We start from the raw sequence: 55,856 nt of genomic DNA on the forward strand, positions 1-55,856 counted from the left end.
GCAATCGCCAGGGCGCGCAGCTTGCCGGACCGCACGTGCGGCGCGGCACTGGCCACGGTGTCGACGGCCATCTGAATCTCGCCGCCGATCAGGCCCATCATGGCCTGGGCGCTGCCGCGGTAGGGCACGTCCTGCAGGCGCACATCGGCCGCCTGCTCGATCAGCGCGCCCACCAGGTGCGGTGCGGAGCCCGAGCCGAAGGTGGCGTAGTTGATGGTCTTGGGCGCGGCCTTGGCCGCTGCCAGCAGCCCCGCCAGGTCCTTGTACGGCGAGGTGGCACTGACCACCACCACCAGCGGTGCGCGCGCAATGATGGCCACCGGGGCCAGGTCCTTGAGCGGGTCGTACGGCAGCTTGGGGCGCAGCGCGGCGTTGACGGTGTAGCTGGTGGAGCCCGACACCAGCAGGGTGTAGCCATCGGGCTCGGCTTTGACCACGCTGTCGGTGCCGATGATGGTGGAGGCGCCGGGCTTGTTGTCGACGACGACCGGCTGGCCCAGGCGGGTGGCCAGCTTCTGGCCCAGCGCGCGGGCCACGGCATCGGTGCCGCCGCCGGGCGGAAACGGCACCACCAGGCGCACGGACCGCTGGGGCCACGCATCCGGCTGCGCAGCCGTCTGGGCGAAGGAGGGGCTGCCGACGCCGGCAAGGATTGCCAAGGTGGCCAGTGCGGCGGACAACAACGAGGGGCGAACGAGGCGTTTTTTCATGCGGACTCCGGTGGTGAGGCCTGGGCGCAGGTTGCAGCTGCCACAAGGCGGCGCGGCATGTGCGCACGGGCATGGGTGAATTGGAGCCCTAAGCCATGCAAGATGGAAGCCGGTTTACCATTGCTTTGAATAGAGATTTGGCAACTGACCATTGCCTTTTTGTGACTGGACGCCGCCATGCCGATTTCATTGCTCAGCCTGCCCGTGCGCTACTTTCTGGAGGTGGCGCGCACGGGCTCCGTCAACCAGGCGGCGCAGCGCCTGCACGTGGCGGCCTCGGCCGTGAGCCGCCAGCTGGGCAAGCTGGAGGACAGCCTGGGCGTGGTGCTTTTCGAGCGCCAGGCACGCGGCATGGCGCTGACCGAGGCGGGCACCCACCTCTTGGCCCACGCCAATGCGCACGACGCGCAAGCGACCGAACTCGTGGATCAACTGCAGGGCTTGTCGGCCCAGGGCGCCGTGCGCGTGCGCGTGGCCTGTACCGAGGGATTTGCCGCCACCTTCATGCCGCTGGTGATGTCCAGCTTTCGGCAGGCCCACCCGCAGGTGCAGCTGCAATTGCAGGTGGCCGTGCCGCAGGAGGTGTCGGCCCTGGTGCTGCGCGGGGAGGTCGACCTGGCGCTCAAATACAGCGTGGCGCCCGAGAAGGGGCTGCAGGTGCTGCACTCGGCCATCGCACCCATCTACGCGATCATGCCGGCCCAGCACCCGCTGGCGCGCCAGCGCAGCGTGTCGGTGGCCGACGTGGTGCGCTACCCGCTGCTGATGGGCGCCAGCAGCACCACCGGACGGCAGCTGTTCGACCTGAGCTGCGCGGTGCAGGGGCTGCGCTATGTGCCGGCGGTGGAGAGCAACTTCTCGTCCGCGCTGCTGCCGCTGCTCAGCGGCCAGGACGTAGCGCTGGCCAGCTACCTGACCGCGGCGCGCTGGGTGGAGGCCGGCTTGCTGGCGGCCCGGCCTTTCGACGAGGCGCAGTTGCAGCAGCGGCGCCTGCAGGTGCTGGCGGGCGACGGGCGGGTGCCGTCGGCGCTGGTGCAGCAGTTCACCGACGCGCTGGTGGCGGCCATCGAGCAGTACGGCAAACGCAAGGTCGGCCGGCGCAAGGCACGGGGCGCCGCGCAGGCCGCGTGGCCGTGACGCAGCGGGCGGGCGCCTCTGCAAGTGGCTACCATTCGCTTCCTACCCAGACCGCACCATGGCCAAGAAAGAACACGTCTCCGAAACCCAAGCCACCCAGTTGCTCAAGGCGAACAAGGTGGCCTTCACCGAGCATCCGTACGAGTACCTGGAGCACGGCGGCGCGCTGCACAGTGCCGAGGTGCTGGGGCTCGATCCTTTCACCGTCGTCAAGACGCTGGTGATGCAGGACCAGGACGCCAAGCCGCTCCTGGTGCTGATGCACGGCAACCGCAAGGTCTCCACCAAGAACCTGGCGCGCCAGATCGGCGCCAAATCGGTGGAGCCGTGCGCGCCCGAGGTGGCCAACCGGCACAGTGGCTACCTGGTGGGCGGCACGTCGCCGTTCGGCACGCGGCGCGCCATGCCGGTGTACATCGAAGAGACCATTCTGGAACTGCCCCGCATCGCCATCAACGGCGGGCGGCGGGGCTTTCTGGTGCAGCTGGACCCGCAGGTGTGCGTGCAGTTGCTGGGTGCCAAGCCCGTGCACTGCGCGCTGGCAGAATAGGCCGCCCCGACCACAGCCCGCCAGAAGGCTGATCCACCGACCAACGAGGAATTGCTTTGACCGCCGTCTACCCCCTGCTTGCCACCGTGGCCGCCTACCTGCTGGGCTCGCTGTCGTTCGCCGTCATCGTGACGCGCGTCATGGGCCTGAGCGACCCGCGCACCTACGGCAGCAAGAACCCTGGCGCTACCAACGTGCTGCGCTCGGGCTCCAAGGCCGCGGCCATCATCACGCTGCTGCTCGACGCGCTGAAGGGCTGGCTGCCCGTGGCGCTGGTGATGTGGTTCGGCCACCCCTATGGCCTGGAAGACGGCACCGTGGCCATGGTGGGCCTGGCAGCGTTCCTGGGGCATCTGTGGCCCGTGTTCTTCCGCTTCGAGGGCGGCAAGGGCGTGGCCACCGCACTGGGCGTGCTGATGGGCATCAGCCCGTGGCTGGGCCTGGCCACGGCGCTCACCTGGGTCATCATCGCGTTCTTCTTTCGGTACTCGTCGCTGGCCTCGCTGGTGGCTGCGGCGTTTGCGCCGGTGTACTACCTGCTGGTGGACGGCGTGGTCTGGTATGCCGAAGGCACGATCGCGGTGTCCATCGTGGTGATGGCGCTGCTGCTGGCCTGGCGGCACAAGGAAAACATCCAGCGGCTGATTGCGGGCAAGGAATCCCGCCTGGGCAGCAAGAAGACCGCGCAGGCTGCAGAGGCTGCGGGCAACAAGGCCGCCAAGTAGGTCTGATGGTGGCGGCGCCGATGGGCGTTGCCGGGCCACGTTTACGCAGGGGGTCGGCACTTGTCGGCACTGCCGTGCCGAACGTGTTCTAGAGCGCGCTCGGCCCCGTGGTGAAGCTGCGCAGCCCCGCGCTGTGCTGCGCGGCATACAGGCCCAGGCGCATCATGGTGCGGTGGTTGAGCTCCAGGCTCACGGCAGAGCGGGCCAGGGCCGACTGGATGCGGGGCTTGCCGCTGGCGGTCTGGTACAGGCTCGGCTGGGCGTGGTGATGGCCGCTGCGGTCCAGCAGGCTCGCGACCAGCGGGTGGTTGGCCTTCTCGCTGCGGCGCAGCACGATGGCGGTTTCACCGTTGTCCAGTTTCACGAAGGTGCCGGGCGGGCACAGGCCGATGGAGCGCACCAGCGTGTAGCTCACCTCGTCGCGCTGGTCGATCTCCTGCCCCACGATGGCCCGCACCGAGTCGGTCGCGCTGCGGCCGGCGCGGGACTTGCGCGGGCTGATCATGGCCGCGTAGCGGTCGATGGTGCCCAGGATGCGGGTCAGGCGGTCTTCGGGGTCCTGCTGCGCCAGCGGTACCCGGTCGGCAATGCTCGCGTGGTGCTGCCCCACCACATCCAGCCACAGGGTGTCGTTGATGAACAGGCGCTCCAGCACCAGCATGCTTTCTTCCGGGTGGCTCTTGATGGCTTCCTGCTGCGCGCTGGTGGGGCGTTCGCGCTGCTCGGCCAGCTCGTCCTGCAGGGCGGTCATGCCGATGTTCATCGTCAGGGCTGCGCGCACCAGGCTGTCGCGCTCGCGCTGGGGCAGTTGCAGCTCCTGCGCCATGATGTGGCACAGCGTGCCGCACACCAGCGCGTGCGATGCGCTGTAACCCACGGTGGACGTGGACGCCAGCTGGAACATCAGGTACAGCGCGGCATCGATGTCATGCGCCACCAGGTCCTGCAGCCAGCCGTCGAACTGGCGCACCTTGGCGGGAAAGTCCTGCACCTGCAGGGGGCGCGAGAGCAACACCGACAGGGCCGCTTCCAGGTCCGACCAGAGGCTCAGCAGGTCCTCGTATTCGCCTTCGGCGTGGTGGTTTCCGTGGGAGTAGTGGGCGGACATGGCCGGGTGTCGGGGGAGGGGCGTGCTGGCTGCGCGTCAGTTGCGCTTTTCCAGCACCATCTCGTTGTTGTTGCGGGTCATGTGGAATTCGTTCAGCAAGTTGTTACCCAACAGTATGTAGGGCATGGGTTGCGACATGACCACGGCTTCGATCCCGAACACTTCGACGTCGCCGATGCGCACCGAGTCGAGCTTCATCCGCCAGCCTTGCGACACGCCATTGGCGGTGTTCATGCGCACGGGTTGTCCACTTTGGTACTTCAAGCCGAGGCGGTCCGCGTCGTTGCGTCCGATAGCCACGGAAGTGGCACCGGTGTCCACCATGTACTGCATCACTCGGCCATTGATCATGCCGCTGTTCACGAAGTGCCCGCTGCTGTCCGCCATCAGCACCACGCGCCGGCCGCTGCCACCTTTCCTGCCCACGCTCACCGGCGCCTCGCCCAGGCGCAGCACGCGCTGTGCGCCCTTGACCTCGACCGTGGCTTCCTCCTTGCCCACGGAGAGTACCTTGACCCCCTGGAACTCATCCCCCGCGCCCAATGCCCGCGGCGGATGCGCATCCACCACCAGCAGCGCCTTGCTGCCCAGCATGCCCGCAATGCCCACCGATTGGGCGTGCGCCCAGGCAGGTGCCAGGCACAAGGCGGCGATGACGGGAGCGAGTGGCAGGAGGAGTCTGGTTTTCATGGATGTGCTGCCAATGTGCGTCGTACAACGCGCGCCCGTGGATACCGGCGCTGCCAAAGCCAGCAGACGCCGCGCAAGGGCCGCCCCGCCGCGCTGGCGTCGTCCCCCTTCCCGCGCAAAGCGCGAGAGAAGGGGGAAGGCGCGCAGCGCCTCAGGGAGTTGCCACACAGGCCTAGTCCCTGAAGTTGTCGAACGACAGCGGCACGTCCGTCACATCCTTGCGGATCAGAGCCATGGCGGCCTGCAGGTCGTCGCGCTTGGCGCCGGTCACGCGCACCTTGTCTTCCTGGATGGCGCCCTGGACCTTGAGCTTGCTCTCCTTGAGCAGCTTCTGGATCTTCTTGGCCAACTCGCTCTCGATGCCGTTCTTCACCTTGATGACCTGCTTGACCTTGTCGCCGCCGATCTTCTGCACGTCGCCCATGTCCAGAAAGCGCACATCCACATTGCGCTTGGTGAGCTTGTTGCGCAGCACGTCTTCGATCTGGGTGAGCTGGAAGTCGGCATCGCCGATCAGGGTGATGTCCTTGTCCTTGATTTCAATGCTGGCCGATGTGCCCTTGAAGTCGAAACGGGTGGCGATTTCCTTGGCGGTGTTCTCGACCGCGTTCTTCACTTCGACCAGGTTGGCTTCGCAGACGGTGTCAAAAGATGGCATGGTGACTACTCTCAATCAATCTCGGGGAAACGGGGGGTGTGGGCAAGGGGCACGCAAGGCCCGATGCGACAATCGGGCCAATGGTAGTCGAGAAAAACGCCCCTTTGCAGCCCTGCAACACCTTTGGCATCGCTGCGCGCGCCCAGACGCTGGTGCGTGTGCACTCCGCGCAAGACGTGCTGGCCGTGCTGGCCGATCCTGCGCTCGCGCCAGCCCCCAAGTTCGTGCTGGGCGGCGGCAGCAACATCATCCTCACGGGCGACGTGAAGCCCGTGGTGCTCAAGATGGAGATCAAGGGCCTGCGCCTGGTGGAAGAAACGTCCAAGGCCTGGATCGTGGAGGCCGGCGCCGGCGAGGCCTGGCACGACTGCGTGGCTTGGACGCTGGCGAACGGCTTTCCGGGGCTGGAGAACCTGGCGCTCATCCCGGGCACGGTGGGGGCATCGCCTGTGCAGAACATCGGCGCCTACGGCGTGGAGCTGCAGGACCGCTTCGAGTCGCTGGACGCCATCGACCTGGCGACAGGCCGCACCTTCACGCTCGATGCGGCGCAGTGCGGCTTCGGCTACCGGGACTCGGTGTTCAAGCACGCCGCGCCCTCGGACGCCGTGGGCGCGGACGGCCTGCCGCGCGGCATGGGCCTGGAAGGGCGGGCCGTCATCACCCATGTGCGGTTTCATCTGCCCAAGCCCTGGAAGCCGGTGCTGGGCTACGTGGACCTGGAGCGGCGCATGGCCGACGAGGGCGTGCAGCAGCCCACCGCCCAGCAGATCTTCGACTGGATCTGCGAGATCCGCCGCGCCAAGCTGCCCGACCCCGCGGTGGTGGGCAACGCCGGCAGCTTCTTCAAGAACCCCACCGTCTCGCCCGACCAGTGCGCCGACATCATCGCCCGCGAGCCGCGCATCGTGCACTACCCCATGCCGGACGGCAGCATCAAGCTGGCCGCCGGCTGGCTCATCGACGCCTGCGGCTGGAAGGGCAAGTCCATCGGCAAGGCGGGCGTGTACGAAAAGCAGGCGCTGGTCCTGGTGAATCGGGGGCGGGGCGCCGACAGCGTGACCGGCGGCGAGGTGATGACCCTGGCCAAGGCGATCCAGACCAGCGTCTACGAGCGCTTCGGCATCCGGCTGGAGCCTGAGCCGGTGGTGGTGTAGCGCGTTCGGCCTGGCGGTGCCCCAGCCGGGTGGGGGTGCACGGAGCCCCTCACCATGAAAAAAGCCACCGGATCTGTTGATCGGTGGCTTTGCTACTTATTTGATAGCTGCTAGCGCTTGTCTATCAAGCGGTAGGGGCTATTTTTGTGCCTAGGGAACACTGGTGCAGCCTGGGGAGCCGTGCTCCGTGGCACCATGGCAGGTGGGTGGGGCGGGGGCGGCCGGGATTGCTCTCCGGTGCCGCACCCACCTGGGCCTCACTTGCGGTCGTTATCGAGCTGCGCCAGGGCCGCGTTGCCGCCCAGCGACAGCAGGCCTGACTTGGCGTACACGCCCAGCTTGTTGCGCGTGTCCGAGATGTCCAGGTTGCGCATGGTCAGCTGGCCGATGCGGTCCAGCGGGCTGAAAGGCGCGTCTTCCACCTTCTCCATCGACAGGCGCTCGGGCGCGTAGGTCAGATTGGGCGATTCGGTGTTCAGCAGCGAGTAGTCATTGCCGCGGCGCAGTTCCAGCGTGACCGTGCCGGTGACGGCGCGGGCCACCCAGCGCTGGGCGGTTTCGCGCAGCATGATGGCCTGGGGGTCGAACCAGCGGCCCTGGTACAGCAGGCGGCCGAGTTTCAGGCCGTTCATGCGGTACTGCTCGATGGTGTCTTCGTTGTGGATGCCGGTCACCAGGCGTTCGTAGGCGATGTGCAGCAGCGCCAGGCCCGGGGCTTCGTAGATGCCGCGGCTCTTGGCTTCGATGATGCGGTTCTCGATCTGGTCGCTCATGCCCAGGCCGTGGCGGCCGCCGATGCGGTTGGCTTCCAGGATCAGCTCGACCGGGTCGTTGAATTCCTTGCCGTTCAGGGCGACGGGCTGGCCTTCGTGGAAGGTCACCGAGACTTCCTCGGCCTTGACCGCCACATCGTCCTTCCAGAACGCGACGCCCATGATGGGGTTCACGATGCGGATGCCGCTGCTGAGGAACTCCAGGTCCTTGGCCTCGTGCGTGGCGCCCAGCATGTTGCTGTCGGTGCTGTAGGCCTTCTCGGCGCTCATCTTGTAGCCGAAGCCGGCTTGCGTCATGAATGCCGACATCTCGGCACGGCCGCCCAGTTCGTCGATGAACAGCTGGTCCAGCCAGGGCTTGTAGATCTTGAGCGACGGGTTGGTCAGCAGGCCGTAGCGGTAAAAGCGCTCGATGTCGTTGCCCTTGAAGGTCGAGCCGTCGCCCCAGATGTTGACGTCGTCTTCCTTCATGGCCGCCACGAGCATGGTGCCGGTCACGGCGCGGCCCAGGGGCGTGGTGTTGAAGTAGGTCAGGCCGCCGGTGGAGATGTGGAAGGCGCCGGCCTGCAGGGCGGCGATGCCTTCGTGGGCCAGCTGCACGCGGCAGTCGATCAGGCGGGCCTTCTCGGCGCCGTATTCCATCGCCTTGCGCGGGATGGCGTCGTAGTCGGGCTCGTCGGGCTGGCCCAGATTGGCGGTGTAGGCATAGGGAACGGCGCCCTTGAGCTTCATCCAGTGCAAGGCTGCGCTGGTGTCGAGGCCGCCGGAGAAGGCGATGCCGACCTTCTGGCCGGTGGGCAGGTTTTGGAGAATGGTGGCCATTGCGGTGTCCGTTGTCGTCGTCGTCGAAGGGGAGGGGCCGGATCAGCCGAAATGGCAGATGTAGTGGTACGCCTCGGTCACGCGGATGTCGAACTTGGAGTTGCCCGGCACGCTGAACTTCTCGCCCGCCGCGGACTTCACCCAGCTGTCGGTGCCGTCGAGCTTGTACTCGCACGAGCCCGCCACGCATTCCATGATTTCCGGCGCGCCGGTGTTGAACGTGAGCGTTGCGGGCAGCACCACGCCCACCGACTTCTTCGTGCCATCAGGGAAGGTGATGCCGTGGCTCACGCACTTGCCGTCAAAGTACACGTTGGCCTGGGTGGTGACGGACACGCCGTCGATTTTTTCGGTGGTCATGGATGCGCTGGTTTGGGTTGGAGGAAACCGGCGATTTTAGGGCAGGGGGCGTGGCCTGCCCGACAGCGCGCTCGCAGTGTTTGTGCGGTGCGGCGCTGCGGGTTTGCAAAGGCCATGAAAAAAGAGCCCTCAAAGGGCTCTTTTGGGCTACGAAGCGGGCCCTGCGAGGGGCTTAGCGCCAGTAGGGATTGCGGTGGTGGTAGGGGCGGTCGTACCCGTACTCGATCACTGTCACGGGCGGCGTCACGTACGTGGGCTGCTGGTACACAGGCTGCACCGGGTAGGTCGACGTGACCACGCCAGGCTGGCTGTACACGCCCTGGGACGCATACGGGTCGGGCTGCGTGGAATAGGTCTGGCCGGGTTGCACGCTCACCGGAATCCAGCGGCCTGGGTCATGCTGGGTGCGGGTGGTGTACTGGCGGCCGGCATATTCATAGACCACGTCGTAGCCCACGGTGCGGTTTTGGTAGTACGTCTCGGTGGTGCAGCGCTGCACGTTCTGGTACTGCGGCTGGCCGCCCTCGATCTGGTTGCCGATCACGGCGCCACCGATCAGGCCAATGGCTGTGGCGGCGGCCCGGCCGCTGCCCTTGCCGATGGCATTGCCGGCTGCGCCGCCGGCAATCGCGCCCACCACGGCGCCAGCGCCGGTCGTGCGGTTGCCGTTGTAGACGGTTTCATTGCCGCAGACCTGCTGGGGCGTGGCGATTTGCTGCACGACAGGCGTGGCCGACAGCACGCGGCCCTGTTCCTGAGCGCTGGCCACCGTGGCAACGGCTGCGATGGCGGAAAAAATGACGATCTTTTTCATGGAGAAACTCCTTTCGGGTCGGTACATAACGCACCAGACTGTGGAAAAGTTTAGGCCTGCGAGGTCAATTCCGGTCCGTGAAGCCGTAAATCTGCGTAAAGATTTGTGCGATATCTCCGGTCTTCACGCATTGATTCAGGCTTTTTCGTCCTCTCCGCGCCAAGCCAGCCATTGATTAGGCACAAAACCCACTGAAACATGGGTCTTGCCGCCTTGGCGCCACTCCACCACCGGGCGCTTTATGACACTGGGCTGGGCCTGGAGGAGGGTGCTGGCACTGCTTTCGTCCTTCACGGCCGACTGGGTGTCAGAGTCGAGCTTGCGCCAGGTGGTTCCCTGGCGGTTGACGAGCTTTTCCCAGCCTACGGCGTTCATCCAGCCGGGCAACCGGTCGGCGGGCACGCCCTGTTTCTTGAAGTCGTGGAACACGTGCTCCAGCCCCTGTTCCGTGAACCAGGCGCGGGATTTCTTGACCGTGTCGCAGTTGGGAATGCCGTAGAGAGTGATGTGTGAGGTTGTCATGGCGCACATCATCCGGCAATTGCGCGGTGGGCGACAATCCCGCCCTGTATGCACACCACCCATCACACCCTGGAAGACTGGCTGCGCCACTGCGAGCAGCTGCACCCCCGCAACATCGACATGGGCCTCGACCGTGTGCGCGAGGTGGCCCAGCGCATGGCGCTGCGCTTCGACTGCCCCGTGATCACCGTGGCAGGCACCAACGGCAAAGGCTCCACCTGCGCCATGCTGGAGGCCGTGGCCCTGCAGTCGGGCTACCGCACGGGGGTGTACACCTCGCCCCACCTGGTGCACTTTGAAGAACGCTGCCGCATCCATGGCGAGATCGTGGGTGCTTCTGATTTGATAGCGCACTTCGCTGCCGTGGAAAGCGCCAGGGTGCAAAACGGCGATGAAATTTCGCTCACGTATTTTGAATTCACCACGTTGGCCATCCTGCGCCTGATGAGCCAGTCGCGCCTGGACCTGGCCATCCTGGAGGTGGGCCTGGGCGGGCGGCTCGACGCCACCAACGTGATCGATGCCGACTGCGCCATCATCACCAGCATCGACATCGACCACACCGAGTTCCTGGGCCCTGACCGGGAGAGCATCGGCCGCGAAAAGGCCGGCATCATGCGCACCGGCCGACCCGTGGTGGTCAGCGACCCGATGGCTCCGCAGAGCGTGGTCGACCACGCCCTGGAGATCGGGGCGGACCTGTGGCGCTTTGGCAAGGACTTCAACTTTTCGGGCGACAAGCAGCAGTGGAGCTGGGCCGGGCGGGGCCGCCGCTACGCTGGCATGGCCTACCCGTCGCTGCGCGGCGCCAACCAGCTGATCAACGCGTCGGGCGTGCTGGCGGCGTTCGAAGCTCTGCGCGAACGCATTCCCGTCACCGCCCAGGCGGTGCGCAACGGCCTGGCCATGGTCGAGCTGCCCGGCCGCTTCCAGATCGTGCCGGGCCAGCCGACGCTGGTGCTGGACGTGGCGCACAACCCGCATTCGGTGGCGGCGCTCACGGCCAATCTGGATGCGATGGGGTTCTTTCCGACCACCCACGCCGTCTTTGGCGCCATGGCCGACAAGGACCTCGCGCCCATGCTGGCCAAGGTGGGGCCGCTGATCGACCGCTGGTACTTCACCAACCTGCCCACGCCCCGGGCCGAGACGGCAGCCGTGCTGCAGCAGAAATGGAACGCCGTGCACATGGTGGCGGGCGGGCGCCGCGATGTGGAGTCGAGCTTGCACCCGGACCCCGTGGCAGCCCTGCAGGCGGCGGTCGAGGCGGCAGACCCCGCTGATAGAATCGTGGTCTTTGGCTCGTTTTTCACGGTGGGCGGTGTGTTGGTCAACGGCACACCCCGCCTGCACGCCAAACATCTGGGCCAATAGGGACGCATCCGAGGTCTGAACGAGTCGTTACTCCATGGCATTTTTCAAGTTTCGCTGGCCCGGTCAGAGTGAGCAGGCGCCGGCCGAAAAGCCCGCCAAGCGTCCGCGTGCCCCGCAGGCGGACAGCATCGAAGTGATGCGGCGGCGTGCCCGCCACCGGCTCATCGGTGCGGCTGTGCTGGTGCTGGTGGGCGTCATCGGCTTTCCCATGCTGTTCGACACGCAGCCCCGGCCGATCCCGGTCGACATTCCCATCGAGATCCCCGACCGCAACAAGGTCGCACCGCTGGTGGTGCCTGGCCCGGTGGCGCAGGCGCCCGCAGCTGCCGCGCCCCGGCCCGCAACGCCTCCGGCTGCAGAGACTGCCGCGCCTGCCCAGCGCCCGGCACCCGCGCCGGCACCGGCACCGGCACCGGCACCGGCACCGACGCCTTCCCGCAGCGCCTCGCCCGGCAATGGACTGACGGATGGCGAAGAACTGGTGCAAGGCTCGTCGCGCCCCGCAGCATCCAGGCCTGCAGTGGCTGCAGCCACGCCCGCCAAGCCTGAAGCGAAGCCGGAGCCCAAGCCCGAACCCAAACCTGCGCCAGAGCACAAGCCGGTCACCCGGCCCGACGATGCGGCGCGCGCGCGTGCACTGCTCGAAGGCCGCCAGGCCGAGCCCGCAGCGCCAGCCACTGCGGCCAAGACCGACGAAAGCCGGTTCATCGTGCAGGTGGGTGCCTTCGCCGACGCCGAAAAGGCCCGCGAGGCACGCACCAAGGTCGAGCGATCCGGCATGAAAACCTATACCCAGGTAGTGGACACCAAGGATGGCAAGCGCACGCGGGTTCGCGTCGGGCCCTTCGCCGACCGTGCCGAGGCCGACAAGGCCGCCGCCCGCATCAAGGCGCTGGACCTGTCGGCTTCCGTGCTGACGCTCTAGGCCCCGCAGCAGCTGACCGAACGTGTCCGTGGCGGCCCTGGACTGGATTTTTGTGGCGGTGCTGCTGGCGTCGATGCTGATCGGCGCGTGGCGCGGCCTGGTGTTCGAGGTGCTGTCGCTGCTCGGGTGGGTGGTGTCATTTTTTGTGGCGCAATGGTTCGCCGAAGACATGGCGGCCCTGCTGCCGATGGGCGAGTCGGCCGGGTCGCTGCGCTACGCCGCCGGATTTGCAGTGGTGTTTGTGGCGTCGGTGTTTGCGTGTGGCCTTCTGACCTGGCTGGCCAAGAAACTGGTCGAGGCCATCGGGCTGCGCCCTGCAGACCGCACGCTGGGTGCGGTGTTCGGGGTGCTCCGGGGCCTGGTGCTGCTGCTGGCCGTGGCCGTGGTGGCGGGCCTCACGCCCTTGCATGAGGCGCCCTGGTGGCAGGAGTCGTGGGGTGCGCCGGTATTGGCCGAGTTGCTCAAGGGGTTGAAACCGGCGTTACCGGAAGAATTTGGAAGGCATCTGCCTTCCTGAGATGGATATCGACGTGGCGGCGGCCAGAAGCTGCCGTTGTGTCATTACCGCGGGGCTGTTCCCGCAAACGGATGGAAAAAACTTATGTGTGGAATCGTCGGCGTCGTCAGCACAACGCCCGTCAACCAGCTGATCTATGACGCACTGCTGCTCCTGCAGCACCGCGGCCAGGACGCAGCAGGCATCGTGACCCAGCAGGGCCGCAAGTTCTTCATGCACAAGGCCAAGGGCATGGTCCGCGACGTGTTCCGCACGCGCAACATGCGGGCCCTGCCCGGCAACGTGGGCCTGGGCCAGGTGCGCTACCCCACCGCCGGCAATGCCTACAGCGAGGAAGAGGCCCAGCCCTTCTACGTGAATGCGCCTTTCGGCCTGGTGCTGGTGCACAACGGCAACCTGACCAACGCCCAGACCCTGCGCACGGAGCTGTTCCAGACCGACCACCGCCACACCAACACCGAGAGCGACTCGGAAGTGCTGCTCAACGTGTTCGCGCACGAGCTCGAGCGTGCCACGGCCGGCGTGCCGCTGCGCCCCGAAGATGTCTTCACCGCCGTGCGCGCCGTGCACAAGCGCATCAAGGGCTCGTATGCCGTGATCGCCATGATCGCCGGCCACGGCCTGCTGGCCTTCCGCGACCCGCACGGCATCCGCCCGCTGGCGATCGGCCGCAGTGCGGACGGCAACGTCATGGTGGGCAGCGAATCGGTGGCCCTGGAAGGCACCTCGCACGTGTTCGAACGCAACGTCGAGCCCGGCGAAGCCGTGTTCATCACGCTCGATGGCACCGTGCATTCGGCCCAGTGCGCCGAGAACCCGCAGCTCAACCCCTGCATCTTCGAGTTCGTCTACCTGGCGCGCCCCGATTCGGTCCTGGACGGCATCTCGGTGTACCAGGCCCGCCTGAACCTGGGCGAGGCCCTGGCCAAGCGCGTGGTCTCCACCGTGCCGCCCAGCGAGATCGACGTGATCATCCCCATCCCCGAGTCGAGCCGCCCCAGCGCCACGCAGCTGGCGCACCTGCTGGGCGTGCCGTACCGCGAAGGCTTCGTGAAGAACCGCTACGTGGGCCGCACCTTCATCATGCCCGGCCAGGGCGTGCGCAAGAAATCCGTGCGCCAGAAGCTCAACGTGATCGCCAGCGAGTTCAAGGGCCGCAACGTGCTGCTGGTGGACGACTCCATCGTGCGCGGCACCACCAGCCGCGAGATCGTGCAGATGGCGCGCGATGCCGGTGCGCGCAATGTCTACCTGGCCAGCGCCGCGCCACCGGTGCGCTACCCCAATGTGTACGGCATCGACATGCCCACCAGCAGCGAACTGGTGGCGCATGGCCGCACCGTCGAGGAGATCCGCCAGGTCATCGGCTGCGACGCGCTGATCTACCAGGACGTGGACGGCATGAAGAAGGCCGTGGGCTCGCTCAACAAGGCGATCGTCGGCTTCGACGCATCGTGCTTTGACGGCACCTACGTCACGGGCGACATCACCGCCGAAGACATCGTGCGCCTGAACGAAGGCCGCGTGGGTGTGGAAGAGAACGAGGAAGACACCTCCCGCCTGGCCCTGCCCAACGCCCAGGACGCGTGACGCGGCTTTACCTTCAACCGGCTAACGTCGTTGGGGAGCCTTGCCGTGCTACAGCACTGTCTGCGGCTCCCCGCCTAGTTATCCGGCTGAATCCAAATCCGCAGGATAGTTTTTGGTGCGGCGCTTTGTGCACCGCGCGCTTTGCTCACTGAATATCCGCCCATGGGCGCGCCGACCAGTCGGGGCGCCCGTGCCGTTTCAGGCCTGCGGACATCCGCCCGCGGCACGGCATTTATCATTTGGCATTGACCGCCGCCTGTGCACCCCCGGCATTGGCCAGGGCAGGGCGGCCCATTCAGCAAGACTATGACCGACCAGAACAACACCTCCACCCCCGCCACCGGCCGCGTGCGCACCCGGTTCGCACCGTCGCCCACCGGCTTCATCCACCTGGGCAACATCCGCTCGGCGCTGTACCCCTGGGCCTTTGCGCGCGCCATGGGCGGCGACTTCATCCTGCGCATCGAAGACACCGATGTCGAGCGCTCGAGCCAGGTGGCGGTGGACGTAATCCTGGAGAGCATGGAGTGGCTGAACATGCAGCCCGACGAGGGCCCGTTCTACCAGATGCAGCGCATGGACCGCTACCGCGCCGTGCTCGAAGACCTCAAGGCCACGGGCCTGGTGTACCCCTGCTACATGAGCATTGCCGAGCTCGATGCCCTGCGCGAGAAGCAGATGGCCGCCAAGGAAAAGCCGCGCTACGACGGCACCTGGCGCCCCGAGCCCGGCAAGACCCTGCCCGCCATCCCCGAAGGCGTGCTGCCCGTGCTGCGCTTCAAGAACCCGCAGGGCGGCGTGGTCGCCTGGGACGACAAGGTCAAGGGCCGCATCGAGATCAGCAACGACGAACTCGATGACCTGGTGATCGCGCGCCCCGATGGCACGCCCACCTATAACTTCTGCGTGGTGGTGGACGACATCGACATGGACATCACCCACGTGATCCGCGGCGACGACCATGTGAACAACACGCCGCGCCAGATCAACATCTTCCGTGCGCTGGGCAAGGAACCACCGGTGTACGCCCACCTGCCCACCGTGCTCAATGAGCAGGGCGAGAAGATGAGCAAGCGCAACGGCGCCAAACCCGTCACGCAGTACCGTGACGAAGGCTATCTGCCCGATGCCATGGTCAACTATCTGGCGCGCCTGGGCTGGAGCCACGGTGACGACGAGATTTTCAGCCGCGAGCAGTTTCTGGCCTGGTTCAACCTGGACCACCTGGGCCGCAGCGCCGCGCAGTTCGACGAAGCCAAGCTGCGCTGGGTGAATGCGCAGCACATCAAGGCCCTGGCCGACGATGCACTGGCCGCCCTGGTGGCGCCGCAGCTGCAGCAGCGGGGCATCTCTGCGCAGGCGCTGGCCGACGGCCGGCTGGTGCGCATCTGCGCACTGTTCAAGGACCGCTGCGACACCACCGTGGCCCTCGCCAACTGGGCGCAGGTGTTCTACGGCGACGTGACCCCGGTGGACGCCGAGCGCGCCCAGCATGTCACCGAAGCTATCGCCCCCGCACTGGATGCACTGGCAGATGCCCTGTCTGCCTGCGAATGGGACAAGGCCTCCATCAGCGCTGCGTTCAAGCAGGTGCTGGCGAGCCAGGGCCTGAAGATGCCGCAACTGGCCATGCCCGCGCGCGTGCTGACGGTAGGGACGGCCCACACGCCATCGGTCGATGCGGTGCTGGAATTGGTCGGACGTGAAAAAGTTGTAGCGCGTTTGCGAAACCGCTAAAAATCTGTCTATAATTCAAGGCTCAGATGATGACAACAAACACAGTGTGTTGAGAGTCATTCAGTGGGGGTATAGCTCAGCTGGGAGAGCGCTTGCATGGCATGCAAGAGGTCATCGGTTCGATCCCGTTTACCTCCACCACAATTTGAGTTCGGTTAGTTCCAAGGTTTTGACCCTATCGTCTAGAGGCCTAGGACATCACCCTTTCACGGTGAGTACCGGGGTTCGAATCCCCGTAGGGTCGCCAAGTTGTAGCGCTTGGCTTGTGTTGATGAAATGCAAGCGAAATCTGCCTGCCAGGAGTGGTAGTTCAGTTGGTTAGAATACCGNTGCCGGCGGCGAGATCGCGCACCATGTTTACCTCCACCACAGTTTGTTGTCGGTTAGTTCCAAGGTTTTGACCCTATCGTCTAGAGGCCTAGGACATCACCCTTTCACGGTGAGTACCGGGGTTCGAATCCCCGTAGGGTCGCCAAGTTGTAGCGCTTGGCTTGTGTTGATGAAATGCAAGCGAAAGCTGCCTGCCAGGAGTGGTAGTTCAGTTGGTTAGAATACCGGCCTGTCACGCCGGGGGTCGCGGGTTCGAGTCCCGTCCACTCCGCCAGNCAAGCGAAAGCTGCCTGCCAGGAGTGGTAGTTCAGTTGGTTAGAATACCGGCCTGTCACGCCGGGGGTCGCGGGTTCGAGTCCCGTCCACTCCGCCAGTCAAAAGCCCTTGCAGGTCTTTGATATGCAAGGGTTTTTCTTTGGATTCGTCCAGAGATCCGTGGGGGTATAGCTCAGCTGGGAGAGCGCTTGCATGGCATGCAAGAGGTCATCGGTTCGATCCCGTTTACCTCCACCACAGTTTGTTGTCGGTTAGTTCCAAGGTTTTGACCCTATCGTCTAGAGGCCTAGGACATCACCCTTTCACGGTGAGTACCGGGGTTCGAATCCCCGTAGGGTCGCCAAGNCCCGGTCGACGCATCGCTCAAGATCCCCGTAGGGTCGCCAAGTTGTAGCGCTTGGCTTGTGTTGATGAAATGCAAGCGAAAGCTGCCTGCCAGGAGTGGTAGTTCAGTTGGTTAGAATACCGGCCTGTCACGCCGGGGGTCGCGGGTTCGAGTCCCGTCCACTCCGCCAGATTTTCGCCACGCAGCAGATTTTGTTGTGGGGTGATCAAAAATAAACGGACTGCAGTTTTCATGACTGCAGTCCGTTTTTCTTTGCCTGCCTGTTTTTCTACCGCATGCGCAGTGGTAAAACCTCGGCACCGATAAATGGCAGACCGAAAAGGCGGACCGCGTGACATGCCGGTGGCGATTCTCTGCCGCTGGGTAATCCGTTGTTGGATGTGGCCGCGTTCGGCCTTGGGTTTTCCGGTGCGGGTCCAGGGGTGTGTGCTTGCCGTGGCGCTTCTGCATGCGCTCCAAGCCAATGGCACGCGACCCACACCTGCCATCACCTCCTCATTCCACCGCACGCAGCGCTGCCACTGTCTCGCGCAACCCCCAGTGCAGCTTTTTGTCCCGGCGCATCACCACGGCCAGGGTGCGGCGCAGGGGTGGCGACAAGGGCCGCACTTCCAGCGTGCCGCCATGTCCACCATGTCCACGGTGCGCGCCTTGCACCGCCATGCCCGGCAGCGCGGCGCAGCCCAGCCCTGCAGCGACCAGCTCCTTGATCGCCTCCACGCTGCCCAGCGACATGGCAGGCTGCAGCGCCACGCCGGCCCGCGCAAACCAGGCGTCCGCGAGGCGCCGGGTCTGGCCGCCGGGCTCATAGAGCAGTACCGGGTGGCGCGCCAGTTCCCTCGCGGTGACGCGTGCGGGCAGCCCTGTGCCCTGGGGCGCAATGGCGACGAAGGGGTCCTTGAGCACGGGTATCACCTCCAGCATCCGCCCGCTGGCGGGCAGCGTGACCAGGCCCAGGTCCAGCAGGTTGCCTTCCACCGCCTGCACGATGTCTGCGGTGTTGCCCGTGCTCACCGTGATGTCGAGGCCCGGAAACCGCTTCCGCAGTGACCGCAGCACCGGGGGCAGCAGAAAGATGCAGGCCGTGGCGCCCGTGCCCAGGCGCACGCGGCCGGTGCTGCCGTCGGCATGGCGCGACACGGCGTCGATCGCCTCGCTCACGGCGGCATCGATGCGCCCCACATGCGTCAGCAACTCGGCGCCCGCTGCCGTGGGCCGCAGCACCCGGCCGACCCGTTCGATCAGCACGGTGCCCAGGCGCTTTTCCAACTGGCGCACCTGCAGGCTGACGGCCGGTTGGGTCAGGTCCAGGCGCTGCGCCGCGGCAGAAAAGCTGCCCAGTTCGATGGCGGTGGCAAAGCCGTGCAATTGGTCGAGGTTGATGCGTTCCATACCAAAGAATTTCTCATACTTTGCATAAATTGAGAAAGCTTCTTTTATGGCAAGGATCTGGCCACACTGACAGCCATGCACACCTTGACGCCCACCCCATCTTCCTTGTCTTCTCTCTCCGCAGGCACCCCGGCCGGGCATTCAGCGCCCGGCGCTGCGGGCGGAGCGCCCTCCAAGGCATGCGCCGTGCGCCCCGCACACGACGGCGACCTGCCGGCCATCCAGGCGCTGTACGCACACCATGTGCTGCATGGGCTGGCCTCGTTCGAAGAGGTGCCCCCCGGTGTCGACGACCTGCGCGCGCGCCACGCGGCGGTGCTGGCTGCAGGGCTGCCCTATCTCGTGGCAGAGCTGGAGGGCCAGGTGGTCGGGTTTGCCTACGCCACGCCGTACCGCGCCCGTTCGGCGTACCGGCACACGGTGGAAGATTCCGTGTATGTCGCGCCGGGCCTTGCGGGGCGTGGCATCGGCGCGGCGCTGCTGGGCGCGGTCATCCGGCAGTGCGAGCCCGGGCCGTGGCGCCAGATGCTCGCCGTGGTCGGGCAGGGCGACGAAAACGCTGGCTCCCTGGCGCTGCATGCGCGCATGGGTTTTGAACGCATCGGTGCGCTGCGTTCGGTGGGCTTCAAGAAAGGCCGGTGGCTGGACACCGTGCTGATGCAGCGCCCGCTGGGCGTCGGCGATGGCGCGCTGCCGGCCCGCGCACCGGGTGGTGCAGCACCCGGAACGCGCGGGGTGGCGTAGTGCCAGGCCTTGCCGGCGGCGCGGCCACCGCGGCGCGCGCTCCGCACCTGAGCGGTCGCGTGGTCTTGTGCCTGGGAGTTTCGCAGTTCATCTGCTGGGGCATTTCGTACTACCTGATCGGCGCACTGGGCGAGGCCATGGTGCAGGACCTGGGCTGGGCGCGCACCACCGTGCATGGCGGCTTCGCCGTGGCATTGCTGGTGATGGGGTGCGTCTCTGCCGCCGCCGGGCGCTGGGTGGACCGGTGGGGTGGGCGCCGGGTGATGGTGTGGGGATCGCTGGGGCTGGCCGCTGGCTGCCTGGGCCTTGCCGCCGCCCATGGGGTGGTGCTGTATTACGCCGCGTGGGCGGTGATGGGACTGGCGATGCGCCTGACGCTGTACGACGCAGCCTTTGCGGCGCTGGCCCATTGGGCGGGGCCGCACGCGCGCCGTCCCATGGCGCAGATCACGCTGCTGGGCGGCCTGGCGGCGACGGCTTTCTGGCCGCTGGGGCATGCCATGGCGGACGGGGCCGGCTGGCGCGTGGCCTTGCTTGTGTATGCAGGGCTGGCACTGCTGACGGTGCCGCTGCACCTGGCGCTGCCGGGCCCGGCGGCCGCATTCAGCGACGGCGACCCAGCTGCCGCAGCGGCCTTGCCCGCGCACCCCGAACCCTTGGCCCGAGAAGGGGCCGAGCGCGCGCTCGCGGCCGTGCTCTTTGCCGCGATGACGACGCTCGTGAATTTTCTGAATGCAGGCATGTCGGCGCACCTGGTGGGGCTGCTGGCAGGCCTGGGCCTGGCGCTGCCATTGGCGGTGGGCGTCGCATCGCTGCGCGGCGTGGGCCAGTCGGCGGCACGGGTGGCCGAGGTGCTGTTCGGCGCCAGGCTGCATCCGCTCGCACTGGGGGCATCGGCCTGCGCGCTGCTGCCGCTGGCCTTCCTGGCAGGCGCAGCGTCGGGGCAGGTGTTGGCTGCGGCCTGGGTGTTCGTGCTGCTGTACGGCGCGTGCAATGGCCTGCTCACCATTGCGCGCGGCACGCTGCCGCTGGTGCTTTTCGACCACCGCACCTACGGCGCGTTCGTCGGGCGTCTGGTCGCACCCGGCTTTGTGCTGTCGGCCTGTGCGCCGGTGGTCTATGCGGCGGTCATGGATGGGTATGGTGCGGCGGCAGCGCTATGGATGTCGGTTGCGGTGGCGGCACTGGTGTGTGCGGCATCGATGGCGCTGCTGCTGCGCTTTGGGGCTCGGGCAAGAAGCGCGGTAGCCGACTCTTGACACTGGCGCGACCAAAGCCAGTGCTCCCGCGCGAGGGCCGCCAAGCCGCGCAGGCGGCGCTTTGCTTACGTGCTCTGGGAGCGCCCCCTCTCCACTCGCGCAGCGAGACGAGAGGGGGCCGAGGGCCGCGGCTCCAAGCCTGCTGCGCAGCGTTGGATGTGCCCGAAGAGCCAGCGCTTCTGGCGGGGGCACCGAGGCGCGAAGCGACTCACGGGGTGAATTACTTCGGCGCCAGGCGGATCGCGCCGTCCAGGCGGATCACCTCGCCGTTGAGCATGTCGTTCTCAAAAATGTGCTGCACGAGCTTGGCGTAGTCCTGCGGTGTGCCCAGTCGGCTGGGGAATGGCACGCCAGCGGCCAGTGCGTCCTGCACCTCTTGCGGCATGCCGAACAGCATGGGCGTGCCGAAGATGCCGGGGGCGATGGTCATGTTGCGGATGCCGTTGCGGGCCAGGTCGCGGGCGATGGGCAGGGTCATGCCCACCACGCCGCCCTTGGAGGCTGCATACGCCGCCTGGCCGATCTGGCCGTCGTAGGCGGCCACGCTGGCGGTGGAGATCAGGGCGCCGCGCTCGCCGGTGGCCTCGGGCTCGTTCTTGCTCATGGCTTCGGCGGCCAGGCGGATCATGTTGAAGCTGCCGATCAGGTTGACCGTGACGGTCTTGCTGAACACGGCCAGCGCGTGCGCGCCGTTCTTGCCCACGGTCTTCTCGGCCGGTGCGATGCCGGCGCAGTTGACCAGGCCCATCAGCTTGCCCAGGGACACGGCCTTGGCCACCACGGCCTGGCCGTCGGCCTCGTTGCTCACGTCGCACTTCACGAAGGCGCCACCGATGTCGCGGGCCACGGCTTCGCCCTTGTCGGCCTGCATGTCGGCGATGACCACCGTGCCGCCCTGCGCGGCCAGCATGCGCGCCGTGCCTTCGCCCAGGCCCGATGCGCCGCCGGTGACGATGAATACCTTGCCCTTGATGTCCATGAGGTGTCTCCTGTAAGTGACGTTAACGTAAACGTCAATTATGGCCGATGTGCCGCTGTGCCTTGCAGCTTTGCAGGCGCAAAAAAAGCAGCCCGGCGTTACCGGGCTGCTGGGGGCTGCCGCGCGCAGCCAGGGCGGCTGCGGGCAGGGGCTGCTTATGTTTCGACTTACTGGAAGCCCACGCGGTCCAGCATCTGCTGCACCTTGGTCACGTTGGCGCCGACGGCGCTGATCGGGATGGTTTCGCTCTTGAAAGGCTTGTTGTTGGTCATGGCCTTGAGTGCGGGGTTATCCAGCGCCACGCCCTTGGCGGCGGGCCATTCGTTGTTGCCGTTGGCAAAGTAGTTCTGCGCTTCGGGGCTGGCCAGGTATTCCAGGAACTTGACGGCGTTGGCCTGGTTCTTGGAGTGCTTGGCCACGGCGCCGCCGGCGATGTTCAGGTGGGTGCCCCAGGACTCCTGGTTGGGGAACACCACGCCCACCTTGTTGACCACGGCCACGTCTTCGGGCTTGTTGGAGCGCATCATGCGCGCCAGGTAGTAGCTGTTGGTGACGGCGATATCGCATTCGCCCGAGGCCACGGCCTTGATCTGGTCGGTGTCGCCGCCCTTGGGAGGACGGGCCAGGTTGGCCACCATGCCCTTGAGCCAGGCCTCGGCCTTTTGCTCGCCCAGGTGCTCGGTCACGGCGCCGAAGAGGCTCAGGTTGTACGGGTGCGAGCCGGAGCGGATGCACAGCTTGCCCTTGTTCTTGGGGTCGCCCAGCTCTTCGTAGGTGTCGACGTCGGCCTTTTCGACCTTGATCTTGTTGTAGACGATGACGCGGGCCCGGGTGGACAGGCCGTACCAGGCGATGCTGCCGTCCGCGGTGGGCGTGCTGCGCAGGTTGGCAGGGATGGCGTCGTTCAGCACCTGGGACTTGACGGGCTGGAACAGGCCGTCCACCTCGCCCTTGTACAGGCGGGCGGCATCGACCAGCAGGATCACGTCGGCGGGGGACGCCGCGCCTTCGGCCTTCAGGCGGGCCAGGATGCCTGCGTCGTCCGCATCCACGCGGTTGATCTTGATGCCGGTGGCCTTGGTGAAGCCGGTGTACAGCGCTTCGTCGGTGGAGTAGTGGCGGGCCGAGTAGAGGTTCACGACCTGCTCCTGGGCAGAAACGGCGCCAGCGGCGGCGGCCAGTGCGCAGGTGCAGAGCAGGGCTTTCACGGTCTTCGACATGGATGCGTCTTTCGGGGTTTGTAACACCCGGATGATAAAACCAAACGCGAATTATTCTTAATAAACGTCTGGGTTTCTATGGGTATGCGGGGGCAGTGCTGACCTGGGTCACCGTGGAGATGGGTAGCGGGTGTGCCAGGCGCCACACCTGCGCTGCGGCCCGGGCCACCCGGCGCGCAGGCAAAAAAAAGCCCGGCAGAACCGGGCTTTGAAGGGATCCTGGAAACGGGGGTTTCGCGAGGATCCAAGGAGACAACTCGTGCGCTGCAACCGGGGCTGCAGCGCGTGATGGGATTATCAGGGTAAGCCCTGAAAACGGCCTAGAGGTTGCTCTCCAGACCGCGTGCCCTGGGCTCAGCGCTTGCGGGGAGCGGCCGTCTTGGCGGCGTTGGCAGCGGTGCTGGCCACGGCGTTGAAGTTGGCTTCGGCCACGTCGGACGCTTGCTTGACAGCCTTCTGGACCGATTCAAAAGCGTTGTTGGCGGCAGAGACGGCGCTCTTCATCACGGCGACGGCGGTTTCGGAACCGGCGGGAGCGTTCTTCGCGGCGCTGTCGACCAGGCCGGTGAAGGCGCGTTGGGCGTCAGCAGCCTGGCTTTCGAAAGCCTTGCCGAATTCGGCGCCGGTGCCGGAGGCGATGTCGTACAGGTGACGGCTGTAGGCAGCGGTCTTTTCAGCCAGGGGCTGGAACAGGCCGGCTTGCAGGGCCAGCAGCTCTTGCGCGTCCTTCACGCCCAGCACAGCCTGGCTGTGGTTGGCGGCTTCGGTCAGTGCGGCGCGCGAGGCGGTCACGTTCAGCTCGACGAGCTTTTCCACGCCTTCGAAAGCCTTGGTCGTCAGACCGAACAGGGTTTCGAGGTTGGCTTTGTGGGAAGCGAGGATTTGTTCAGCGGTCAGCGTCATGTCATATCTCCTAAGAATGGGGCCCGGCGGGCCATGGTGGTTCACAAGACATCTGCGCTGGCCCTGACTCATCAAGTCATGTTGCAGTGCAGCATGGATCGAATTTTAGGGACTTGGTGCGGGTTTGCAAGAGGTTTTTGTTGCGATGCAGCAAATTAGAGGCGCGCCCTCAGGAATCCGCGGCTTGCCACAATCGCGTCATGCACGCCTATTACGCCGACCAGTTTGTGCTGCCCCTGCCCGAAGGCCACCGCTTTCCCATGGCCAAGTACCGCCTGCTGCGCGACCGCATCGCCCAGCACCTGCCGGGCGTGTCGCTGCAGGTGGCGCAGCCCGCCGCCGACAGCGAACTGGCCCTGGCGCACGACAGCAGCTACATCGACGCCATTGCCGACGGCACGCTGCCCGCCCCGGCGCAGCGCGAGATCGGCTTCCCCTGGAGCCCCGCCATGGCCGAGCGCGCCCGCCGCTCGGTGGGCGCCACGGTGGCTGCGAGCCGCGTCGCGCTCCAGGAAGGCGTGGCGGGCAACCTGGCCGGGGGCACGCACCATTCGTACGCCCACAAGGGCAGCGGCTTTTGCGTGTTCAACGACGTGGCGGTGGCCGCGCGGCTGATGCAGGTGGAGCGCGCCAGGGCGCGGGGCCGCCACACCCAGCCGCTCAGGGTGGCGGTCATCGACCTGGACGTGCACCAGGGCAACGGCACGGCGCACATCTTTCAGGGCGACCACAGCGTGTTCACGCTGTCGCTGCACGGCGCGCGCAACTTTCCGTTTCGCAAGGAGGCCAGCGACCTGGATGTGGAGCTGCCCGACGGCTGCACCGACAACGCCTACCTGGAGGCGCTGTCGCACGCGCTGGACGCCCTGGAGCAACGCTTCACCCCGCAGTTGGTGTTCTACCTGGCCGGCGCCGACCCGCACGAAGGCGACCGCCTGGGCCGCCTGGGCCTCACGCACGACGGCCTGGAAGCGCGGGACCGCCACGTCTTCGACTGGGCCTGGCAGCGGCGGCTTCCGCTGGTCTTCGCGATGGCGGGCGGCTACGGGCGCGACATGGAAGACACCCTGACGGCGCAGCTCAACACCTGGCGCGTGGCCTGGGAGTACCACCAGCGCTGGCAGAATGTGCGGCCATGACGTCCGCCGCCAGCACCCCCCACGCCACCCGTCCAGACACCGCGACCGCAGCTGCTCCCGCGGCAACCGCGGCCGCCCCCACGGCAGCACGCCCGGCGCCGCAGCCGCGCAGCGCCTACCGCGCGTTTCGCCCCATCACCACGCGCTGGGCCGACAACGACGTCTACGGCCATGTGAACAACGTCGTCTACTACAGCTGGTTCGACACGGCGGTGAACGCGCACCTCATCGAGCAGGGCGTGCTCGACATCCACGCGGGCGGCACCATCGGCCTCGTGATCGAGACCCAGTGCAACTACTTCGCGCCGCTGGCCTTCCCGCAGACGGTGGAGGCAGGCATCCGGGTGGCGAAGCTGGGCAGCTCCAGCGTGCGCTACGAAGTGGGCCTGTTCGCGCAGGGCGAGCCCATGACCGCCGCCGCCGGGCACTTCATCCATGTGTACGTGGACCGTGAAACCCGCCGCCCCGTGCCGGTGCCCGACGCACTGCGCCAGGTGCTGCAGGCGCTGGTGGTCACGGGCTGAGCGCCTGCATTGCGGGTGCTATTGATTTAATAGCTCCTCGCGCTCGACCATCAAGCGGCAGGGCGGTTTTGGGCTTGAAAACGCCGCGTGCGCGGGGTGCGTCGGGTCCCAAGGGGCTTCCCAGCGCCGCACGGCGGCATGGCCTACACTTTGCGGCTTTGCTGTACGGCCCCCTGCGTCCCCGGCCTTCTCTGCGCCCGCACCGTCCATGATCATCACCAGCCTGCTCGACACCGACCTGTACAAGTTCACCATGATGCAGGTCGTGCTGCACCAGTTTCCGGGAGCGCAGGTCGAATACAAGTTCAAGTGCCGCAACCCGGGCGTGCAGCTGGCGCCGTTCGCCAACGAGATCCGGGACGAGATCCGTTCGCTGTGCAGCCTGCATTTCCAGGACGCGGAACTGGCCTACCTGCGGTCCATGCGCTTCATCAAGAGCGATTTCGTGGACTTCCTGGGGCTGTTCAGGCTCAACGAGAAATACATCACCGTCACGCCGCTGCACAACGGAGAGATCGACATCGCCATCCGCGGGCCCTGGCTGCACACCATCCTGTTCGAGATCCCGGTGCTGGCGATCATCAACGAGGTGTACTTCCGCAACACGCAGAAGGTGCCTGATTTTCCCGAAGGCCGCCGGCGCCTGGATACCAAGATCGCGCAGCTGCAGGCCGAGGGCTTGTCGGACCTCAAGATCGCCGACTACGGCACGCGCCGCCGTTTCAGCCGCGCCTGGCACGAGGAAGTGCTGCGCGTGCTGGTGGCCCGCCTGGGCACGGGCGACCGCCGCCCCGGCGCGCCGGCAGGGCCTGGCCAGTTCGCCGGTACCAGCAACGTGCTGTACGCGATGAAGCTGGGCGTGACCCCGCTCGGCACCATGGCGCACGAGTACCTGCAGGCCTGCCAGGCCCTGGGCCCGCGCCTGCGCGACAGCCAGGTCTTCGGCTTCGAAGTGTGGGCCAAGGAATACCGCGGCGACCTGGGCATCGCCCTGTCGGACGTGTACGGCATGAGCGCCTTCCTGCGCGACTTCGACCTGTACTTCTGCAAGCTGTTCGACGGCGCGCGCCACGACAGCGGCGACCCTTTCGCCTGGGGCGAGCGCCTCTTGGAGCACTACCGCAAGAACCGCGTGGACCCGCTGACCAAGACGCTGATCTTCAGCGACGCGCTCACGGTGCCGCGCACCGTCGAGCTGTACCAGCAGTTCCGCGGGCGCTGCCAGCTGGCGTTCGGCATCGGCACCAACCTGACCAACGACCTGGGCAGCCCGCCCGCGCATGAGCCGCTGCAGGTCGTCATCAAGATGACCCGCTGCAACGACCAGCCCGTGGCCAAGCTGTCGGACACGCCGGGCAAGGGCATGTGCGACGATGAAAAGTACCTGGCGTACCTGCGCCAGGTGTTCGATATTCCCCAGACCGCCTGATCCAGCGGGGCGGGGCCAGCAGGGCGTGTGCTTTGCCGGTGCCCGGCGGCATTGGGCCGCATTCCGTCGCATCGGCGGCATTCATCGGCACCCGTCGGCACCTCGCGATGGGGCGACACAAATGATTATTGGAGCGAGATGGAGACAACGCATATCTTGAAGTCGGCGCGCAGGCTGTCGGCCGTGGCGCTTTGGTTCGCGGCATGGCCCGGTGGTGCGATGGCCGCCGATCTGGACGGGAGCACGCTGTCGGTGCTGTGGGGCGTGCCGTTTGCGGGCATCCTGCTGTCCATCGCGCTCATGCCGCTGCTCGCGCCCATCTTCTGGCACCACCACTTCGGCAAGGTAGCCGCTGCCTGGGGCCTGGCGTTCTTGCTGCCCTTCGCCGCGGCCTTCGGGCCGGCGGTGGCGGGCGCGAACCTGGTGCATGCGCTGCTGGCGGAGTACATCCCCTTCGTGATCCTGCTCACCGCGCTGTACACCGTGGCGGGCGGCATCTACATCCGCGGCAACCTGCACGGCAGCCCGGGGCTGAACACGGGGCTGCTGGCCCTGGGCGCGGTGCTGGCCAGCTTCATGGGTACCACCGGCGCGTCCATGCTGCTGATCCGCCCGCTGATCCGTGCCAACGACAACCGCAAGCACGTGGTGCATGTGGTCGTGTTCTTCATCTTCATCGTCTCCAACGCCGGCGGCTCGCTCACGCCGCTGGGCGACCCGCCGCTGTTCCTGGGCTTCCTGAAGGGTGTGGACTTCTTCTGGACCGTGGGCCACATCCTGCCGGAGACCCTGTTCCTCATCGGCACCCTGCTGGTGCTGTTCTTCGCGCTCGATACCTGGTTCTACCGGCAAGGGGCCGAGGTGCTGCCGCGCGACCCCACGCCCGACACCGGCGGTGCGCGCGCCTTCGGCTTTGACGGCAAGCTCAACTTCGCCCTCTTGGGCGTGGTGGTGGCGCTGGTACTGCTCAGCGGGTTCTGGAAGTCGCCCGTCGTGTTCGACGTGATGGGCACCCCGGTGGGCCTGCCCGGCATCGTGCGGGACGCAGGCCTTGTGGCCGTCACGCTGGCATCGCTGTGGCTCACGCCGCGCAAGGTCCACGACGACAACCAGTTCGGCTGGGCCCCGATGCAGGAGGTGGCCAAGCTCTTCGCAGGCATCTTCCTCACCATCATCCCGGTCATCGCGATGCTCAAGGCCGGCACGGACGGCCCGTTCGGCGCCGTGGTGCGGGCCGTCACCCGGCCGGATGGCACGGCCGACCCGGCGATGTACTTCTGGGCCACGGGCGTGCTCAGCTCGTTCCTCGACAACGCGCCGACCTACCTGGTGTTCTTCAACACGGCAGGCGGCGACCCGGCCGTGTTGATGACCACGCTGGCCCCCACGCTCGCTGCCATCTCGGCGGGCGCCGTGTTCATGGGCGCCAACACCTACATCGGCAACGCGCCCAACATGATGGTCAAGGCCATCGCCGAAGACCGGGGCGTGAAGATGCCCAGCTTCTTCGGCTACATGCTCTGGTCGGGCGGCATCCTGGTGCCGCTGTTTCTTGTCATGACATTCATCTGGTTCAGATGATGTACATCCCCCTGAGCGGCTGCGCCGCTTCCCCCTTCTCTCGCACCGCTGCGCGTTGCGGGAAGGGGGACGCCGCCCTCGCTGCAGGGCGGCCTTTGCACGGCGGCCACTGGCCTGGGCAGCGCCGGTTTTATAGGGCGACTGACCTCGCGAACACCTTGGAGATGAGACTATGAGCAAGCCCCGCATCCTGGTCGCGCGTGCGATCTTCCCGGACATCGTGGACCGCCTGCGCCAGCATTTCGACGTGCTGGACAACCCCGATGACACCATCTGGTCCCCCGCCGAGCTGGCCGAGCGCCTGGCCGACAAGGACGGCGCCTTCACCACCGGCAGCCAGCGCATCGACGCGGCGCTGCTGGCGGCCGCGCCGCGGTTGAAGATCGTGGCCAACATGGCGGTGGGCTACAACAACTTCGACGTGGACGCGATGACGGCCGCCGGCGTGTGGGGCACCAACACGCCCGATGTGCTGACCGAGACTACGGCCGACTTCGGCTTTGCGCTGCTGATGGCCACCGCGCGCCGCATGACGGAGTCGGAGCACTACCTGCGCGCCGGGAAGTGGACCAAGTGGAGCTACGACATGTTCTCCGGCAGCGACATCCACGGCAGCACGCTGGGCATCATCGGCATGGGGCGCATCGGCCAGGGCATTGCGCGGCGCGGCGCGCACGGCTTTGGCATGAAGGTGGTGTATCACAACCGCTCGCGCCTGTCGGCCGAGCTCGAAGCCGAGTGCAAGGCCACGTATGTCGGCAAGCAAGAGCTGCTCGCCACCGCCGACCACGTGGTGCTGGTGGTGCCCTACACAGCCGCGTCGCACCACACCATCGGGGCGGCAGAACTGGCGCTGATGAAGCCCACCGCCACGCTGGTCAACATCGCCCGCGGCGGCATCGTGGACGACGCGGCGCTGGCCGTGGCCCTGCGCGAAGGGCGCATTGCGGCGGCGGGCCTGGATGTGTTCGAAGGCGAGCCCAGCGTGCATCCTGATCTGCTGACCGTGCCCAACGTGGTGCTCACGCCCCACATCGCCAGCGCCACCGTGCCCACGCGCCGCGCCATGGCCAACCTGGCGGCCGACAACCTGATCGCCTTCTTCGACGGGCGCGGTGCGCTCACGCCGGTGAACGCGCCCGCCGCACCGAACCGCGGCTGAATTTTCAATAAAAACACCTGCTACCGCTGGATGGATGAGCGCTGGCAGCTATTAAAAGTATAGTAATCAAATTTTGACTACCGACACCCTTGTCTTGCTGGCCGCACTGGCTGTTGTGGTGGTGCTGCTGGCCGTGGTCCTGCTGCGCCGCCCGAGTGTGAGTCTGCCTGCCGAATGGATCGCCCGGCTGCAGGCGATGGAAAGCCTGGCCCAGGCCACCCGGCTGGCCGTGGCGCGCAACGATGGCGCGGTGGAGTCGCTGGCCCAGCAACTGTCGGGCTTCACGCAGGCCACGCAGCGCCAGCTGGAGGCGTTGCGCGGCGCGGTGGATGAGCGGCTGTCGCAGGCGGTGGGCGAATCGCGCACGGGGCGTGCCGAGCTGCTCGCGGCCTTCGGTGCCTTCGAGGGGCGCCTGGAGCAGCGCCTGGCCCAGGGCCAGGCCGAGGCCGCGCTGGCGCGCAAGGAGCTGTCGGATGCGCTGGCGGCGTTCCGTGCCGAGCTCACGCAGACCGCGCAGTCCCTGGCGTCCGACAGCCAGCGCTCGCGCGAGGCGCTGGCCGAGAGCACGCAGCTGTTCGAGCAGCGCATCCAGGAGCGCTTCGAGGCGCTGTCCGGCGCCACGCGCGGCACGCTCGACTCGCTCAAGAGCGACATCCACGCGCAACTGGGCGCGGTGTCCACCGCACTCAAGGACCAGCTCGAAGCCAACGGCCAGCAGATCCGCCACCAGTTCGGAGTGCTGCAGGACGCGGTGTCGCAGCAACTGGCGGGCCTGGTGCAGGGCAGCCAGCAGAACGCCGAGCAGCTGCGCACGGCGCTCAACGAACGGCTGGCGGCCATCCAGACCGACAACTCCGCCAAGCTCGAAGAGATGCGCCGCACGGTGGACGAGAAGCTGCACGCCACGCTGGAGCAGCGCCTGGGCGAATCCTTCAAGCTCGTGAGCGACCGCCTGGAGCAGGTGCACAAGGGCCTGGGCGAGATGCAGACCCTGGCCGGCAGCGTGGGGGACCTCAAGCGCGTGATGACCAATGTGAAGACGCGCGGCACGTGGGGCGAAATGCAGCTCGGGGCCATCATCGAGAACGTGCTCACGCCCGACCAGTTCGCGCGCAACGTCAAGGCCGTGCCCGGCAGCGACGACCTGGTCGAATTCGCCATCCGCCTGCCGGGCCGCGGCGACGAGCAGCCCGTGTGGCTGCCCATCGACTCCAAGTACCCGGTGGAGCAGTACCAGCGCCTGCTCGACGCGCAGGACGCGGCCGACAAGCCCGCCATTGCATCGGCCGGCAACGCGTTCGAGACCTCGATCAAGCTTGAGGCGAAGAAGATCTTCAGCAAGTACGTGTCGCCGCCGCACACCACCGACTTTGCGGTGCTGTACCTGCCCACCGAGGGCCTGTTCGCCGAAGTCATCCGCCGCCCCGGCCTGGTCGAAGCGGTGCAGAACGACTGCCGCGTGATGATCACCGGCCCCGCCAACCTGGCCGCCATGCTCAGCAGCCTGCAGATGGGCTTCAAGACGTTGGCCATCGAAAAGCGCTCGTCCGAAGTGTGGGGCGTGCTCGGCTCGGTGAAGACCGAGTTCTCCAAGTTCGGCGAGATCGTCGAGTCGGCCCGCAAGTCCATCGACGCGGCGGCCAAGAAGTTCGACGACGTGGGCGTGCGCACCCGCGCCCTGCAGCGCAAGCTGCGCGACGTGCAGGAACTGCCCGCACCCAACGCACCCACCGGTCTCGGAGCACCCGCCGTGCCGCCAGCGGGCACCGGCACGGCCGCGCTGCCGGGCCTGGACCTGGAGGACGACCTGCCATGAACCGTAACCTGGCACGCCTGATTGCCGGGCAGGTCTGCGTGCACGCCTGCATGGCCGGCATGCGGCTGGCGGCCCCGTTGCTGGCCCTGCGCGAAGGCTACGGCGCCGCGGCGGTGGGCCTGCTGGTGGCGCTGTTCGCGCTCACGCAAGTGTTCCTGGCGCTGCCGGCCGGGCGCTATGCGGACCGCCACGGGCTCAAGCGGCCGGTGGGCTATTCCGTGGCCCTGGCCGCCACGGGCGCGGCGCTGGCCATGCTGTTCCCGGTGTTTCCGGTGCTGTGCATCACCGCGTTGATGACGGGCGGGGCGGCCGGTGCGGCCACCATTGCGGTGCAGCGCCATGTGGGCCGCGCGGTGCACGACACCACGCAGCTGCGGCAGGTGTTCAGCTGGCTGGCCATTGGGCCAGCGGTGTCCAACTTCATCGGCCCCTTTCTGGCGGGCCTCATGATCGACCACGTGGGCCGGGTGCCGGGCAGCATCGAGGGCTACCGGGGCGCGTTCGCGCTGCTGGCCGTGCTGCCGCTGCTGTCCTGGGTGTGCGTGCGCACCACGGTGGAATTTCCGCCCGTGGTCGCGGCCAACGACGGCGTTCCACGCCGCGCCTGGGACCTGCTGGGCGACGTGCCCTTCAGGCGCCTGCTCATCGTCAACTGGCTGCTGTCCTCGTGCTGGGATGTGCACGCCTTCGTGGTGCCGCTGCTGGGGCACGAGCGCGGCCTGTCGGCGTCGGTCATCGGCACCATCCTGGGCGCGTTCGCCATTGCCGCCACGGTGATCCGCATGCTCATGCCCATGGTGGCGTCGAGCCTGAGCGAACGGGTGGTGCTGGCGGGCGCCATGGTGTCCACCACGGTGCTGTTTTGCATCTACCCGCTGCTGGGCAGCGCGCTGGGCATGGGCCTGTGCTCGGTGCTGCTGGGCTTTGCGCTGGGCTCGGCCCAGCCCATGGTGATGAGCCTGCTGCACCAGATCACGCCGTCGCACCGCCACGGCGAGGCCCTGGGCCTGCGGCTGATGGCGATCAATGCGTCAAGCGTGCTCATGCCGCTCATCTTCGGGTCGGCCGGGGCGCTGATCGGGGTCGGCGGGCTGTTTTGGGGCGTCGGGGCGATCGTGGCGGGCGGCACGCGCCTGGCGTGGCTGCTGACGGTGGCGCCGTCCGAGCCCGCGCAGGCGCACAAGGACTCGGGAAACGGCAGCTGAACGGCCACCGGAATGGGTTTTCGTGCGGTATTGCGCGCCGCGTGGCAATCAGGGCTTGAGGGGCTGAGCAAGCGGCGTGAAACGTAGTAGATTCGCCCCATTCGACAGAGGGGGCTGAGATGAACGTTCCAACCTGGTCCTGGCACGTGCGCCGCCTGGCCGTGCTGCCGTTTCTGGTGGCGGCCCCCGGGTCTTTCGTGCATGCGGACGACGTGCTGGGCCAGGCGCAGGCCTGGCTGCAGCAGGGCGACGCCCGGCGCGCCTTCGAGGCGCTGGATGCCCAGGAGGCCACGCGCGCCGGCGACCCGGCATTCGACGCGGCCATGGGCCGAGCCGCCCATGCAGCAGGCCAGTACAGCCGTGCCGTGCTGGCGTGGGAGCGGGTGGTGGCGGCGCAGCCCGGCAACACCGAAGCCCAGTGGGAGCTGGGGCGCGCACTGCACGCGGTGGGCGACAAGCAAGGTGCCAACGCCGTCTCCGAGCGCGTTCGTGCCGCCGGCATCCCGGTAGACGCTGCGCTCAGCATCGACCAGTTTCTGGTGTCCTACGACCGCCTGGGCCACCAAGGCCGCTCCACCTGGAAGGGCCATGTCGAGCTGACCGTGGGCCGCGACTCCAATGCCAATGCCGGGCCCGACCTGAATGCGCCTGCGCTGTCGCCGCCCGGCACGCCGGCCTGGTCGCTGGCCCCGGGCGCCGAGGCGCAGCGTGCGTCGTATGCCGCCGTGCTGGGCAATATCCGCGGGCGGCATGTGCTGGATGCGCGCTGGTCGCTGATCGGCGCGGCCACCGCCGAGGCGCGGGGGTATTCCGATGCCGGCAAGCCCTACGACAGCGCGCAGCTCGACGCCAGCGCGGGCGTGGCCTACCGCGTGGAGCGCCACGAGTGGATGCTGAGCGCGCAGGGCGCGACCTACCGGCTCGATGGCGACACGCTGCGCAACATCGGCGGCGTGGTGGGCGAGTGGATCTACCGGCTCGACGGCTTTCGCCAATGGGACACCTTCCTGCAGGTGCAGGACCTGCGCTATCCCACGCAGTCGCTGCGCAACGCCCGGCGCACCGTGGGCGGCACTTCGTATGTCCATGTGCTGCGCAACGGCAGCCTTTCCTACGCGGGCCTCTACGCCGGGCAGGAGAACCCCCGGGCCAGCGATGTGGACAACCTGGGGCACCACCTGGCGGGGCTGCGGGCCGGCGTGCAGTGGGCCATCACGGCCGACTGGGCGGCCTTCGTGCACCTCAATCACGAGCGCCGCCGCTACGGGGCCACAGACCCCTTCTTCGGCGTGACGCGCCGCGACCGCCAGACCTATGGCGTGCTGGGCGTGTCCTGGCTGCCCGCGCCGGGCTGGCGCATCACGCCGCAGTGGGCCGTCACGCGCAATGCGTCCACGCTGCCCATCACCGATTACGACCGCCGGGTGTTTTCCGTCACCGTGCGGCGCGAGTTCTGAGGGAGTCCCTGATGCCGTCCCAATTTCCTTCTTCCCGGCTGGCGCTGTGGCTGGCCGTGGCGGCCGCGTGGCCCCTGCAGGGCCTGGCCGCCGCCGGCCTGGTCCAGTTCGTGGCGGGCGACGTGCAGTTGCGCCGAGGCTCCGCGCAGGCGCCGGTGGCCAAAGGCGCCGAGGTCGAGAGCGGCGATGTCGTCGTGACCGGTGCCGCGGGCCGTGCGCAGATCCGTTTTTCGGACGGCGGGCTGGTGGCGCTCTACCCGGACTCGCAATTCACGGTCACGCGCTATGCCGACGCCGGCAACGCGGCCGAAGACCATTTCGCCGTGGACCTGCTGCGCGGCGGCATGCGCGCCATCACCGGCCTGATCGGCAAGCGCGACCCGCGCAATTACCGGGTGACCACGCCCACGGCGGTGGTGGGCATCCGGGGCTCGGCCTTCCTCATCGCCTTCAATGCCGATGGCGAGCTGGTGGTGTCGGGCGAGCAGGACGAGATCGAGGTGTGCACCGAGGCCGGTTGCGTGGGCGTGAAGGCGGGTGAATCGGTGCGTGTGGTGGCCAGCAACCAGCTGCCGCTTTACACCCACACGCGCGCCGTGCTGCCGCTGCCGCCGCCACCGGTGCCGTTTGCGGTGGGCGAGGAGCTCAACAGCAGCGGCCGCCTGGCGCCCACGCCGGTCGCCCCCGTGCCGCCGCCCGTCACCACCACACCCACACCGCCTGCGCCCGGGGTGCCGCTGCCCCCGCCGCCACCACCGCCCACGACGACGGCACCGCCGCCGGACCCGTCCATCCCGACCCCGCCGCCGCCCCCCACCACGGGCACGCCCACGCAGCCGCCGACAACGCGGCCGCCGGTGATCGGTGCGCCACCGACGACACCGCCCACGACGGCGCCCACCACGCCCGCGCCGCCGGCCACGCGTCCACCCATCTTCGTGCTGCCGCCCATCGTGCGGCCCATCATCGTGCTGCCACCGATCGCGGTACCGCCTCCGCCGCCGGTGATCCGCTGACGAGGCGGTCCCTGCACGCACCAGCGGGTGGTGCGGACAGGGGGCGTATGGCAAGGGCAGGCGCCCGCAGGCCCAGGGGCTCAGCCGTTCACAGCTGGTAGAACGACTTGATCAGCTCCCACGCTTCCTGCGGGTCGTCGGTGTAGTGAAAGAGGCCCAGGTCCTGGGCCGAGATGGTGCCTTCTTCGACCAGCACCTCGAAGTTGATGAGGCGCTTCCAGTAGTCCGCGCCGAACAGCACGATGGGCACGGGCTTGGCCTTTTTCGTCTGCACCAGCGTGAGCACTTCGAACAGCTCGTCCAGCGTGCCGAAGCCGCCGGGGAAGGCCACCAGCGCCTTGGCACGCATCATGAAATGCATCTTGCGCAGCGCGAAGTAGTGGAACTTGAAGCTCAGCGTGGGCGAGATGAAGCGGTTGCCGCTTTGCTCGTGGGGCAGGGCGATGTTCAGGCCCACGTTGAGGGCGCCCACATCGTGCGCGCCGCGGTTGGCGGCCTCCATGATGCCGGGGCCGCCGCCGGTGCAGATGTAGATGCGGTCTGCGGGCGGCTGGCGCTCGCTGTGCTCGGCCACCACGCGGGCGAACTGGCGGGCCAGGTCGTAGTACTTGGCGTTGCGCACCGCCAGGCGCGCGCGCTGCAGGCGCACGTCGTTGCCGCTGGCCTCGGCCTCGAGCAACTGGGCGTCGGCTTCGTCGGGGGCGATGAAGCGGGCGCTGCCGTACACGACCACGGTGTTCTCGATGCCTTGCTCGATCTGGCCCAGGTCGGGCTTGAGCATCTCCAGCTGGAAGCGGATGCCGCGGGTCTCGCGGCGGAACAGGAATTCAGGGTCGGCGAACGCGAGGCGGTAGGCATCGGCGTGCAGCGGGTTGCCGCTGGCGGCGTGGCTTTGCAGCTCTGCCCAGGCATCGGCCAGGCGGCGTTCGTTGAGTTGGGTATTGGCGTCCATGGCAAGTCAGAAAAAAGCGCTGCAGGCCCTCGCACAGGCGCAGGTCGGCAGTGGGTTGAACGTGGGGTGGTGATGAGCGTTGCGCTTGATTATTACGCAGGATCAAGCGCGTGCAGCTATCAAAAGAGTAGCGCTGTGGATGCCCAGCACCGTGAGTGTGAGCGAGCCGAGCAAATGCACTGCGGTCGTGCCCAGCGCCAGCAGATAACGCTGCTGCTGCAGCATGCCCACCACCTCGGCCGAGAAGCTGGAGAACGTGGTGAGCCCGCCCAGAAACCCGGTGACGAGCGCCAGGCGCCACACCGGGTCAAGCTGCGGCAGCGCCTGGAACACCGCCACGCAGACCCCCACCAGGTACCCCCCGATCAGGTTGGCCGCCAGCGTGCCCCACGGCAGCAGGGCTCCCGCCGTGTTGAGCCAGATACCGAGCCGCCAGCGCGCCAGCGCACCCACGCTGGCACCGATACAGATGGCCACGACTGCAAGCATGGTGCGATGACTCCGGAGAAACGAAGGGCCGTATTGTCGGCGATGCTGTGTTCAGCCGGTCTGTACCGTGGCCACGGCTGCGCGAACCGCCATCCACCGTCAGCCTGGGACGCAACCCCGGCCAGCGCCACCGTGGAACCGGCTTCGCCGGGCCACTGGAGGCGTCCCCCTTGGGGGGAAGGCGCGAAGCGACTCAGGGGGGCTACTTTTCCTTGCCCATCACCAGGTCCGGCAAGATCGTCACGACCTGCGGGAACACCGTGATGATCGCAATGCACACCACCAGGCACAGGAAGAACGGAATCGCAGCGCGCGCAATCGTGTTGCTGTCCTTGCCCGTCATGTTCTGCAGCACGAAGAGGTTGAAGCCCACCGGCGGCGTGACCTCGGCGATTTCGACCAGTAGCACGATGAAGATGCCGAACCAGATCAAATCGAACCCGGCCTGCTGGATCATGGGCAGCACCACCGCGCTGGTCAGCACGATCATGCTGATGCCGTCGAGCGCCGTGCCCAGCACCAGGTACACGATGACCAGCACGCTGATGAGCGCGAACGGCGACAGGTGCATGGCGTTGACCCACTCGGCCAGCTCGCGCGGGATGCCGGTGAAGGCCATGGTCTTGGTGAGGAACGCGGCACCGGCCAGGATGAACATGATCATGCAACTGGTGCGCGTGGTGCCCATCAGCCCGTCCTTGAAGTTCTGCCAGGTGAGCGAGCGGCTCCAGAGCGCCAGCCCCAGCGAGCCCACCACGCCGTAGGCCGCGCATTCGGTGGCAGTGGCGTAGCCGGTGATGAGCACGGCCACGATGAAGACGATGAGCACGCCCACGGGGATCAGGTTGCCGGACTTGCGGATCTTCTCGCGCAGCGTGGAGGGCGGGTCGGCCGCGGGCACCTTGTCGGGGTTGCGCAGGCTCCACCAGCCGATGTAGCCCGAGAACAGCAGCATCAGCAAAATGCCCGGCAGAAAGCCCGCAAGGAAGATGCGGATGATGGACGCATCGGCCGCCACCGCATACACCACCATGGTGATCGACGGCGGGATCAGAATGCCCAGCGTGCCCGCCGTGGCCAGCGAACCGAGGGCCAGCTTCTCGTCGTAGCCGCGCTTCATCAGCTCGGGCAGGGCCACCTGGCTGATGGTGGCACAGGTGGCGGCCGACGAGCCCGACACCGACCCGAAGATGCCGCAGCCCAGGATGGTGGTGTGCATCAGCCGCCCCGGAACGCGGTTGAGCCAGGGGCGCAGGCCTTCGAACATCTCTTCGGACAGCTTGGTGCGAAACAGGATTTCGCCCATCCAGATGAACAGCGGCAGGGCGGCCAGCTCCCAGCTCGCATTGCTCTCCCAGAACGCCGAGAACAAATTCTTGGCCGGCTGCGTGGACGTGAAGAACGCCTGCCCCACCCACCCGCAGATCGCCAGCGTCATCGCAATCCACACGCCGCCGGACAGCAGCACCAGCATGAGCAGCAGCAACACGCCACCCACCATCAAGATATCCATATCGAACTTTCTGGACTGCAGGGCGCGATGCGCGATGCAGCCTGTTGTTATCGGTATTCACACCGCGCGGTCATCGCGCCGCGCGTCCCACCCACCGCAAAAACTGGCGCGGCAAACGCGAGTGCCACCGTGGAACCGGCTCCGCCGGGCCACCGGAGGCGTCCCCCCTCAATGGGGAAGGCGCGCAGCGCCTCAGGGGGGCGTCCTAGATATCAGACGAAAAGTCACCCTTGGCATGGCGTTCTTCCACAGCCCGCACAAAGGTCGGCACGCCACCGCGCAGCACGATGATGAATTCATCCACCACCGCCACCCACAGCAGCACCGAGCCGATCGCAAAGCTCAGCTGCGGAATCCACAGCGGCATGGGCAGCAGGCCCTGGGAGATGTCGTTGAACTCCCAGCTCTCGTACGTGTAGCTGCAGGCCGCCCACATCAGGTAGCCCACGGCGACCGATGCGATGGCGAGCGACACGACTTCCAGCTGGCGGCAGCGGCGCGGCGACAACTTTTCCAGCAGCAGTGTCACGCGCACGAAGTCGCCGTGCTTGAATGCATGGGCCATCGCAAAGAAAGCCGCGGCCGCGCAGAACCAGGCCACGATGTCGTTGATGGCGCCGGTGCGCAGGCCCACCTCGCGCATGATGCTCTGCGCGATCATGAGGATGCAGATGAGGGCGATGAACGCGGCGCCCAGGGCGCCTGCGGCAAGGTAGAGGCGGTCGAGCCAGCGGCGCAGCATATGGATGCGGGCCTACTTCTTGGCCTGCACGCCAGGGACCGGACTGCTCTTGCGGTAGCTTGCGACGATGGCTTCACCGTCCGGGCCGGCCTTCTTGAGCCAGTCGGACAGCATGATCTCGCCGACCTGGCGCATGTCGGCCATTAGCTTGGGCGCGGGCGTCACGATCTTCATGCCCTTTTCGATCAGTGCCTTCTTGTACCACTCGGTCTTTTCCTCGCTGAGCTTCCAGCCGCGCGACTCGGCCTCGGCCGAGGCCTTGAGCAATGCGTCCTGGCTGGGCTTGTCCAGCGCATCGAAAGCCTTCTTGTTCACGATGACTGCGTTCTTGGGCAGCCAGGCCTGCGTGTCGTGAAAGAGCTTGATGCTTTCGTAGATCTTGCTGTCGTAGCCGGTGGAGCCCGACGTCATGGTGGCCTCGACCACGCCCGTGGCCAGCGCCTGCGACAGCTCGGCCGCCTGGATGGTCACCGGCTGCGCGCCGATCAGCTCTGCGATCTTGGCGGTGGCGGGACTGTAGGCGCGCCACTTGATGCCGCGCAGGTCGGCCACCGAGGCCAGTTCCTTCTTCGAATAGATGCCCTGCGGCGGCCAGGCCACGGCGTACAGGAGCTTCATGCCCTGCGTGCCCAGCAGCTTGTCGAGGTAGGGCTTTTGCGCTTCGTACAGGCGCCTGGAGTCCGCATACGAGGTGGCCAGGAAGGGGATGCCGTCCACGCCGTACAGCGCGTTCTCGTTCTCGAAATTGCCCAGCAGCACTTCACCGGCCGGGGCTTGCCCGCCCTGCACGGCGCGCTTGATTTCGTTGGCCTTGAACAGCGAGGCGTTGGCGTGCACCGTGATCTTGAGCTTGCCGGCCGATGCGGCATCCACGTCCTTGGCGAACTGCATCAGGTTCTCGGTGTGGAAGTTGCTCACGGGGTAGGCGGCGGCCAGGTCCCACTTGGTCTGTGCCATCACGGAGGACGCGGTGAAACCGAAGGCCAGGGCCAGGCCAAGCGCTGTGGCGGGGAGGATTCGACGCTTCATGGAGAGCTCCGCAAGTAAGGACGTGGGGTGAAAGGACTGTCGGCGACTGTATAGAAATCAACCCATGGCGACATAGGTGTTTTGCCTAAACGCTGACAAATTGCCAACAAATCATTGCCATGGTGCCTACAATGGCTTGCATAACCCGTGCCAGTTTTTCCCTTCCACCACAAGGTTCGCTGTCCATCATGAAATCCGGCTCCAAGGCCAAGGGCGATTCCGGCCCCATCGTGTCGTCGGCGCACCTGGTGTCCGCGCAGAGCGCGGAGCTGAGCGAGTTCGAGTTCGGGCTCATCGTGGCGGGCAACGCCTTTCACCGCTGGGTGGCGCACTGCATGTCGGCGGCGGGCCTGAAGGACCTGACGCCGCTCGATGTGCTGGTGCTGCACCACGTGACGCACCGCGCGCGGGACAAGCGCCTCGCCGACATCTGCTTCATCATGAACGTGGAGGACACCCACCTGGTGAACTACGCGCTCAAGAAGCTGCAGAACCTGGGCGTGGTGGCCTCGCAGAAGAACGGCAAGGAAGTGACCTACGCCGCCACCGATGTGGGCCGCGCCTACGTGCAGCGCTACCGCGAAATCCGCGAGCGCTGCCTCATCGATGCGTTGCACGCCGACGACTCCCTGAACCGCGACATCGGCGAGCTGGCCCGGTTGCTGCGTGTGCTGTCGGGCATGTACGACCAGGCGGCGCGCTCGGCGGCGTCGCTGTGACCGCCGCCACGCCGTGGTTTGAATAAAAATCTGCCCTACCGCTTGATGAACAAGCGCCAGTAGCTATCAAAATAGTAGCAAATGTCCCATCAACCTTCCCCCATGTCCCGCTGGCAATTCTGGATCGACCGTGGAGGCACCTTCACCGACGTGGTGGGCCGCCGGCCCGAATCGGACGGCACGTTCACGCTGGTCACCCACAAGCTGCTGTCCGAGAACCCCGAGCAGTACAAGGACGCTGCGGTGGCCGGCATTCGCCACCTGCTGGGTTTGAAGCCCGGCGAGCCGGTGACGCCTGCACAGGTCGAGTGCGTGAAGATGGGCACCACTGTGGCCACCAATGCACTGCTGGAGCGCAAGGGCGAGCCCACGCTGCTCATCACCACGCGGGGCTTCAAGGACGCGCTGCGCATTGCCTACCAGAACCGCCCGCGCCTGTTCGACCGCCACATCGTGCTGCCCGAGCTGCTCTACAGCCGCGTGATCGAGGCGCAGGAGCGCGTGGGCGCGCAGGGCGAGGTGATCGAGCCGCTGGACGAGTCCCACCTCAAGGAGCGCCTGTGGGCCGCGTACGACGCGGGCCTGCGCAGCGTGGCCATCGTGTTCATGCACGGCTACCGCTACACGGCGCACGAACAGGCCGCAGCGCGGCTGGCGCGCGAGGCGGGCTTCACGCAGGTGAGCAGCTCGCACGAGACCAGCCCCATGATGAAGTTCGTGAGCCGGGGCGACACCACGGTGGTGGACGCGTACCTCTCGCCCATCCTGCGCCGCTATGTGGACCAGGTGGCCAGCGAGATGCCGGGCGTCAAGCTGTTCTTCATGCAATCGTCCGGTGGCCTCACCGATGCGGGCACCTTCCAGGGCAAGGACGCCATCCTGTCCGGCCCGGCCGGCGGCATCGTGGGCATGGCGCGCACGGCGGAGCTGGCGGGCCACGCGAAGGTCATCGGCTTTGACATGGGCGGCACGTCCACCGATGTGAGCCACTACGCGGGCTCTTTCGAGCGCGAGTTCGAAACCCAGGTGGCGGGCGTGCGCATGCGCGCGCCCATGATGAGCATCCACACCGTGGCCGCCGGCGGCGGCTCCATCCTGGGATTCGACGGTGCGCGCTTTCGCGTGGGCCCCGAGAGCGCGGGCGCCAACCCCGGCCCGGCCAGCTACCGCCGCGGCGGCCCGCTGGCCGTGACGGACGCGAACGTGATGGTGGGCAAGATCCAGCCCGCACACTTCCCGCACGTCTTCGGCCATGCGGCCAACGAGGCGCTCGACGGCGACGTGGTGGCGCAGAAGTTCGCGCAACTGGCGGTGCAAAGCGGCCGCTCGCAAGAGGATGTGGCCCACGGCTTCATCCAGATCGCCGTGCAGCAGATGGCCAACGCGATCAAGAAGATCAGTGTGGCGCGCGGCTACGACGTCACGCGCTACACGCTGCAGTGCTTTGGCGGCGCGGGCGGCCAGCACGCGTGCCTGGTGGCCGATGCCCTGGGCATGACGCGGGTGTTCGTGCACCCGCTGGCGGGCGTGCTGAGTGCCTACGGCATGGGCCTGGCGGACCAGAACGTGATCCGCGAACAGGCGGTGGAAATCAAGCTTGCGCCGGACGCATTGCCCGGCATCGAAGCCACGCTGGGTGCCCTGGCCGCCACCGCGCGCACCGAACTGGAGCGCCAGCAGGCCGGCAGCAGCACGGCCGTGGTGCACCGGCGCGTGCATGTGCGCTACGAGGGCAGCGACTCGGCGCTCATCGTCCCATGGCCCAGTGCCCCCACGCTCGGCACTGGCGTGTCCTCGCTGCCCCCCGAGGGGGCTTCGCTTGCTTGGGGCGGCCCGGCGCAGCGCGAGGTCCTGAAGGCCATTACGTCCAGTTTTGAGGATGCTTACCGCCAGCGCTTCGCCTTCCTCATGCAGGGCAAGGGCCTGGTCGTGGAGGCTGTGTCGGTCGAGGCCGTGGTCCCCGGCGATGCACCCGTGGAGCCACGCCACACGCTGCAGCCCGCGCGCGAGACGCCGCACCGCGGCATGGTGCGCATGTACACCGGCGGGGTCGATGGCGTGCCCGCGTGGCACAGCGCCCTGCTGGTGGTGCGCGAGGACCTGCGCCCGGGCGATGTGGTCCCCGGCCCGGCCATCATTGCCGAGAAGAACGCCACCACCATCGTCGAGCCCGGCTGGCAGGCGCAGCTGACCGACCTGGACCACCTGCTGCTGGACCGCACCGTGGCGCGTGCAGTGCAGCACGCCGTGGGCACCACGGTGGACCCGGTGCTGCTGGAAGTCTTCAACAACCTGTTCATGAACATCGCCGAGCAGATGGGCCTGCAGCTGCAGAACACGGCGTACTCGGTGAACATCAAGGAGCGCCTGGACTTCAGCTGCGCGCTGTTCGACACGGCTGGCAACCTGATCGCCAACGCGCCGCACATGCCGGTGCACCTGGGGTCCATGGGCGAGAGCATCAAGACGGTGATCCGTGACAACGCCGGCCGCATGCAGCCGGGCGACGTGTTCGTGCTGAACGACCCGTACCACGGCGGCACGCACCTGCCCGACATCACGGTCATCACGCCGGTCTACCTGGAGGACGACGCCGAGCCCACGTTCTACGTCGGCAGCCGCGGCCACCATGCGGATGTGGGCGGCATCACGCCGGGTTCCATGCCGCCGTTCTCGACGCGCATCGAGGAAGAGGGCGTGCAGATCAACAACGTGAAGCTGGTCGAGCGCGGCGTGCTGCGCGAGGCAGAGATGATCGCGCTGCTGGAAAGCGGCGAATACCCGTCACGCAACCCGCAGCAGAACATGGCCGACCTGCGCGCGCAGATCGCCGCGAATGAAAAGGGCCAGCAGGAGCTGCGCCGCATGGTGGGCGAGTTCGGCCTGCCCGTCGTGCTGGCGTACATGAACCACGTGCAGGACAACGCCGAGGAGTCGGTGCGCCGCGTGATCACGCGCTTGAAGGACGGGCAGTTCACGCTGCCGCTGGACAACGGCGCGCAGATCAGCGTGGCGGTGCGTGTGGATGCGTCCAGCCGCAGCGCCGAGATCGACTTCACCGGCACCAGCCCGCAGCAGACGCACAACTTCAACGCGCCCACGGCGGTGTGCATGGCGGCGGTGCTGTACGTGTTCCGAACGCTGGTGCAGGACGACATCCCGCTCAACGCCGGGTGCCTCAAGCCGCTCAAGGTCATCATCCCGCCGGGCTCGATGCTCAACCCCAACCCGCCGGCCTCGGTGGTGGCGGGCAATGTGGAGACCTCCACCTGCATCACCAACGCGCTCTACGGCGCGCTGGGGCTGATGGCGGCGGGGCAGTGCACCATGAACAACTTCACCTTCGGCAGTGCACGCTACCAGTACTACGAGACCATCTCGGGCGGCAGCGGTGCGGGCGGCGTGTGGGATGCTGCGGGCCAGCTCACCGGCGGCTTTGCGGGCACGAGTGTGGTGCAGTGCCACATGACCAACTCGCGCCTGACGGACCCGGAGATCCTGGAGTTTCGGTTTCCGGTGCGGCTGGAGGGCTACGAGATCCGCAAGGGCTCGGGCGGCGAGGGTCAATGGAAGGGCGGCGACGGCGGCGTGCGCCGCGTGCGCTTTCTCGAGCCCATGACGGCCAGCATCCTGTCCAACGGCCGCCACCACGGCGCTTTCGGCATGGCCGGCGGCAGCGCGGGCGCGGTGGGCATCAACAAGGTGGTGCGCAGCAACGGCAAGACCGAGCTGCTGGACCACATCGGCCAGGCCGAGATGCAGCCGGGCGATGTGTTCGAGATCCACACGCCAGGCGGCGGCGGCTTCGGTGCCGTGGGCTCGAAGTAAGGGTCCTATGGGCTGCTACCGCTTGATTTCCAAGCGGTAGCAGCTATCAAATCAGGAGCGTCAGACGCGCACGTCCTCGGGCGCTGTCGATACCGGTTCGGCCTCGGGCTTGGGCTGGCTCAGCGTGGGTGGCACCGGCGGGTGCCCCATCTGGCGCGCCCGGAACAGGGCCGCGCGCATCAGAAAGATCGACATGATCGGCACCGAGATCGCCACGAACACGGCGATCAGCAGCGCATGCAGCGCCAGGCTGCGGTCGGCCACCGAGAAGTACAGCACCGTGCCGTGCATGATCAGCCAGCAGCCCAGCGTGGCGATGATGGACGGCGCGTGCACCCGCTCGAAGAACGTGGGCAGGCGCAGCAGGCCCGACGAGCCCAGCAATGCCAGGCCCGCGCCCGACAGCACCAGCACGGCGACGATGATCTCCAGCCACAGGGGCAGGGTGGTGGCGGCGTCCGTCATTCGATCACCTCGCCGCGCAGCAGAAACTTGGCCATGGCCATGGAGCCCACGAAGCTGAACAGCGCCAGCAGCAGCGCGGCCTCGAAGTAGTTCTTGCTGCCGTACAGCAGGCCCAGCACCAGCATCACCAGCATGCCGCTCAGGTACATGCAGTCGAGCGCCAGCACGCGGTCCTGCGCCGAGGGGCCCTTGAGCAAACGGATCAGTGCGCAGCCCATGGCCAGGGCCAGCATGAACAGGGCGATCGGCAAGGCCCAGTCGAGGATAGGCGTCATTCAAAGATCTCCATGAGGGGGGCTTCGTAGCGCTGCTTCACATCGGCGATGACCTGGGCGGGGTCGTCCAGCTCCAGCACATGCAGCAGCAGCACGCTGCGGTCCAGCGACAGCTCGCCCCAGGCGGTGCCGGGCGTGATGCAGACGATCATGGCCAGCACGGCCAGCGCGTTGGGGTCCCGCACGTCGAGAGGGATGTGCACGAAGCCCGATGGATGCCGACGGCGGCCCGGTGCGAGCAGCAGGCGCGCCACCGCCAGGTTGGAGCGCGTGGTGTCGGCCACCACCGTGAACGCCAGGCGCAGCACCGCACCGGGCTTGCGGATGCGCACCGGCAGCGGTCGCAGCCCCGCCGTGAGCAGCGGTATGGCGAGCGCGAGCACGCCGCCCAGCACGAAGTGCCCTGCGCTCAGGCTGCGATTGAGCAGCAGCCACAGGCCCAGCAGCGCCAGCGACAGCAGCGGCGCGGGCACCAGGCGCTTGAGAGGGCGTTGGTATGTGCGCGATGGCTTCATGGCGTGCTGCTCCCGGGCATGGCGGCAGGCTGGGGTGGGTTGGGCACGGGCTCGGCCGTCATCACGGCGCGCACGTAGCCCGCGGGTGCGTGCAGCGCGTCGGCAGTGGCCTGGGTGTAGCGCATCACGGCACCGGCCTGCCACACCAGCACAGCGCAGGCCGTGAGCAGCAGGGCAATCGGCAAGCCTTCCAGCACCAGCAGCTTGGGCACGGTGCGGTCATGCGCCGCCCAGAAATGGCGGATGCCCGCCCGGGTCAGCGCCAGCAGCGCCAGCAGGCCCGAGCCGATGAGCAGCGCCACCAGCGCCCAGCCTTCCGCGCCCAGGTGGAACCCTTGCGACGAGGCCAGCCCCAGCGGGTTGAGTAGCGCATGCATCATGGCGAACTTGCCCACGAATCCCGGCAGCGGCGGCAGGCCCGCGATGACGAGCGTGCAGGCCATGAAGGCCAGGCCCAGGAAGGCCACGGCGGCCGGGATCACCTGGCCGATGAGTTCTTCTTCGCGGTCGTCCAGGTTGATGCCGTCGGTGGGCACCAGGTCGGCCGACAGAAAAGGCGCATCGTCCGTCTGCTCGTACGCGGCGAGGTTGGAGCCATCGTTGCGCCAGCGGTCGATCAGGTCGGTCAGCAGGAACAGCGCGCTCACGGCCAGCGTGGAGCTGAGCAGGTAGTACAGCAGCCCGGCCGTGAGCAGGTTCTGCCCGAAGCCCATGGCCGCCAGCAGCGTGCCCGACGACAGGATGGCCGAGAACCCGGCCAGGTGCCCCAGCCGCTGCGAGCCCAGCATGCCGATGGCGCCGAACGCCATGGTCAGCATGCCGCCCCCGATGAGCCACTGGCTGCCGAACTGGGCCGAGTCGCCTGCCTCGGCGCCGAACAGCAGCGTCCACAGGCGCAGCACGCTGTACACGCCCACCTTGGTCATCAATGCGAACAGCGCGCCCACGGGCGCCGTGGCCGCGCTGTACGCTGGCACCAGCCAGAAGTTGAGCGGCCACACGGCAGCCTTGATGAGAAACGCCACGGCCAGGATGGCTGCCGCTGCATGCAGCAGGCCGCGGTCGGAGGCTGCCACCCCGGCGATGCTGCGCGCCAGGTCAGCCATGTTCAGCGTGCCGGTGATGCCGTACAGCATGGACACGCCGATCAGGAACAGCGACGACGCCGCGAGGTTGATGGCGATGTAGTGCAGCCCCGCCGACACACGCGGGCGCCCCGAGCCGTGCAGCAGCAGACCGTAGGAAGCGGCCAGCATGATCTCGAAGAACACGAACAGGTTGAACAGGTCGGCCGTGAGGAACGCGCCCGCCAGCCCCATGAGCTGGAACTGGAACAGCGGGTGGAAGTGCACCCCCGCCCGGTGCCAGCGCGCCGCCGAAAACAGCACGGTGGCCAGCGCCACGGTGCTGCACAGCACCAGCATCATGGCCGACAGACGATCCACGGCGAGCACGATGCCGAAGGGCGCAGGCCAGTTGCCCGGCAGGTACACACCCAGGCTGCCCGGCAGCCCGGGGTCCTTGGCCTGTATCAGCAGCAGCACCGCGATCACCAGGCCCATCAGCGTCGAGACGATGTTCAGCGTGACCTTGGTGCGCTGGCGCTCTTCGCGCAACAGCAGCATCAGCCCGGCCGTGAGCATGGGCAGCGCGATGGGCGCGAGGATCAGGTGCGGCATGACCCGGTCAAGTAAAAATCCTGTGAATGTCATGTCATTTGTCCAGGCCGCTGCGCACGAAACTGGCACGCACCGCGCCAGGGCAGCCTGGCAAGGGCCGCCCCGCAGCGAGGGCTGCGTCCCCCTGCCCGCAGCGCGCAGCGCTGCGAGAGCGGGGGCTGAGAGCCGCGGCTCCAAGCCTGCCTGCGCAGGCTTGGACGGCCTCGAAGGGCCGTCGCCTCTGGCGACTGCACGGAGCGGGAGAGCGCCTCAGGGGGGTGTTCTTCATCATGGCATTTCCTGCACGTCTTTGCCCTTGGTCCCATCCACATGGTCGGTGCCGGCCATGCCGCGCGATGCGAGCAGCACCACCAGGAACAGCGCGGTCATGGCAAAGCCGATGACGATGGCGGTGAGCGTCAGCGCCTGTGGCATGGGGTCGGCGTAGTGGGCCAGGTCCTTGGGCAGGCCGGGCTGCAGCACGGGCTCCTTGTCGATGGCCAGGCCCAGGCGGCCCATGCTGAAGATGAACAAATTGACGGCGTACGACAGCAGCGACAACCCCATGATGATCTGGAAGGTGCGGGGCCGCAGCAGCAGCCACACGCCCGATCCGGTGAGCACGCCGATGGCCAGGGCCAGTATCAGTTCCATGGGCCTTCTCCCTGCGTTGCGACGGCGGATGGTTCGGCGGCCTGTGCCTCTTCGGCAGGGCGCGCGTTGTTGTAACGGTGGCTGCGCACCGACTGGTGGGCGATGCCGGTGAGGATGAGCATGGTCGAGCCCACCACCAGGGTGAACACGCCGATGTCGAAGAACAGCGCGCTGGCCACGTGCACTTCGCCCACGAAGGGCAGGTGCAGGTGGGCGGTGTGGCTGGTCAGGAAGGGGTAGCCCCACACCCAGGCGCCCAGGCCCGTGGCCAGCGCGGCCAGCAGGCCCACGCCGATCCAGCGGCGCGGGTACAGGGGCAGGTGCGCCTCCACCCACGAGGTGCCCGAGACGATGTACTGCAGCAGCAGCGCCACCGAGAACACCAGCCCCGCCACGAAGCCGCCACCGGGCTCGTTGTGCCCGCGCATGAAGAGGTACATGGACACCAGGGTGGCGAACGGCAGCATCAGGCGCACCAGCACGGCGGGCACCATGAGGTAGCCCACGGCGGTGTCGGCCGTCTGGCGCGGGTTGGACAGGTCGGTGTCCACGTCGGCCGGCAGCGCGCGCTGCTGTGCGGGCAGGTCCATCACCTCGCGCGCAGGGCGAAAGCGCCGCAGCAGCGCATACACCGTGAGCGCCACGATGCCCAGCACGACGATCTCGCCAAAGGTGTCGAAGCCCCGAAAGTCCACCAGCATCACGTTGACCACGTTGGTGCCGCCGCCACGGCTGAGCGCGTTTTCGAGAAAGAAGGTGGAGGTGCTGTCGGGGAAGGGCCGGCTCATCATCGCGAACGACAGCAGGGCCATGCCCGCGCCCGCGGTCAGTGCCAGGGCCATGTCGCGGTAGCGGCGCAGTTGGGTGCGGCGCTCCTCGGCCAGCGTGGGCTTGCGCAGTGTCTCGTCACGCCGGGGCAGCCAGCGCAGGCCCAGCAGGATGAGGATGGTGGTCACGATCTCCACCACGATCTGCGTGAGCGCCAGGTCGGGCGCAGAGAACCACAGGAAGGTAAGGCACACGCACAACCCCGCGCCACCGAGCAGCGTGAGGGCCGCCAGGCGGTGGTACTTGGCCTGCCAGGCCGCCGCCATGGCGCACAGCGCACCCAGCAGCCACAGCAGCGCGAACGCGGGCGACAGCGGCAGCTGCGTGCGGTCGCCGATCGGCAGGCCGCGCGACCACAGGGGCAGTACGCAGGCCAGCAGCGCGGCGCTCACCAGCCATAGCATCTGCCACTGCAGGCGCCCGGTGCCCAGCAGGCGGCGGCCATGGCGCCCCGCCTGGCTGACCAGGGCCAGCGTGTGCTCGAACACGCGCTGCCCGCTGATGCGGTACATGAGCGGCGGTGCGTCGACCGTGCCCTTCTCGCGCTGGCGGCGCAGCAGCGCATACAGCGCAATGCCGCCGCCCAGGGCGATCAGGCTCATCACGAAGGGCGTGTTGAACCCGTGCCAGACAGCCAGGCTGTAGACGGGCAGCTCGCCCCCTACCACCGGCCGGGCTGCGGCGGCCAGGTACGCGCCCACGGACCAGGCCGGCAGCACCCCCACCACCAGGCAGGCCAGCACCAGCAGCTCCACCGGCACGCGCATCCAGTGCGGGGGCTCGTGCGGCTCGCGTGGCAGGTCGGTGGCTGCGGGGCCCCAGAACACATCCACCGTGAAGCGCAGCGAGTACGCCACGCTGAACACGCCTGCGATGGTGGCCGCCACGGGCAGCAGCCATTCGAGCAGGGGTGTCGTGTTCACGTACACGGTTTCGGCAAAGAACATTTCTTTGGACAAGAAGCCGTTGAGCAGCGGAACGCCCGCCATGGCCGCACTGGCCACCATGGCCAGCGTGGAGGTGATGGGCATCATCCGGCGCAGGCCCGACAGGCGCCGGATGTCGCGCGTGCCGCTTTCATGGTCCACGATGCCCACGGCCATGAAGAGCGAGGCCTTGAAGGTCGCGTGGTTCATGATGTGGAACACGGCCGCCACGGCGGCCAGCGGGCTGTTCAGGCCCAGCAGCAGGGTGATGAGGCCCAGGTGCGAAATGGTCGAATACGCGAGCAGCCCCTTGAGGTCGTTCTGGAACATGGCCGCGTAGCCGCCCACCAGCAGCGTGCACAGGCCTGCGCCGCCCACCAGCCAGAACCACTGCTCCGTGCCCGCCAGCGCCGGCCACAGGCGCGCCAGCAGAAACACACCCGCCTTGACCATGGTGGCCGAGTGCAGGTAGGCCGACACCGGCGTGGGCGCGGCCATGGCATTGGGCAGCCAGAAGTGGAAGGGGAACTGCGCGCTCTTGGTCAGCGCGCCCAGCAGGATCAGCACCAGCGCGGTGGTGTACAGCGGGTGGCTCTGGATGAGCTGGCCGGCCTCGAGCACGTGGTCCAGGTCATAGCTGCCCACGATGTGGCCCAGCACCAGCATGCCGGCCAGCATGGCCAGGCCGCCCGTGCCGGTCACGGTGAGCGCCATGCGCGCGCCGCGCCGCGCATCCTTGCGGTGGTGCCAGTAGCCGATCAGCAGGAACGAGAACAGGCTGGTCAGCTCCCAGAAGAATGCGATCTGGATGATGTTGCCCGACAGCACCACGCCGACCATGGCGCCCATGAACGCCAGAAAGAACGAGAAGAAGCGCGGCACCGGGTCGGCCGCCGACATGTAGTAGCGCGCGTACAGCACCACCAGGCTGCCCACGCCCAGCACCAGCATGCAGAACATCCAGGCAAAGCCATCCATGCGGATGACGAGGTTCAGGCCCAGGGCAGGCAGCCACTCAATGTCTTGCCGGAGCACGCCGCCGTCCGCGATCTGCGGAAAACACAGCGCCACCTGCACGGTGCAGAACACGGCGATCAAACCCGCCAGCGTGGACTCAGTATTGCGGGCATTGGCAGGCAGCACTGCCGCCAGCAGGCTGCCGATGAAGGGGAGGAGGATGAGGGTGATCAGGGGCATGCCCCAACGATTTTAGGGGCAGCTTTCAAAGACCCTGCCTGAAGCCGGCCGTTGCGCGAACGTTGGCGCAAAAAAACAAGCCCGCGGCGGCGGGCTTGCAGCTTGGGGAGCGTGCTTAGTTTTTGCTAGCGCTGGCTGTCGGCGCGGGCGCCGGGGCTGCCGCTGCTGGCGTGGCGGGGTCGGCCTGCGCTGCGCTGCCGCGGGGCTTGGCATCTTGCGCGGCGCCTGCCTGTTTCTTGCTGTGGGCGCCGTGGGCCTTGGCCTCGGCCTCGGCCTTGGCGGCGGCTGCGGCGCTGTACTTCTTGCCGTTGACGGTGAGGCCTTCCTTGGAGAAGTTCACGGCGCTCTTGTTGCCCACGCCGCCCACGCGGCCGATGAAGTCGCTCCAGTCCTTGAAGGACGCGCTGCGGCGCTCGTCGAGGATGCGGCTGGACAGACCCGGCCCGATGCCCTTGATGCCGTCGAGCTCGGCTTCGGTGGCGGTGTTCACATCAACGGCCGCAAAGGCGGCGGCGGCACACAGGGAGGCGAGGAGGGTGAGCAGTTTCTTCAGCATGGTGGATGCGGGATGGGGCCGCTGGGTTGTGTGGGGTTGGGGAGGGAGGGCTGGGGCGCAGATGCCGGCGCTGCGCATTCAGAGTTCTTCGACGCGGCGGGCGGGGTAGCTGTCCCAGGTCTGGCAGCCAGGGCACTGCCAGAAATGCTGGCGCGCCTCGAAGCCGCAGGCCGCGCAGCGGTAGCGGGTGAGGGGCTTGACCGCATGCTCCAGCGCCCGCTGGACCTGCGGGTGGAATTCTTCGTGCTCCAGCTTCTCGCCAGCCAGCCATTTGGCCGCAGCGACCAGCGAGCGCTCCTTGTCCAGGTGCTGCACGTAGCGCTGGCGGGCCGTGTCGCGCGTGGCGTCGTCGGCGGCTTCCATGGCCACCAGGGCTTCGAGTACATCGAGCGACGGCGTCTGTGCATAGTGCGCCTGCAGCAGTGCCTGTACCTCGGGCACGCGCTGCGTGGCGTTGGCCGCCTCGACCATCATCGGCGCCGCGAGGGGCACGGCGGCAGGGTTACGCTCGCCCAGCGTGCGCAGCGTGGTCAGGACCTCGGCCGGCCGGCCCATCAGGCGTTGCAGCCGGGCCAGCTCGATGCGTGCGCGCGCGGCCTCGGGCGCCGCGGCCACGGCCTGCTCCAGCAAGGCCTGCGCGCCCGACAGGTCGCCTTGGGCACTGAGTGCCAGTCCCTGCTCGCACAGGTAGTGCGCCTGCCGCGTGCTGAAGTCGCCCTGGTCGGCATCGTGCATCTTGCGCGCGATGGCGGTGGCATGGGGCCAGTCCCGCGAGCGTTCGTAGATGGCCAGCAGCGCCAGGCGGGCCTGGGCCTCGAAGGGCGTGCCTTCCAGGCGGTGCAGGGCGTCTTCGGCGCGGTCCAGCAGGCCGGCTTTGAGGAAGTCGAGCGCCAGGGCGTGCTGGGCGCGCTCGCGGTCGGTGCGCGAGAGGTCGCCGCGCGAGAGCAGGTGCTCGTGCACGCGCACCGCGCGGTCGTACTCGCCGCGGCGGCGAAACAGGTTGCCCAGGGCGAAGTGCAGCTCCGAGGTGTCGGGGTCGTTCTGCACAGCCTCGATGAAGGCGTCGATGGCCTGGTCCTGCTGCTCGTTGAGCAGGAAGTTCAGCCCCTTGAAGTAGGCCTTGGGCGCGCGGCGGTTTTCGGCACGCAGCTGGCGCAGGTCGAAGCGCGATGCCAGCCAGCCCAGCACGAAGGCGACGGGCAGGCCCAGCAGGATCCAGGTCAGGTCAAATTCCATGGACGGAGGGCAGGTCGGGCGGTGGAGGTGGCGCGGGCGGCGTGTTGGTGGCCGCAGGGGCTACGGCGGCGGGTGTTGTGGCGCTGCCGGCACCGGCCTGTGCACGCCGTGCCGCTGCACGGTGGCGCCACCAGCGAGGCACCATGCCCAGCACCCCCACCGCGAGCCCGGCGGAGAAAGCGGTCAGCACCACCAGCACGAGCGGAGCGCGCCATTGGGTGCCAAAAAAGAAATGCACGGTCGCATCCTGCTGGTTGTTCAGCGCGAAGGCGAAGAGCGTAAAAAAAATGGCTGCCTTGAGCAGCCACAGGAGGTATTTCATCGGTCTCCCCAGTGGTGGGGCGATTCTAAGAGCCAGCCCGCTGTGGCCGGGATGCGTGCGGTGCGGGGTGACTGGGTATTGTGGATGGGCCGATGCGCCGCCCTGCCGAGCAGGCAGGCTATCTGGTAATGCTTGAAAAAGCCGCTACCGCTTGCCTGTACGGCGCAAGCTGCTATCAAATTTGATGGGTGGCAGGCGTCGTGCCTTCTTCCATCTCTGCGGTGCGCTTGTCCACGGCTTCGCGCAGGGCCTTGCCGGGCTTGAAATGCGGCACGCGTTTTTCCGGGATGGCCACGGCTTCGCCGCTGCGGGGGTTGCGGCCCATGCGGGGAGGGCGGTGGTTGACCGAGAAGCTGCCAAAGCCCCGGATCTCGATGCGGTGTCCGCGCACCAGCGCGTCGCCCACGGCGTCCAGAATCGTCTTGACGGCGAATTCGGCATCGCGGTGGGTGAGCTGGCCGAATCGTGCGGCCAGTTCTTCAACCAGGTCTGAGCGGGTCATGGAGTCTTGGGACATAGGCAGGCTGCCCGTGGGCAGGTGGTATCTCTCTTCGTGAAAAAAGAGCGGGCGCCGAGGCGCCCGCTGTCTGACCGTTGACGGCCAGGCCCCTGCACGAATGGATCACATCGTGCGCGGGCCTGTCGTCGGGTCAGTGTCTTACTTTTCCGAGTTGTCCAGCTTGGCGCGCAGCAGGGCGCCCAGGCTGGTCGTGCCGGCGCTTTCGCGGCTCGATTGCTGGCTCAGGCTGGCCATGGCGCCTTGCTCGTCGGCCATGTCCTTTTGCTTGATCGACAGCTGGATGTTGCGGGTCTTGCGATCCACATTGACCACCACGGCCGTGACTTCGTCGCCTTCCTTGAGCACGTTGCGGGCATCTTCCACGCGGTCGCGGGAGATTTCCGAAGCGCGCAGGTAGCCCACGATGTCTTCGCCGAGGTCGATTTCAGCGCCACGGGCGTCCACGGTCTTGACCTTGCCGGTCACCGTCTGGCCCTTGTCGTTCACGGTCACGAAGGTCGTGAATGGGTCGCCGTCCAGCTGCTTGATGCCCAGCGAGATGCGTTCGCGGTCCACGTCCACGGCCAGCACGATGGCTTCCACTTCCTGGCCCTTCTTGTAGTTGCGAACAGCGGCTTCGCCGGGTTCGTTCCACGAGAGGTCGGACAGGTGCACCAGGCCGTCGATGCCGGCAGCCAGGCCCACGAACACGCCGAAGTCGGTGATCGACTTGATAGGACCCTTGACGCGGTCGCCGCGCTTGGTGTCCTGTGCGAATTCTTGCCATGGGTTGGCCTTGCACTGCTTCATGCCCAGGCTGATGCGGCGCTTGTCTTCGTCGATTTCCAGGACCATGACTTCGACTTCGTCGCCCAGCGAAACCAGCTTGGCGGGAGCGATGTTCTTGTTGGTCCAGTCCATTTCGGAGACGTGCACCAGGCCTTCGATGCCGGGTTCGAGTTCCACGAATGCGCCGTAGTCGGCGATGTTCGTGATCTTGCCGAACAGGCGGGTGCCTTGGGGGTAGCGGCGGTTCACGCCCATCCATGGGTCGTCGCCCATTTGCTTCAGACCCAGCGAGACACGGTTCTTCTCGGTGTCGAACTTCAGGATCTTGGCGGTGATTTCCTGGCCAGCCGTCACCACTTCAGAGGGGTGACGCACGCGGCGCCATGCCATGTCGGTGATGTGCAGCAGGCCGTCGATGCCGCCCAGGTCCACGAACGCACCGTATTCGGTGATGTTCTTGACCACGCCTTGAACGATGGAGCCTTCCTTGAGGGTTTCCATCAGCTTGGCGCGCTCTTCGCCCATGGAGGCTTCCACCACGGCGCGGCGGCTCAGCACCACGTTGTTGCGCTTGCGGTCGAGCTTGATGACCTTGAATTCCATGGTCTTGTTTTCGTACGGCGTCAGATCCTTGATCGGACGCGTATCGATCAGCGAACCGGGCAGGAATGCGCGGATGCCGTTGACCAGGACGGTGAGGCCGCCCTTGACCTTGCCGCTGGTCGTGCCGGTGACGAATTCGCCGGATTCCAGGGCCTTTTCCAGGCTCATCCACGAAGCGAGGCGCTTGGCGGTGTCGCGCGACAGGATGGTGTCGCCGTAGCCGTTTTCGATGGAGCCAATGGCCACCGACACGAAGTCACCCACTTGGACTTCGACTTCGCCCTTGTCGTTCTTGAACTCTTCCAGCGGCACGTAGGCTTCGGACTTGAGGCCGGCGTTGACCACGACGAAGTTGTGCTCGACGCGCACGACTTCAGCGGTGATCACTTCGCCTGGGCGCATTTCCGTACGCTGCAGGGATTCTTCAAAAAGGGCGGCAAAAGATTCGGACATGTGTTTCCTTGCCACAAACAGGATTCCGGCAGCACCATTGCTGTCGTTTTTATAGCTGCTTGCGGTGGTTTTTTGCGGTAGAACCGCGGTTAGGTTATCGATCCACACTGCCTGTGCGCTGGCGCGCGAGAAGGGCTGTGTGGGCCTGTGGCAAGGCCTTGCGGCACTGCCTGCGGGGCCGGGTTTGAACCCGTACCCTGCACGTTTCAGCCTTGCGCAGCAGCTGCGAAGGGCTGGCGCTCCTGCCACCAGGCCAACACCTGATCGACGGCTTCATCAATCGTCAAGGTGGAGTTGTCCAGGACCAGAGCATCCTGCGCGGGCTTGAGCGGTGCGACGGTGCGGGAGCTGTCCCGCAGGTCGCGCGCCTCCAAGTCTGCGCGAAGGTCTTCGATATTAGCTGAAAAACCCTTTGAAATCAACTGTTTATGACGGCGTTCTGCGCGGCAGGCTGCGCTGGCCGTCAAATAGACCTTGAGCGGGGCTTGCGGGAAGATCACCGTGCCCATGTCGCGGCCGTCGGCCACCAGCCCCGGCAGGCGCCGAAAGCTGTGCTGCAGGGCCACCAGGGCCTCGCGCACGGCGGGCAGGGCCGACACGCGCGAGGCGTTCATGCCCGCTTCTTCGGTGCGGATGTCGGCGGTCACATCGTCGTTGCCCA

General features: G+C 67.1%; 51 protein-coding genes and 8 tRNA genes (2 of these 59 running past the window's edge). 30 read left to right on the forward strand and 29 right to left on the reverse strand.

The window, feature by feature from the left end; all coding sequences use genetic code 11:
• Positions 1-710, reverse strand: the 5' portion of a protein-coding gene (locus ASG27_RS18560) for a Bug family tripartite tricarboxylate transporter substrate binding protein (protein WP_056413570.1). 301 nt of this gene lie to the left of the window's left edge; the window shows 710 of its 1,011 coding nt (coding positions 1-710); the start codon lies at positions 708-710; its stop codon lies beyond the left edge, outside the window.
• A gap of 177 nt (positions 711-887) precedes the next feature.
• On the opposite strand from ASG27_RS18560, the gene ASG27_RS18565 reads away from it, so the two are divergent.
• Genes ASG27_RS18565 through plsY form a run of 3 tightly spaced genes read left to right on the forward strand, consistent with a single transcriptional unit; the run spans position 888 to position 3,122 of the window.
• Positions 888-1,847, forward strand: a complete 960-nt coding sequence (locus ASG27_RS18565; protein ID WP_056413567.1) for a LysR family transcriptional regulator — start codon at positions 888-890, stop codon at positions 1,845-1,847.
• 58 nt (positions 1,848-1,905) lie between these two features.
• On the forward strand, positions 1,906-2,397 hold the full coding sequence (locus ASG27_RS18570) for an aminoacyl-tRNA deacylase (protein WP_056413564.1): 492 nt from the start codon (positions 1,906-1,908) through the stop codon (positions 2,395-2,397).
• A 56-nt stretch (positions 2,398-2,453) separates the two neighbouring features.
• The gene (gene plsY, locus ASG27_RS18575) at positions 2,454-3,122 is read left to right on the forward strand and encodes a glycerol-3-phosphate 1-O-acyltransferase PlsY (RefSeq protein ID WP_056413562.1); all 669 of its coding nucleotides are present in this window, start codon (positions 2,454-2,456) and stop codon (positions 3,120-3,122) included.
• An 88-nt stretch (positions 3,123-3,210) separates the two neighbouring features.
• Here plsY and ASG27_RS18580 read toward each other — a convergent pair whose 3' ends face one another.
• The 3 genes from ASG27_RS18580 to ASG27_RS18590 all read right to left on the reverse strand — a co-directional run bounded on the left by ASG27_RS18580 (position 3,211) and on the right by ASG27_RS18590 (position 5,578).
• Positions 3,211-4,230 (reverse strand): HD-GYP domain-containing protein, encoded by a 1,020-nt coding sequence (locus ASG27_RS18580; RefSeq protein WP_056413559.1) that lies wholly within the window; start codon positions 4,228-4,230, stop codon positions 3,211-3,213.
• 36 nt (positions 4,231-4,266) lie between these two features.
• The gene (locus ASG27_RS18585; protein ID WP_056413556.1) at positions 4,267-4,920 is read right to left on the reverse strand and encodes a retropepsin-like aspartic protease family protein; all 654 of its coding nucleotides are present in this window, start codon (positions 4,918-4,920) and stop codon (positions 4,267-4,269) included.
• A 172-nt stretch (positions 4,921-5,092) separates the two neighbouring features.
• Positions 5,093-5,578 carry a YajQ family cyclic di-GMP-binding protein gene (locus tag ASG27_RS18590; protein WP_056413553.1) on the reverse strand — a complete coding sequence of 162 codons (486 nt, stop codon included), beginning with the start codon at positions 5,576-5,578 and terminating at the stop codon, positions 5,093-5,095.
• 80 nt (positions 5,579-5,658) lie between these two features.
• Here ASG27_RS18590 and murB point away from each other — a divergent pair, with 80 nt between their 5' ends.
• The gene (gene murB / locus ASG27_RS18595; RefSeq protein ID WP_056413550.1) at positions 5,659-6,735 is read left to right on the forward strand and encodes a UDP-N-acetylmuramate dehydrogenase; all 1,077 of its coding nucleotides are present in this window, start codon (positions 5,659-5,661) and stop codon (positions 6,733-6,735) included.
• A gap of 257 nt (positions 6,736-6,992) precedes the next feature.
• Here murB and argG read toward each other — a convergent pair whose 3' ends face one another.
• From argG to ASG27_RS18615, 4 genes are all read right to left on the reverse strand, one after another.
• A complete protein-coding gene (gene argG / locus ASG27_RS18600; RefSeq protein ID WP_056413545.1) occupies positions 6,993-8,330 on the reverse strand; it encodes an argininosuccinate synthase in 1,338 nt (445 codons plus the stop codon).
• A gap of 42 nt (positions 8,331-8,372) precedes the next feature.
• Positions 8,373-8,690, reverse strand: coding sequence for a pyrimidine/purine nucleoside phosphorylase (gene ppnP / locus ASG27_RS18605; protein WP_056413542.1), 318 nt, complete (start codon positions 8,688-8,690; stop codon positions 8,373-8,375).
• Positions 8,691-8,862: 172 nt separating this feature from the next.
• Positions 8,863-9,504 (reverse strand): glycine zipper 2TM domain-containing protein, encoded by a 642-nt coding sequence (locus ASG27_RS18610; RefSeq protein WP_056171798.1) that lies wholly within the window; start codon positions 9,502-9,504, stop codon positions 8,863-8,865.
• A gap of 135 nt (positions 9,505-9,639) precedes the next feature.
• Positions 9,640-10,026 (reverse strand): arsenate reductase, encoded by a 387-nt coding sequence (locus tag ASG27_RS18615; protein ID WP_056413855.1) that lies wholly within the window; start codon positions 10,024-10,026, stop codon positions 9,640-9,642.
• 48 nt (positions 10,027-10,074) lie between these two features.
• Between ASG27_RS18615 and folC the strand changes: the two genes are divergently transcribed.
• The 13 genes from folC to ASG27_RS18680 all read left to right on the forward strand — a co-directional run bounded on the left by folC (position 10,075) and on the right by ASG27_RS18680 (position 17,290).
• Entirely contained in the window at positions 10,075-11,400 is a 1,326-nt protein-coding gene (folC, locus tag ASG27_RS18620) for a bifunctional tetrahydrofolate synthase/dihydrofolate synthase (protein WP_056413538.1), read from the forward strand.
• Between the two features lie 34 nt (positions 11,401-11,434).
• Positions 11,435-12,325, forward strand: a complete 891-nt coding sequence (locus tag ASG27_RS18625; protein ID WP_056413536.1) for an SPOR domain-containing protein — start codon at positions 11,435-11,437, stop codon at positions 12,323-12,325.
• A 28-nt stretch (positions 12,326-12,353) separates the two neighbouring features.
• Entirely contained in the window at positions 12,354-12,842 is a 489-nt protein-coding gene (locus ASG27_RS18630) for a CvpA family protein (protein ID WP_056413852.1), read from the forward strand.
• Positions 12,843-12,926: 84 nt separating this feature from the next.
• Positions 12,927-14,432 (forward strand): amidophosphoribosyltransferase, encoded by a 1,506-nt coding sequence (gene purF, locus ASG27_RS18635; RefSeq protein WP_056413532.1) that lies wholly within the window; start codon positions 12,927-12,929, stop codon positions 14,430-14,432.
• 306 nt (positions 14,433-14,738) lie between these two features.
• Positions 14,739-16,169 carry a glutamate--tRNA ligase gene (gene gltX / locus ASG27_RS18640; protein WP_056413527.1) on the forward strand — a complete coding sequence of 477 codons (1,431 nt, stop codon included), beginning with the start codon at positions 14,739-14,741 and terminating at the stop codon, positions 16,167-16,169.
• A 65-nt stretch (positions 16,170-16,234) separates the two neighbouring features.
• Positions 16,235-16,310: transfer RNA gene (locus tag ASG27_RS18645), tRNA-Ala, on the forward strand.
• A gap of 30 nt (positions 16,311-16,340) precedes the next feature.
• Positions 16,341-16,416: transfer RNA gene (locus tag ASG27_RS18650), tRNA-Glu, on the forward strand.
• A 152-nt stretch (positions 16,417-16,568) separates the two neighbouring features.
• Positions 16,569-16,644: transfer RNA gene (locus ASG27_RS18655), tRNA-Glu, on the forward strand.
• Positions 16,645-16,696: 52 nt separating this feature from the next.
• Positions 16,697-16,773, forward strand: a tRNA-Asp gene (locus ASG27_RS18660).
• A gap of 22 nt (positions 16,774-16,795) precedes the next feature.
• Positions 16,796-16,872, forward strand: a tRNA-Asp gene (locus ASG27_RS18665).
• A 64-nt stretch (positions 16,873-16,936) separates the two neighbouring features.
• Positions 16,937-17,012: transfer RNA gene (locus tag ASG27_RS18670), tRNA-Ala, on the forward strand.
• Between the two features lie 30 nt (positions 17,013-17,042).
• Positions 17,043-17,118 (forward strand) — tRNA-Glu (locus ASG27_RS18675).
• Between the two features lie 95 nt (positions 17,119-17,213).
• Positions 17,214-17,290 (forward strand) — tRNA-Asp (locus ASG27_RS18680).
• Between the two features lie 326 nt (positions 17,291-17,616).
• Here ASG27_RS18680 and ASG27_RS18685 read toward each other — a convergent pair.
• Entirely contained in the window at positions 17,617-18,513 is an 897-nt protein-coding gene (locus tag ASG27_RS18685; protein WP_056419248.1) for a LysR family transcriptional regulator, read from the reverse strand.
• A gap of 105 nt (positions 18,514-18,618) precedes the next feature.
• On the opposite strand from ASG27_RS18685, the gene ASG27_RS18690 reads away from it, so the two are divergent.
• Positions 18,619-19,257 (forward strand): GNAT family N-acetyltransferase, encoded by a 639-nt coding sequence (locus ASG27_RS18690; RefSeq protein WP_235508471.1) that lies wholly within the window; start codon positions 18,619-18,621, stop codon positions 19,255-19,257.
• Entirely contained in the window at positions 19,257-20,516 is a 1,260-nt protein-coding gene (locus ASG27_RS18695; protein WP_235504077.1) for an MFS transporter, read from the forward strand. Before ASG27_RS18690 ends, ASG27_RS18695 begins: the two co-directional genes overlap by 1 nt.
• Positions 20,517-20,736: 220 nt before the next feature.
• Here the strand turns inward: ASG27_RS18695 and ASG27_RS18700 are convergent, their stop codons facing one another.
• The 3 genes from ASG27_RS18700 to ASG27_RS18710 form a co-directional block, all read right to left on the reverse strand.
• Complete coding sequence (locus tag ASG27_RS18700) at positions 20,737-21,495, reverse strand: 3-hydroxyacyl-CoA dehydrogenase (protein ID WP_056171789.1); 759 nt, start codon at positions 21,493-21,495, stop codon at positions 20,737-20,739.
• Positions 21,496-21,662: 167 nt separating this feature from the next.
• Positions 21,663-22,715: an extracellular solute-binding protein gene (locus ASG27_RS18705; RefSeq protein ID WP_056419255.1), complete on the reverse strand. Its 1,053-nt coding sequence runs from the start codon at positions 22,713-22,715 to the stop codon at positions 21,663-21,665.
• A 354-nt stretch (positions 22,716-23,069) separates the two neighbouring features.
• Positions 23,070-23,618, reverse strand: coding sequence for a phasin family protein (locus ASG27_RS18710; RefSeq protein WP_056419257.1), 549 nt, complete (start codon positions 23,616-23,618; stop codon positions 23,070-23,072).
• Positions 23,619-23,818: 200 nt separating this feature from the next.
• Between ASG27_RS18710 and ASG27_RS18715 the strand changes: the two genes are divergently transcribed.
• The 9 genes from ASG27_RS18715 to ASG27_RS18760 all read left to right on the forward strand — a co-directional run bounded on the left by ASG27_RS18715 (position 23,819) and on the right by ASG27_RS18760 (position 34,947).
• On the forward strand, positions 23,819-24,757 hold the full coding sequence (locus tag ASG27_RS18715; RefSeq protein WP_056419259.1) for a histone deacetylase family protein: 939 nt from the start codon (positions 23,819-23,821) through the stop codon (positions 24,755-24,757).
• Complete coding sequence (locus tag ASG27_RS18720) at positions 24,754-25,281, forward strand: acyl-CoA thioesterase (protein WP_056419263.1); 528 nt, start codon at positions 24,754-24,756, stop codon at positions 25,279-25,281. The genes ASG27_RS18715 and ASG27_RS18720 overlap by 4 nt, the downstream gene beginning before the upstream one ends.
• A 208-nt stretch (positions 25,282-25,489) precedes the next feature.
• The gene (gene pncB / locus ASG27_RS18725) at positions 25,490-26,710 is read left to right on the forward strand and encodes a nicotinate phosphoribosyltransferase (protein WP_056419266.1); all 1,221 of its coding nucleotides are present in this window, start codon (positions 25,490-25,492) and stop codon (positions 26,708-26,710) included.
• Between the two features lie 219 nt (positions 26,711-26,929).
• Positions 26,930-28,291 carry a sodium:proton antiporter gene (locus tag ASG27_RS18730; RefSeq protein ID WP_056419270.1) on the forward strand — a complete coding sequence of 454 codons (1,362 nt, stop codon included), beginning with the start codon at positions 26,930-26,932 and terminating at the stop codon, positions 28,289-28,291.
• Positions 28,292-28,463: 172 nt separating this feature from the next.
• On the forward strand, positions 28,464-29,453 hold the full coding sequence (locus tag ASG27_RS18740; protein WP_056419273.1) for a 2-hydroxyacid dehydrogenase: 990 nt from the start codon (positions 28,464-28,466) through the stop codon (positions 29,451-29,453).
• A 73-nt stretch (positions 29,454-29,526) separates the two neighbouring features.
• The gene (gene rmuC, locus ASG27_RS18745) at positions 29,527-31,269 is read left to right on the forward strand and encodes a DNA recombination protein RmuC (RefSeq protein ID WP_056419276.1); all 1,743 of its coding nucleotides are present in this window, start codon (positions 29,527-29,529) and stop codon (positions 31,267-31,269) included.
• Positions 31,266-32,474 (forward strand): MFS transporter, encoded by a 1,209-nt coding sequence (locus ASG27_RS18750; protein ID WP_056419279.1) that lies wholly within the window; start codon positions 31,266-31,268, stop codon positions 32,472-32,474. The genes rmuC and ASG27_RS18750 overlap by 4 nt, the downstream gene beginning before the upstream one ends.
• Before the next feature lie 119 nt (positions 32,475-32,593).
• Positions 32,594-33,931 (forward strand): surface lipoprotein assembly modifier, encoded by a 1,338-nt coding sequence (locus tag ASG27_RS18755; protein ID WP_056419281.1) that lies wholly within the window; start codon positions 32,594-32,596, stop codon positions 33,929-33,931.
• Positions 33,932-33,942: 11 nt separating this feature from the next.
• Entirely contained in the window at positions 33,943-34,947 is a 1,005-nt protein-coding gene (locus tag ASG27_RS18760) for a FecR family protein (protein WP_056419284.1), read from the forward strand.
• 88 nt (positions 34,948-35,035) lie between these two features.
• On the opposite strand, the gene ASG27_RS18765 is transcribed toward ASG27_RS18760, so the two are convergent.
• From ASG27_RS18765 to dctP, 5 genes are all read right to left on the reverse strand, one after another.
• Complete coding sequence (locus tag ASG27_RS18765; protein WP_056419287.1) at positions 35,036-35,899, reverse strand: TIGR00730 family Rossman fold protein; 864 nt, start codon at positions 35,897-35,899, stop codon at positions 35,036-35,038.
• A gap of 102 nt (positions 35,900-36,001) precedes the next feature.
• Positions 36,002-36,388 carry a fluoride efflux transporter CrcB gene (gene crcB / locus ASG27_RS18770; protein ID WP_056167003.1) on the reverse strand — a complete coding sequence of 129 codons (387 nt, stop codon included), beginning with the start codon at positions 36,386-36,388 and terminating at the stop codon, positions 36,002-36,004.
• Between the two features lie 202 nt (positions 36,389-36,590).
• Positions 36,591-37,901, reverse strand: a complete 1,311-nt coding sequence (locus ASG27_RS18775) for a TRAP transporter large permease (protein WP_200912452.1) — start codon at positions 37,899-37,901, stop codon at positions 36,591-36,593.
• 205 nt (positions 37,902-38,106) lie between these two features.
• On the reverse strand, positions 38,107-38,643 hold the full coding sequence (locus ASG27_RS18780; RefSeq protein ID WP_056165298.1) for a TRAP transporter small permease: 537 nt from the start codon (positions 38,641-38,643) through the stop codon (positions 38,107-38,109).
• A gap of 12 nt (positions 38,644-38,655) precedes the next feature.
• Entirely contained in the window at positions 38,656-39,672 is a 1,017-nt protein-coding gene (gene dctP / locus ASG27_RS18785; RefSeq protein ID WP_056419290.1) for a TRAP transporter substrate-binding protein, read from the reverse strand.
• 188 nt (positions 39,673-39,860) lie between these two features.
• Here dctP and ASG27_RS18790 point away from each other — a divergent pair, with 188 nt between their 5' ends.
• Positions 39,861-40,391: a winged helix DNA-binding protein gene (locus ASG27_RS18790; protein ID WP_056419293.1), complete on the forward strand. Its 531-nt coding sequence runs from the start codon at positions 39,861-39,863 to the stop codon at positions 40,389-40,391.
• 81 nt (positions 40,392-40,472) lie between these two features.
• Positions 40,473-44,219, forward strand: a complete 3,747-nt coding sequence (locus tag ASG27_RS18795) for a hydantoinase B/oxoprolinase family protein (protein ID WP_056419296.1) — start codon at positions 40,473-40,475, stop codon at positions 44,217-44,219.
• A 60-nt stretch (positions 44,220-44,279) separates the two neighbouring features.
• On the opposite strand, the gene ASG27_RS18800 is transcribed toward ASG27_RS18795, so the two are convergent.
• The 12 genes from ASG27_RS18800 to ASG27_RS18855 form a co-directional block, all read right to left on the reverse strand.
• On the reverse strand, positions 44,280-44,684 hold the full coding sequence (locus ASG27_RS18800) for a monovalent cation/H(+) antiporter subunit G (RefSeq protein ID WP_056419297.1): 405 nt from the start codon (positions 44,682-44,684) through the stop codon (positions 44,280-44,282).
• A complete protein-coding gene (locus ASG27_RS18805; RefSeq protein WP_055402533.1) occupies positions 44,681-44,959 on the reverse strand; it encodes a K+/H+ antiporter subunit F in 279 nt (92 codons plus the stop codon). The genes ASG27_RS18800 and ASG27_RS18805 overlap by 4 nt, the downstream gene beginning before the upstream one ends.
• Entirely contained in the window at positions 44,956-45,474 is a 519-nt protein-coding gene (locus ASG27_RS18810) for a Na+/H+ antiporter subunit E (protein ID WP_056419300.1), read from the reverse strand. Before ASG27_RS18810 ends, ASG27_RS18805 begins: the two co-directional genes overlap by 4 nt.
• On the reverse strand, positions 45,471-47,186 hold the full coding sequence (locus ASG27_RS18815; protein ID WP_056419303.1) for a monovalent cation/H+ antiporter subunit D: 1,716 nt from the start codon (positions 47,184-47,186) through the stop codon (positions 45,471-45,473). Before ASG27_RS18815 ends, ASG27_RS18810 begins: the two co-directional genes overlap by 4 nt.
• 234 nt (positions 47,187-47,420) lie before the next feature.
• Entirely contained in the window at positions 47,421-47,786 is a 366-nt protein-coding gene (locus ASG27_RS18820) for a Na+/H+ antiporter subunit C (protein ID WP_056419306.1), read from the reverse strand.
• Entirely contained in the window at positions 47,777-50,737 is a 2,961-nt protein-coding gene (locus ASG27_RS18825; RefSeq protein ID WP_056419310.1) for a monovalent cation/H+ antiporter subunit A, read from the reverse strand. The genes ASG27_RS18820 and ASG27_RS18825 overlap by 10 nt, the downstream gene beginning before the upstream one ends.
• Positions 50,738-50,852: 115 nt before the next feature.
• Positions 50,853-51,293 (reverse strand): ComEA family DNA-binding protein, encoded by a 441-nt coding sequence (locus tag ASG27_RS18830; protein WP_056419313.1) that lies wholly within the window; start codon positions 51,291-51,293, stop codon positions 50,853-50,855.
• 78 nt (positions 51,294-51,371) lie between these two features.
• Positions 51,372-52,529 (reverse strand): lipopolysaccharide assembly protein LapB, encoded by a 1,158-nt coding sequence (gene lapB, locus ASG27_RS18835; protein WP_056419316.1) that lies wholly within the window; start codon positions 52,527-52,529, stop codon positions 51,372-51,374.
• Entirely contained in the window at positions 52,519-52,851 is a 333-nt protein-coding gene (locus ASG27_RS18840) for a LapA family protein (protein WP_056419320.1), read from the reverse strand. The genes lapB and ASG27_RS18840 overlap by 11 nt, the downstream gene beginning before the upstream one ends.
• Positions 52,852-53,026: 175 nt before the next feature.
• Entirely contained in the window at positions 53,027-53,353 is a 327-nt protein-coding gene (locus tag ASG27_RS18845; protein ID WP_056419323.1) for an integration host factor subunit beta, read from the reverse strand.
• Between the two features lie 156 nt (positions 53,354-53,509).
• Positions 53,510-55,210, reverse strand: a complete 1,701-nt coding sequence (rpsA, locus tag ASG27_RS18850) for a 30S ribosomal protein S1 (RefSeq protein WP_268751090.1) — start codon at positions 55,208-55,210, stop codon at positions 53,510-53,512.
• A gap of 191 nt (positions 55,211-55,401) precedes the next feature.
• Positions 55,402-55,856: the end of a bifunctional 3-phosphoshikimate 1-carboxyvinyltransferase/cytidylate kinase gene (locus ASG27_RS18855; RefSeq protein ID WP_056419325.1), read on the reverse strand. It continues 1,585 nt past the right edge of the window; 455 of the gene's 2,040 nt are visible here — the last part of the coding sequence; its start codon lies off the right edge, out of view; it ends in the stop codon at positions 55,402-55,404.

The organism is Acidovorax sp. Leaf191 (genome assembly GCF_001424425.1).
Lineage (GTDB): Bacteria > Pseudomonadota > Gammaproteobacteria > Burkholderiales > Burkholderiaceae_C > Acidovorax.

What these genes read in the sequence shown, in the direction of transcription:
- crcB (WP_056167003.1), bottom strand. Translation starts at nt 36,388, where the DNA reads ATGCTTGCAGTCGTGGCCATCTGTATCGGTGCCAGCGTGGGTGCGCTG.
- ASG27_RS18580 (WP_056413559.1), bottom strand. Translation starts at nt 4,230, where the DNA reads ATGTCCGCCCACTACTCCCACGGAAACCACCACGCCGAAGGCGAATAC.
- purF (WP_056413532.1), top strand. Translation starts at nt 12,927, where the DNA reads ATGTGTGGAATCGTCGGCGTCGTCAGCACAACGCCCGTCAACCAGCTG.
- pncB (WP_056419266.1), top strand. Translation starts at nt 25,490, where the DNA reads ATGATCATCACCAGCCTGCTCGACACCGACCTGTACAAGTTCACCATG.
- ASG27_RS18755 (WP_056419281.1), top strand. Translation starts at nt 32,594, where the DNA reads ATGAACGTTCCAACCTGGTCCTGGCACGTGCGCCGCCTGGCCGTGCTG.
- ASG27_RS18815 (WP_056419303.1), bottom strand. Translation starts at nt 47,186, where the DNA reads ATGACATTCACAGGATTTTTACTTGACCGGGTCATGCCGCACCTGATC.
- ASG27_RS18805 (WP_055402533.1), bottom strand. Translation starts at nt 44,959, where the DNA reads ATGACGCCTATCCTCGACTGGGCCTTGCCGATCGCCCTGTTCATGCTG.
- ASG27_RS18705 (WP_056419255.1), bottom strand. Translation starts at nt 22,715, where the DNA reads ATGTCGAAGACCGTGAAAGCCCTGCTCTGCACCTGCGCACTGGCCGCC.
- ASG27_RS18615 (WP_056413855.1), bottom strand. Translation starts at nt 10,026, where the DNA reads ATGACAACCTCACACATCACTCTCTACGGCATTCCCAACTGCGACACG.
- ASG27_RS18750 (WP_056419279.1), top strand. Translation starts at nt 31,266, where the DNA reads ATGAACCGTAACCTGGCACGCCTGATTGCCGGGCAGGTCTGCGTGCAC.
- ASG27_RS18790 (WP_056419293.1), top strand. Translation starts at nt 39,861, where the DNA reads ATGAAATCCGGCTCCAAGGCCAAGGGCGATTCCGGCCCCATCGTGTCG.
- ASG27_RS18685 (WP_056419248.1), bottom strand. Translation starts at nt 18,513, where the DNA reads ATGGAACGCATCAACCTCGACCAATTGCACGGCTTTGCCACCGCCATC.
- argG (WP_056413545.1), bottom strand. Translation starts at nt 8,330, where the DNA reads ATGGCCACCATTCTCCAAAACCTGCCCACCGGCCAGAAGGTCGGCATC.
- ASG27_RS18610 (WP_056171798.1), bottom strand. Translation starts at nt 9,504, where the DNA reads ATGAAAAAGATCGTCATTTTTTCCGCCATCGCAGCCGTTGCCACGGTG.
- ASG27_RS18730 (WP_056419270.1), top strand. Translation starts at nt 26,930, where the DNA reads ATGGCCGCCGATCTGGACGGGAGCACGCTGTCGGTGCTGTGGGGCGTG.
- ASG27_RS18720 (WP_056419263.1), top strand. Translation starts at nt 24,754, where the DNA reads ATGACGTCCGCCGCCAGCACCCCCCACGCCACCCGTCCAGACACCGCG.
- murB (WP_056413550.1), top strand. Translation starts at nt 5,659, where the DNA reads ATGGTAGTCGAGAAAAACGCCCCTTTGCAGCCCTGCAACACCTTTGGC.
- lapB (WP_056419316.1), bottom strand. Translation starts at nt 52,529, where the DNA reads ATGGAATTTGACCTGACCTGGATCCTGCTGGGCCTGCCCGTCGCCTTC.
- ASG27_RS18840 (WP_056419320.1), bottom strand. Translation starts at nt 52,851, where the DNA reads ATGAAATACCTCCTGTGGCTGCTCAAGGCAGCCATTTTTTTTACGCTC.
- ASG27_RS18570 (WP_056413564.1), top strand. Translation starts at nt 1,906, where the DNA reads ATGGCCAAGAAAGAACACGTCTCCGAAACCCAAGCCACCCAGTTGCTC.
- ASG27_RS18795 (WP_056419296.1), top strand. Translation starts at nt 40,473, where the DNA reads ATGTCCCATCAACCTTCCCCCATGTCCCGCTGGCAATTCTGGATCGAC.
- ASG27_RS18700 (WP_056171789.1), bottom strand. Translation starts at nt 21,495, where the DNA reads ATGGACATCAAGGGCAAGGTATTCATCGTCACCGGCGGCGCATCGGGC.
- ASG27_RS18775 (WP_200912452.1), bottom strand. Translation starts at nt 37,901, where the DNA reads ATGGATATCTTGATGGTGGGTGGCGTGTTGCTGCTGCTCATGCTGGTG.
- ASG27_RS18780 (WP_056165298.1), bottom strand. Translation starts at nt 38,643, where the DNA reads ATGCTGCGCCGCTGGCTCGACCGCCTCTACCTTGCCGCAGGCGCCCTG.
- ASG27_RS18585 (WP_056413556.1), bottom strand. Translation starts at nt 4,920, where the DNA reads ATGAAAACCAGACTCCTCCTGCCACTCGCTCCCGTCATCGCCGCCTTG.
- ASG27_RS18845 (WP_056419323.1), bottom strand. Translation starts at nt 53,353, where the DNA reads ATGACCCGCTCAGACCTGGTTGAAGAACTGGCCGCACGATTCGGCCAG.
- ASG27_RS18590 (WP_056413553.1), bottom strand. Translation starts at nt 5,578, where the DNA reads ATGCCATCTTTTGACACCGTCTGCGAAGCCAACCTGGTCGAAGTGAAG.
- ASG27_RS18820 (WP_056419306.1), bottom strand. Translation starts at nt 47,786, where the DNA reads ATGGAACTGATACTGGCCCTGGCCATCGGCGTGCTCACCGGATCGGGC.
- ASG27_RS18740 (WP_056419273.1), top strand. Translation starts at nt 28,464, where the DNA reads ATGAGCAAGCCCCGCATCCTGGTCGCGCGTGCGATCTTCCCGGACATC.
- gltX (WP_056413527.1), top strand. Translation starts at nt 14,739, where the DNA reads ATGACCGACCAGAACAACACCTCCACCCCCGCCACCGGCCGCGTGCGC.
- ASG27_RS18810 (WP_056419300.1), bottom strand. Translation starts at nt 45,474, where the DNA reads ATGAAGCCATCGCGCACATACCAACGCCCTCTCAAGCGCCTGGTGCCC.
- dctP (WP_056419290.1), bottom strand. Translation starts at nt 39,672, where the DNA reads ATGAAGCGTCGAATCCTCCCCGCCACAGCGCTTGGCCTGGCCCTGGCC.
- ASG27_RS18565 (WP_056413567.1), top strand. Translation starts at nt 888, where the DNA reads ATGCCGATTTCATTGCTCAGCCTGCCCGTGCGCTACTTTCTGGAGGTG.
- ASG27_RS18765 (WP_056419287.1), bottom strand. Translation starts at nt 35,899, where the DNA reads ATGGACGCCAATACCCAACTCAACGAACGCCGCCTGGCCGATGCCTGG.
- ASG27_RS18825 (WP_056419310.1), bottom strand. Translation starts at nt 50,737, where the DNA reads ATGCCCCTGATCACCCTCATCCTCCTCCCCTTCATCGGCAGCCTGCTG.
- ASG27_RS18800 (WP_056419297.1), bottom strand. Translation starts at nt 44,684, where the DNA reads ATGACGGACGCCGCCACCACCCTGCCCCTGTGGCTGGAGATCATCGTC.
- ASG27_RS18710 (WP_056419257.1), bottom strand. Translation starts at nt 23,618, where the DNA reads ATGACGCTGACCGCTGAACAAATCCTCGCTTCCCACAAAGCCAACCTC.
- ASG27_RS18760 (WP_056419284.1), top strand. Translation starts at nt 33,943, where the DNA reads ATGCCGTCCCAATTTCCTTCTTCCCGGCTGGCGCTGTGGCTGGCCGTG.
- ppnP (WP_056413542.1), bottom strand. Translation starts at nt 8,690, where the DNA reads ATGACCACCGAAAAAATCGACGGCGTGTCCGTCACCACCCAGGCCAAC.
- ASG27_RS18625 (WP_056413536.1), top strand. Translation starts at nt 11,435, where the DNA reads ATGGCATTTTTCAAGTTTCGCTGGCCCGGTCAGAGTGAGCAGGCGCCG.
- ASG27_RS18830 (WP_056419313.1), bottom strand. Translation starts at nt 51,293, where the DNA reads ATGCTGAAGAAACTGCTCACCCTCCTCGCCTCCCTGTGTGCCGCCGCC.
- ASG27_RS18715 (WP_056419259.1), top strand. Translation starts at nt 23,819, where the DNA reads ATGCACGCCTATTACGCCGACCAGTTTGTGCTGCCCCTGCCCGAAGGC.
- folC (WP_056413538.1), top strand. Translation starts at nt 10,075, where the DNA reads ATGCACACCACCCATCACACCCTGGAAGACTGGCTGCGCCACTGCGAG.